Here is a 57,671-nt window from a genome sequence, read left to right on the forward strand (position 1 = left end):
TGCTTGCCGGTCGCCAGCAGGTTCGCAAGCAGCGTTGCGCCGGCGGGAATGGCCTTGAAGCCGCCCGTGCCCCAGCCGCAATTGAGAAACAGGCCGGGCAGCGGCGATTCGCCGATGATCGGCGAGGAGTCCGGCACGACATCGACGATCCCGGCCCATTGCCGCATCAGCTTGAGCTGGCCGAAGATCGGAAACATTTCCAAAAGGCCGGCAATCACCCCCTCCAGCGTCGGCAGATTGCCGCGCTGCGCATAGGAAGGGATGCGGTCAAGGCCGCCGCCGATGACGATCTCGCCCTTGTCCGACTGGCTGACATAGACGCCGCAGCCGGGCGACAGCACCACCGTGTCGAGGATCGGCTTGACCGGCTCGGACACGCAGGCTTGCAGCGCATAGGAATTGATCGGCAGCCGGAAGCCGGCCTTTGCCGCCAGCACCGAAGAATGCCCGGCTACCGCCATGCCGATGCGCTCGGCACGGATCGCGCCACGCGAAGTCTGGACGCCGCGACAGCGGCCGCCTTCGATGATGAAATCAGTGATCTCGCAGTTCTGGATGATATCGACGCCGAGCCGGCTCGCCGCCCGCGCGTAGCCCCAGGCGACGGCGTCATGGCGCGCCGTGCCGGCCCTGCCTTGCCAGATGCCGCCGAACACCGGGAAGCGCGCGTCCGGCGAAAAATTGTAGATCGGCGCCACCCGGCGCACATCCTCGGGAGAAAACAATTCGGCATCGATGCCGTTGATCTGCATAGCGTTGACGGTGCGCGCCCCGATCTCCATCTCCACGGTCGAGTGGCACAGATTGACCATGCCGCGCTGCGACAGCATGACATTGTAGTTCAGGTCCTTGCCCAGCCCTTCGTAAAGGCGGTGCGCCAGCCCGTAGAGCTCAACGCTTTCCGGGTAATAGTAGTTGGAGCGCACCACGGTGGTGTTGCGGCCGGTGTTGCCGCCGCCGATCCAGCCCTTTTCCAGCACAGCGACCCTGGTGATGTTGTGGTTCTTTGCCAGGTAATAGGCCGTCGCCAGCCCATGGCCGCCGCCGCCGATGACGATCGCGTCGTAGGCTGGCTTCGGCTCGGGCGAGCGCCAGGCCGGCTTCCAGCCGGTCTGGCCGGCCAGGCCCTCCTTGAACAGCGACAATGCGGAATAGCGTCTGGTCATGGCGTGCCGGACAGATCTGATTTTCTGAAGGGAACGTGGATCATTGCATGGTCTTTTGCACGGATGCCGCCGGTTCGATCGGTCATGCCCGCATCGCCTTGCCCAGTGGATCGTATGGCGACGAAGCGATGACGCGCGCACCTCTTTCGACGCCGACGATGTGGGTTGTCAACTGCGTATCGATCTCGGCCGCCTCGCGCTCGACCAGCGCCATGGCGAGGCTCTTGCCGACCGTATGGCCATAGCCGCCGGAGGTGACGAAGCCGGCAAGCCTGCCTCTGTTCCAGACCGGCTCGTAGCCACTGGCATCGGCATCCGCCGCGTCGATTTCGAGCGTCACCAGCGTGCGCCTCGATGAAGCCTTCTGCTCTTTCAGGGCCGCCTCCCGCCCGATGAAATCGCCCTTGTCGAAGGCGATCCAGCGGTCCATCCCGGTCTCATCAGGCGTATAGTCCTGCGTGAACTCGCGCGACCAGATGCCAAAGCTCTTTTCGAGGCGCAGCGAATTGACCGCGCCGAAGCCGTATTCGGTGACGCCCAGATCGCTGCCTGCGGCAAGCAGCGCACGGCGCAGGCCCGCGTGCTCATTGGCCTGGCAATGGATCTCGTAGCCGAGCTCGCCGATGACCGACAGCCGACCGACCTTGGCCCGCACCAGGCCGACATCCAATGTCTTGCAGGCGAGGAAGCCGAAAGCCTCGTGCGAGACATCCTGGTGTGTCAGCCGCTCGAGCAGCATTCGCGCATTGGGTCCGGCGAGCGAGAAACCAACAATGGCGTCCGAAATGTCGCGGACGGTGACGCCTTCGCTCATATGCTGCTCGAACCAGCGCATATGCCACTGGCGCAGATAGTAGGATCCCATGATCCACCAGGAGCCATCTCCCCAGTTGAAGACGGTGAGGTCGCCCTTGAGTTTGCCGTTTTCGCCCAGCATCGGCGCGAGCTTGGCGCGTCCCGGCTTGGGCAGCGCACAGGCAAGCAGCCGGTCCAGCCAAGCCTCGGCCCGCGGACCGGTGATCTCGTAGCGCGAGAAAGCTGATATATCGAGCAGGCCGACACCTTCGCGCACTTTGCGGCATTCCTGTGCGACAATGTCGAAGGCGTTGGAGCGCTTCAGCGTCGGTGTCTCGACGAAACCTTGCGGCGCGAAATAGAGCGGCACTTCCATGCCCCATGAATTGCCCCAGCGCGCGCCGGCGGCATCCATCGCGTCATGCGCGCCGGCTGTCTTCAAGGGCCGTCCCGCCGGCAGCTGCTCGTTGGGATAGCTCATGACGAAGCGGCGCGAATAGAACTGCCCGGTGGTCTGCCTGATGTATTCGCGGTTGGAGGCGAAGTCGCCATAGCGGGCGATGTCCATGCCGTAGACGTCGGCTTCCGGCTCGCCATGGATCATCCATTCGGCCAGCGACTTGCCGACGCCGCCGCCTTGCAGGAAACCGGCCATGACGCCGCACGCCACCCAGTAATTGGGCACGCCGCGCACCGGGCCGACCAGCGGATTGCCGTCCGGTGAGAAGGTGAAGGCGCCGTTTACCCAGCGCTTGATGCCGGCTGTCTCTAGGCAGGGGTAACGGCTGAAGCCGAGCGCCAGCTCGTCGGCGATGCGGTCGGTATCTTCCTGGATCAGTTCGATGCCGTAGTCCCAGGGCGCCCCGTCCATGTTCCAGTGCTTGTGGTTGACCTCATAGATACCAAGCAGAAGGCCTTTCTGCTCCTGGCGCATGTAGGTGAAGCCTTCGAGATCGACGATCAGCGGCAATTCCATGTCCAGCGCCTGGATTTCGGGCAATGCCTCGGTGACGAGATAATGGTGTTCCATCGGCGATACCGGCAGGTCGATGCCGGCCATCCTGCCGACCTGCTTGGCCCACAGTCCGCCGGCATTGACGACGTGCTCGGCAATCACCATGCCCTTCTCGGTGACCACGTCCCAGCCGCCATCGGCGCGGCGGTTCAGTTCCAGCACCCGGTTGTGCTCGATGATGTCGGCGCCGCGCAGCCTGGCTGCCTTGGCATAGGCGTGCACGACGCCTGAGGGATCGATATGGCCCTCGCGCGCGGCATAGAGGCCTCCCAGCATGCCGTCGGTGTTGAGGATCGGGCAGCGCTGCTTGATCTCATCGACACCGACCAGGTGGACATCGTCGATGCCCATGGTCTGGAAGATGCGGTAGGAGGCCTTGAGCCATTTCCAGCGCTCGGGCGCCGAGGCGACCGAGATGCCGCCGGTCATGTGCATGCCGATGCTCTGGCCCGATTCCTTCTCGACCTCGGAGAGCAGGTCGATCGTATAGGCCTGCAGGGCGGCGATGTTGGGATCGGCGTTCAGCGCATGGAACCCGCCGGCCGCATGCCAGCTCGATCCCGCTGTCAGTACCTCGCGTTCGATAAGCGCGACGTCGCTCCAGCCGAACTTCGCCAGGTGATAGAGCACCGAGGCTCCAACCACGCCGCCGCCGATGACGATCGCCCTGTATTGGGATTTCATCCTGTCGCACTCCACCCAGTCAGTGTGGCGTACCCTATCGGTATTGTACATATGTGTCTAGAGCTTGGCGGAGGACGGAATGAACGGTCCATGACGCCGCTTTGCGCCGATGCGGCAGAGGGGCGTCTCCGCTGCTGTCGGCAGCAAACGTGCTTGCTATTTGGGCCGATGCGCCCGCGAAGTCGCCAGCTGCGGGGGCCGAGCGGGCCGTACTATCGGTTGCGCGAAAGCGTTTTCTCGACATAGCGCGAGAAGTCTTCGACATCCTCCTCCGGAGGCTCCTGGCCGGTGAAGCTGCGCAGATAACCGGCGACGTGAGGCAGGCGGCTGCTCATCGGCTCGTTGAGCTCAAGCGAGTAATAGCCGATCTGCATGAAATACAGCACACGGGCTCGCACGAACGCGTCTTCTTCCTCATAGCCGTGGCGCATGAACATGTCGCGGATGGCGTTGACGCGCTCCTCGTCGGCCTCGTCGAGCGCGCGCCTGATGGCGGGCGAGCGGCGGGCCCAGGCCCTGATCGCGAAATCCAGCTGCGGATCGAACAGTTTTTCGTCCACCCAGCATTCGAAAATGCTCATCACCCCGCGGATCACGGTCGCGGAAGGCCGCCTGGCCCGTTCGACGATGAACCTGGTGTTGGTCTGCCGCCAGTAATCCAGCAATTGATCGAGCAGATCCTGTCGGCTCTTGAAATACCAGTAGAAGCTGGAACGCGACACATCGAGCTTCTGTCCAAGCGTCAGCACGCGGACGCGTTCGACACCGTCAGAGATCAACGTTTCAAGCGCAAGCTTCAGCCAGTCTTCGCGAGTGGCCTTGATATTGCCGGTGGCGCCGGCGCGCTGAATCGTCGTTTCGAGAGCTGCCATCGACACGACGCATGACACGCTGCCTCAGGCAAATCAAGGCTATGGACATTTGTGTACAGACCAAATCGGCCCCAAGCCGAATGATGCATCGTGGCTGTTGGCTGCATCGAGGCTCGATGGGGCATTGTCGTCGCCCGCCATCCGCGCGGCGCAAGCGGGGATTTTTGTCGCGGCTGCTGGTTCACTGTTTGCTTTCCCGCGAGGCAATTGTCTGGCAAATACCAGTTCAGACAGATGCCCGCGCGGCCAACAAGCAGGAACATACGATATGACGCTGTTTCGAAAGAACCTCATCGATGGCGAGTGGGTCGGCAACGCCGGTTCGCGCAACATCAACCCCTCGGATACCGGTGACATCGTCGGCGATTATGCCTCGGCGGGTGTCGAACAGGCCAAGCAGGCGATCGCCGCGGCCAAGGCAGCGTTCCCGGCTTGGTCCCGCTCCGGTCCGCTGGCGCGTCACGCGGTGTTGAAAAAGGCCTCCGACGAGATTCTGGCGCGCAAGGACGAGATTGGCCGCAACCTGGCGCGTGAGGAAGGCAAGACGCTGGCAGAAGGCATCGGCGAGACCATTCGCGCCGCCCAGATATTCGATTTCTTTGCCGGCGAAACGTTGCGTTTGACCGGAGAGGTCATGCCGAGCGTGCGGCCGGGCGTCGGCGTGGAGATGACGCGCGAGGCGGTCGGCGTGGTTGGCATCATCACGCCGTGGAATTTTCCGATCGCCATTCCGGCCTGGAAGATCGCTCCGGCGCTGACACACGGCAACACCGTCGTCTTCAAGCCGGCTGAACTGGTTCCCGAGAGCGCCTGGACCATCGTCGACATCCTGCATCGCGCCGGCCTGCCAAAGGGCGTGCTCAATCTCGTCATGGGCAAGGGCTCGGTCGTCGGTCAGGCGATGCTCGACAGTCCCGACGTCAACGCCATCAGCTTCACCGGCTCGGTCGGTACCGGCAAGCGCGTTGCCGCGGCAAGCATCGAACACATGCGCAAGTTCCAGCTTGAAATGGGCGGCAAGAACCCACTGGTCGTGCTCGACGATGCCGATCTTGCGATCGCCGTCGATTGCGCGCTCAATGGCGCCTTCTTCTCGACCGGCCAGCGCTGCACCGCGTCGTCCAGGCTGATCGTGACTGAGGCCATCCATGACCGTTTCGTCGATGCCCTCAAGGATCGCATGAGCAAACTGGTCATCGGCGATGCGCTCGACGCGCAGACCCAGATCGGTCCTGTCGTCGACGCGACGCAGCTGAAGCAGGACGAGGACTATATCGCCATCGGCGTCAGGGAAGGTGCCACGCTCGCCTTCGGCGGCGAGCGGCTCGACCGCAAGACGCCAGGCTTCTATCTGCAGCCGGCATTGCTGACCGAGGCCACCAATGCCATGCGCAGTTCGCGCGAGGAGATTTTCGGACCTGTCGCCAGCGTCATTCGCGTCAAGGACTATGACGAGGCGCTTTCCGTCGCCAACGACACGCCCTTCGGCTTGACCTCCGGCATCTGCACCTCGAGCCTCAAGCATGCCACGCACTTCAAGCGCAATTCGGAGGCCGGAATGGTGATGGTCAACCTGCCGACGGCGGGTGTCGATTTCCATGTTCCCTTCGGCGGCCGCAAGGGTTCGAGCTATGGGCCGCGCGAGCAGGGCCACTATGCGGCGGAGTTCTACACCACGGTGAAGACGGCCTATACGTTCGCAGGCTGATCGGCCGTCGACCGATCAGCCTGACTGATCGGTCACTGCCGATCATGCCGGCAACACCGCCATGCACATCTGGATTGGACGGCGCGAAAGGATGACAGTGCAAGATCTGATCTGGCTTAACCCGCCGCCGCACCATTCTATCGACGGCGACAGCGTTCGTGTGCGCACCGGTAAGGAGACCGATTTCTGGCGCGAGACCTTCTACGGTTTCTGGCGCGACAACGGCCACTTCCTGCACCGGCCGGTCGAAGGCGATTTCAGCGCCGAAGTCACGGTCAAAGGCGACTACGAAGTCCTCTATGATCAGGCCGGGCTGATGGTCCGGCTCAGCGAAACGCACTGGATCAAGGCCGGTATCGAGTACACCGACGGCCTTGCCTATTTCTCCGTTGTCGTCACCAACGACACGTCAGACTGGTCGCTGGTCGCCATTCATGCCGATCCGAACGGCGTCAGGATCCGGTTCACCCGTCACGCCGAGGCGATCCGCGTCCAGTACCTCGATGCTTCCGACGGCCACTGGAAGCCTGTGCGGCTTGCCTATTTCCCGACCTCGAAGACGGTCGATATCGGCATGATGTGCTGTTCGCCGCAACGCGAGGGCTTTGAGGTAACGTTCTCCGATTTCTCCCTCGGTCCGCCGATATCGCGGGAATTGCACGATTGAGATGTGCGGTCTTGCGCTGAACCGCAAGCACTTCGACCTTTGCCGCGATCAAGTCTGTAGACCGCCGCGTGCCTCTGTCCGTGCCGGGAGTTGGTCGCGGCACTGCAGCCGGCGAGATCGTCAGCCAGTTGCGACGCCGCCAGACGGCTCGAAATTTTTAGCCCGGGTTCGGCTCAAGGCGAATATGCCAGGCAGTACGTTGCAACGCTATTGGCATCCGCGCTAGGAGTTGCCGATGGGCAGGTTTCGAAGGGCTGTCAAAAGAGTCGTCTATTCCAGGGCGCTAAGGTTTCTTGACGTTCCGCCCGTGCTGTGGTCGCAGGGCATCGGGCATTTCTGCGATTTCGCCGGGCCGCGCTGGTATCGCAACGCGCCAACTGCATCGACGCAGAGCGAGGCATTTTTCCGCCAACATTACAGCGGCGCGCATGGCATCGTCTGGCTGCGCCTGAGCACCTTGTCCAGGGATGCGCAAACCTGCGACCTCGACACGTTCGTCAGGATCGTGCTGCCGACGATCACGGCACCGTTCACGCTGCTGACGACCGACGGAGATGCTTCGGTGCCGTCGGATCTGGCGAAGGACACCGTCGACCAACTTCTCGCCAACCCTTTCCTGGTCTCTTGGTACAGCCAGAATTGTGACGGCACTCACCCCAGAGTGAAGCCTTTCCCGATCGGGCTCGATCTTCACACGCCTCGGTCCCTTGCCACGCCGGCAGGGCTTGTGAAGCAACTGGAAATCATACGCGCCCGGCAGGATCATGTGGACCGCCGCCTGCCCAGGCTGTTCTCTGATTTCAGCATCAGCAATGGCTCGAGGCAGCGCCGGGAACTGCTTGATGCCCTGGGCGGATGTCCGCATGTCGATTTCCTGACGAAACGGGTCTCCCAGCGCTCGATCTGGCAACTATACTCGCAATACCCGCTCGTGCTGTCCACCGAAGGCAATGGCCTGGACTGCCATAGGACATGGGAGCTGTTTTATCTCGGCTGCATCGTCGTCACCAGGACCTCGCCGCTCGACCCGCTCTACCAGGGCCTGCCTGTCATTATCGTCGACGACTGGCATGAGGTGAGGGACCCCGATGCGCCGAGACGCTGGATAGAGCAGGTCGCGCATCTGACCGACCGGGGCCATGTTTGGGGACGCTTGCATCCGCAAACCTATCTCGGCCCCATTCGGCAAGAGCTTCAGCACGCATCCTGATAGGGCAGACCACGAAATTCCGGCTGGACGTGGTGCGAAGCGGGGCTCCTGCAAGCGATGTGGAACGATGTGGCTCCTCCATATCTGGTGGAGGGACGGATCATGTGCCAGCCTCGTCCAGCCCCAGCCCGCCGCGGACAGCATTGCGGATGGCTTCTGGGCCGAACCTTGCCCAAACCGCTTGATGCGCGCGGATGCGCTGCCGTGCCCTGCGGGCGGCATCCAGGCAGAGTCCGACAGCCATTCCGGCAAGCCCTTCATCGGTATCCGACAGCAGCAGCTCCTCCCCGTCGACCAGATCCAGGCCCTCGGCCGCCAGAGGCGTGGCGATCACCGGCACGCCCCACGCCATCGCCTCCAAAATCTTGATGCGGGTGCCGCCGCCTGCCGCAAGCGGGATGATGGTGAGATGCGCTCTCGAAAGAAGCGGCGCCATGTCTTCGGGGTCTTCGACAAGCTCCACGCCCCGCAATCCTGCCAGCGCTTGCACGGCCGTTGTCGGGTTGCGCCCAGCGAGAATCAATGTCGCGGTCGGCAAGGCCAGTCGGATGCGCGTAAGTATGGAGCCGGCTAATCTCTGGACGGCGTCGACGTTTGGCGGATAGCCGAGATGGCCGACGAACAGGATCACCGGAAAGCTTTCGCCGGATCCGGGCTCGGCGGGCAGCGTTTCGGGGCTGTGCCCGGCGTGCGGAATTCCGTTTGGAACGACATCGATCGGCAACTTATGCCGGGAAAGCGCCATCAACCGCTCTCGATCCTGGCTCGAGCAGACCCAGACCCGGTCGACAAGGGCAATCGCTTTTCTCTCGAGACGCCTGATGCCCGCGCTGATCGTCGCCACCGCAGGCCGCTTCACATCGACGTGCCGCAACTGCCCCGCCAAGTCGGACTCGACGTTGTGCATGTCGAGGATGAGATGTTTCGTCAATGCCCGCAAAGGCCGCAGCAGCTTGAACAGGCCGATGCCCTCGATCAGCACCGTATCGGGGCGGAAGTCCCGAACCAGTGCCTCCAGCCGCGTCAAGGCGACGCGCGAGATGCGACGCTCCGCCCTTATGCGCCACCACCCGATCGAAGCGGAGCGGGCCTCTCCCTTGATCGACAAGGCTTCGGTGCGGATCGACGGATCGGTTGTTTCCGTCGCCTGCGGCAGCACAGACACCAGGCAGACCGGGCCGAATTGCGCAGCAGACTCAGCATTGCGGTAGTTCCGCAAATCCGCGCCGGAGATCGGCGGAAAGGCCGGATCGTGGGACACAACCAGCACACGTCGCCCGGCTTTCGCCGCGGAGGCAGCGTCGAGCGGTTGTGCGTCCGCGGGTTTCAAAGCGGACGCTCTGGGCTTTGCGCCGGAGGCTTCATTCCAGACGACATGCGCGACGGCCCCAAAACCACAACAATCGGCTTCGACTTGTTCAGCCGAACGCCGCTTTCGTCAAGCGCCGCATCGTCGCTGAATGTCAGATGCACCAGCTGCGCGCCCTGCCGAATGTCACCATCGCCTGGACCACGCCAACCAGCGGCCCGCCAGATGCTTCCATGATGAGGTGAGCCTTGTCCGCCGATAGGCGTCACCGGCCATCTTGATGCCTTGCGCCTGCGTCGGGAATGGATGGATGACGTCGGCCAGCGCCCGCAATCTCATGCCCGATTTGATCGCCAGCGACACCGCATTGATCATCTCGCCGGCATGGCTGGCGACGACCGTGGCGCCCAGGATGCGGTCGGACCCCTCCCTGACGTGGATTTTGACAAAACCCTCCTCCTCGCCGTCCATCACCGCACGGGCGACATCGTGCATCAGCACCGTATAGGTCTTGACCGGAATGCCGCTCTGGCGCGCCTCCGCCGGATAGAGGCCGACATGGGCGATCTCCGGATCGGTATAGGTGCACCACGGAATGACCAGTTCGCTCAGTTTCCTGCGTCCGAGAAACAGGGCATTGCGCACGACCATGCGGGCTGTCGCCTCGGCGGTATGGGTGAATTTGTAGGCGAGGCAGACGTCGCCCGCCGCATAGATGCGTGGATTGGCGGTTCGGAGATAATCGTCCACCTTGATGCCGTCGGCATCATATGCCACCCCGGCGTTCTCCAGGTCGAGACCGTCGACATTGGGCGATCGGCCGATGCCGGTGATGATCTCGTCGACGGAAATCGTTGTCGTGATGTCGTCGCACACCAGGTCGGCGAGCTTCTTGCCGCCTTCCGTTCGTACCGCCACCACCTCGGTGTTGAGGCGAACCTCGACACCTTCGCGCGCCAGCGCGTCCGAAAGAATTTGGGCGGCATCGCGTTCCTCACCGGGCAGGAACATCGGTTCGCGCTGCGCCTGGATGACCTTCGCGCCCAGCAGGCAGAAGGCCTGCGCCGCTTCGCAACCGAGTGGTCCGCCGCCGATGACCAGAAGCCGCTTCGGGCACTCCGTGAGATCGAACATGGTCTCGTTGCTGAGATAGCCGGCGTCGGCAAGCCCCGAGATCGTCGGCAGCCTCGGGCGCGCGCCTGTCGCGATCAGCGCCTTTCTGAAACGCAAGGTTTGTCCGGCGACCGTGACAGCGTCCCTTCCGGAAAACCGCGCTTCACCGAAATAAAGGTCGATGCCTTCGGCAATCAGGCTATCGGCGGCATCGGCGCGGCTGATCCGCTGCCGGATCTGCCGCATCCGCGTCATGGCGCGCTGAAAGTTGACGTGAAGACGGTCCGGCATGTCGCCGCCGAAATTCTCGGCGTCGCGCATGTCGGCATAAAGCCTTGCGGTGCGGATGATCGACTTCGACGGGATGCAGCCGACATTGACGCAAGTTCCGCCGATCAGGTTGCGCTCGATGAGCGCGACCTTTGCGCCGAGGCCGGCCGCTTCGTAGGCGGCGGTCAGTCCAGCCGGTCCGGCACCGATGACGACGAGGTTGTAGGGACCGTCCGGCTGCGGGTTCTTCCGGTGCGGCGGATGGGCGCCCTTGATCAGCTCAATGTCGTTGTGATCGACAGGAAAGGCGGCAGCCCTGGTCCGGTCACGCGACATCGCCGCCACCCGACGCCGGGCTTGCCGGCTGAGACAGCCAGCCGCCATTGAATCCGGCCTTGCGCAAGCCGTTGCGGATGTGTTGATTTGACCGCATCAGTCTCCAGATCAACCCTGACCGATGGTTCTCGATCATCATCACCACGATGCCTTGATCCAGCCCATAGTGGCCTTCCGACACCCAGCCGTGCCTCCCGAATTTACGTCGGTTCGCCAATGTCGGATTGAAACCGCTCGGCAGTCGGAAATTGTCGATCACCTCGGGGTAGCGATCACCGAGATGGCGCAACGCCGCCAGGCAGATCTCCGGGGCGAAAGGCAGTGATGCCGGATAGGACCAAGGCGCGATCGTCCCGTCATCGGGCCCGAACGGCGCGCCGCGCGCGGCATAGCCGGAAAACCGCCGGCGCTGTCGCTCCACGCTGGTGCGAAAACCGCCTGGCCCGTCGCCCGCCGAAAGACCCCAAAGGTTCTCGTCGTAGCCGCCATAGCCGTAAGGGTTGTGGCGTGCATAGTCGCGATGCAGATAGGTCGAGCGGCGGCTGTTTTCGAAATAGTCCGAGTTCTTCTCGCGCATGAAGGCGTCGCGGATGCCGGCGAAATCGATCCAGGCATGCGAGAACTGGTGCATGAACAGCGGACCGCCATACAGCACGTCGTAGCCGTAAATGTTCTCCCACTGATAGGTCGCCGTCCAGCCCTCGTAGCTGTTGTCCGAGGTCGGGCTGTCGGGCGAGGCCATCGACAGGACGTAGAGGATCGTGGCTTCGTTGTAGCCCTCCCAGCCATAGTGGAGAAAGCCGCTCCTCGGCTTCCAGCCTTGTCGCAAGGTCGGGCTTGAGCCTTGTGCCCACCGCCAGTCGACGCGCCGGTAGAGCGCCTCGGCCAGTTGGCGGATTTCGGCTTCCTCGTCATCATCACCGGAGAAATAGGCGCCCGCCACCAGCATGCCCGATATCAGCAATGCCGTATCCACCATCGACAGTTCGCAGCGCCAGACGCGCAGGCCGGTCCGCATGTCGAGGAAATGGTAGTAGAAACCCTTGTGGCCGGTGACCTCCTCGCCATTGCCTTGCGAGCCGGCCGAGAAGAAACGCAACGCGGCCAGCGTCAGCTTCGCGGCGGCATCGCGCGCCATCCAGCCGCGCTCGACGCCGACCGGATAGCTGGACAGCGCGAAGCCGACGACAGCGATGCTGGCCGGCGAATTCGGCCGCGAGGTGTCGGCGACCAATCCGTTTTCGGGGTTCACGTTCTCGAGGAAATAGTCGAAGGCGGCGCGCTGATAGCGGTCCAGAAGCTCGTCGTCGGACAGCGCGCAAGGCTCGGCCCTAAGCAAAAGAAGCAAGCTCCCGTCGGATGGCTGCAGCGTCCGTCAACCGCCAACCAGTTGCCCCGCGCCGGCAGGTCATCACGCATGCTGAACTGTCATGCCGCGTCATAGCTTTCCCGCATAGCTTTGTTGCGTCAACGTCGATTCGACGTCTGGGACTATACGCCCCTACGCTCCAGTTCGTTGCGTCGTCACGCGGAATTGAGATGCGTCCTGCCTCAGTAGGTGGCGCGGCCGCCGGAAACGTCGAATACGGCGGCGGTCGTGAACGAACACTCTTCCGAGGCGATCCAGCAGATCAGCGCCGCCACCTCGTCGACCTCGCCGAAGCGCGCCATCGGTATCTTGGACAGCATGAAGTCGATGTGCTCCTGGCTCATCTGCCTGAAGATCGCGGTGCGCACGGCCGCCGGTGTGACGCAATTGACCGTCACCTTGGTCTTGGCCAACTCCTTGCCGAGCGACTTGGTCAGGCCGATCACCGCGGCCTTCGAGGTGCTGTAGGCCGAAGCGTTGGGATTGCCTTCCTTGCCGGCGATCGAAGCGATGTTGACGATGCGGCCATAGTTGCGCTCGAGCATGTGCGGGACAAGCGCCTTGTTGCAATAGAAGACGCCATTGATGTTGATGTCGATGACCTTCTGCCAATCTTCGACCGAGTAATTCCAGGTCGTCATGTTGGGTCCGGTGATCGCCGCACTGGTGACCAGGATGTCGACACCGCCAAGCGCTTCGATCGCCGACTGTTTGGCGCGTTCCACGCCGGCCGCATTGGCGACGTCAATGGCAACACCGTGGAGGCCGGGAAGGGTAGTCCTGGCCTGTTCGATCTGAGCAGGATCGCGATCCCAGACTGAAACCCGTCCGCCCTCTTCGACAATCCTCTGAGCCACTGCCAGACCGATGCCCGATGCGCCGCCGGTGATCACCGCCGCTCGACCGCTGAACCGTCCTGCAAAATTCATCGGCATCTGATTCTCCCCCCGTCACCTGAACCCGATGGACGCCAACCACGCGCGACCGCCATACCATCGACGGCGACTGTGCGGTCACGATCAGGCAAGTTCAAGCCGGCATGCGAGTCCGATCGTCTGGGCCAATCCCGTTACCCGGGACTCCCCTCGAGCTCTCTGCCCAGCGCCTTCACCATCGCCACCAGCGCCGGTCCGATCTCGGCATGCGCGCGCTCTTCCGTGATGATCTCGCCGATGCCGCCGCAGGTGATGGCAACCAGCGGCGAGCCGTCACTCGGACGGAACGGCACGCCGACTGCATGGATGTAGCTGTGCCAGGCGCCGAACGACGTCACATAGCCCTTGTCGGCATACTGGGCGATCGCATCGTCGATCGCCGCCGCGATCATCGCCGCCCTGTCCGGCTCGGCCTCCTGCAAAGCCCCCACAAGGCTGGCACGCTCCTCGGATGAAAGTGCCGCCGCATAGGCCAGCCCCATCGATGTCTTCCAGATCGGCAGATAGGAGCCCGGGTTGAGGCGCAGCGTGACAAGGCTCTCCGACCGGCAGTTGGCGAGATAGACCATGTTGAGGCTGTCGCGGGTGCCGAGCGCCACCGCCGCCCCCGTCAAATCGGCCAGCGGCTGCATCAGCGGCCGGGCGACGTGGACAACCGCACTGGAACTCAGTGCCGAATAACCCAGCGCCACGGTGGCTGGTCCCAGGCTGTAGCGGCCAAGGTCCTTGTCGTAGAGGAGATAGCCGAGCGCGCTTAGCGTATAGGTGATGCGCGAAACCGTGGCCTTGGGCAGGCCGGTGCGGGCAATGATGTCCTGATTGCCGAGTGAGGCATCGCCCGGGCGGAAAGCGCGCAGGATGCCGAGCCCGCGCACCAGCGACGACGAAAGCTGCGCGCCTTCGACTTCAAGCTCCGTCTCGTCCCTGGTGGCTCGCTTGCGCACGCTGAGGTCTTTCTGGCGTCGTCGTCCGCCTGTCGGGCCGGTGTCGCCGGCGTTGTATCAAAAATGAAATTAAATTCCATTTATATTGACAGGCGCTTTCCCCCACTGTCAATATGCTTCCCTCGATGGCATCTCCAAGCGCCCTGTGCCATCTTACGAAGCCCCTCCTTGTGAAGGTAGCCACGTGTCTCGCTATATTTTGCGCCGGCTTATCGCCATGCCGTTTCTGGTGCTCGGCATCGTCACCATTGCCTTCCTGATCACCACGGTGACCAAGGGCGATCCGCTGACCGCGATTGTCGCCGAACAGCAGATGAGCAACCCCGAAGTGGTGGCCGCCGCCAAGGCGCGCTGGGGTCTCGATCGTCCTTTGCCGGAACGCTATATGATATATCTTGGGAATCTGCTGAGCGGCGATCTTGGCACCTCGTTCATCACCAAGCGCAATGTCGGCACCGACATTCTCTACCGCTTGCCGGCAACGCTCGAACTGGTTTTCGCTGCGATGATCTTCGGCACCACGCTCGGCATTGTGCTTGGTGTGCTGGCCGCCTATTTCCGCAACAGCCTGATTGACCATGGCGCGCGGCTGTTCGCCTTGTTCGGCTCTTCGCTGCCGGTGTTCTGGTCGGGGCTCGGCCTGTTGTTCATCTTCTCCGTCATGCTGAACTGGCTGCCGGGGCCGGGCAGGGTCGATGCCCGCCTGGCATTACCGCCCGGTATCACCGGTTTCCTGACCATCGACTCGTTGCTGGCCGGCGACTGGACGGTGTTTAAGGATGCGCTCTGGCACCTGCTTCTGCCGGCCTTCGTGCTCGGCTGGACGGTTTCCGGCACCATATCGCGGCTGGTGCGCGCCAACATGCTGGATGTGATGAGCCGCGAGTTCGTGCTCACCGCGCGCGCCAAGGGGGCCAGCGAATTCCGCGTCGTCATTGTCCACGCGCTGCGCAACACCATGGTGCCGACCTTGACCGTCATCGGCTACTCCTTCGCCTATCTGATCACCGGCGCGGTGCTGACCGAGACCATCTTTTCCTGGCCGGGCATGGGTTCCTATGCCGTCGAGGCGGCGCGCGCGCTCGACTTCCCGGCAATCATCGGCGTTACCATCGTCGGCGGCCTCGCCTTCCTGGTCACCAATCTCATCACCGACATACTCTATGTCGTGGCCAATCCGCGCGTGAGATTGAGCTGATGTCGGCGGTCGAAACCAGATCCCGTTCCACCGCTGTTCCCGAATGGCTGACCGCGCCTTTGGTCATCGGCACGATCGTCATCCTGTTCTGGCTGTTCATGACCGTCTTCGCCAATCTGGTCGTGCAGTTCGATCCGCTCGAAATGGTCGCACGCCGGCTGCAGTCGCCGAACTGGGCGCATTGGCTGGGCACCGATGCGCTCGGCCGCGATGTGCTGGCCCGCACTCTGCACGGGGCCGCACATTCGTTGCCGATCGCGGTCCTGGTCGTCGTCTCGGCTGTGGTGATCGGCTCGCTGCTCGGCGCCATTTCCGGCTTCGTCGGCGGCCTCACCGGCGCGGCGATCATGCGGCTGGTCGACGTGACCTTGTCGTTCCCGCCGATGCTGCTCGCCATGGCCGTCGCGGCGTCGCTCGGGCCGGGCCTCGGCAATGCCGCCATCGCCATGGTGCTGGTCTGGTGGCCGGTCTACGCCCGGCTGATGCGGGCGCAGGTGCTGGAGGTGAAGGAGCGCGAGCATGTCGAGGCGGCAATCGCCGCCGGCGCCAGGCCGCGGCGCGTGCTGTTCACGCACATATTGCCGCTTTGCTGGACTCCGGTGCTGATCAGCGCGACCATGGATTTGGGCCAGGTCGTGCTGCTTGCCGCGTCGCTCAGCTTCATCGGTCTCGGCGCCACGCCGCCGACGCCTGAATGGGGCTCGATGATCTCCGATGGCGCCGTCCATTTCTATCAATGGTGGATCGCCTTCGGTCCCGGCGTCGCCATCCTCACCATCGTGCTCGGCTTCAACTTCATCGGCGACGGCTTGCGCGACATTCTCGATCCAAGGTCGGACTAGGCGATGAGCGCACAGATATCTTCAGCGCGCTCCCGGCGCCGTCGACAAGGCAGGTGAGCAGGAGCCGCTGCTCTCGATTCGTGGCCTGCGCGTCGGGTTCCGGCGGGCCGGCGACCAGTTTGAAGCGGTGCGAGGCATCGACCTCGACGTCGCCAAGGGCGAGGTGGTCGGCATTGTCGGCGAGTCCGGTTCGGGCAAGTCGGTCGGCATGCTCGCCGCGCTCGGCCTGACCTCGAAGAACGCCGTGGTTACCGGCTCGGTCCGCTTCAACGGCGACGAACTGGTCGGCAAATCGTCACGCGAAATGCGCAAGATCAGGGGCGCGCGCATAGCCATGATTTTTCAGGACCCGCTGTCCTCGTTGAATCCGGTGATGACCGTCGGCGCCCAGATCGCCGAGGCGGTCAGGCTGCATCAGCGCGTCACCCGCAAGCAGGCCATGGCGCGCGCGGTGGAACTGCTCCATCTGGTGGCGATCCCGCAGCCGGAGCGCCGGGTGAACCAGTATCCGCATGAATTCTCCGGCGGCATGCGCCAGCGCGCGGTCATCGCCATGGCCGTCGCCAACGATCCCGATTTGCTAATCGCCGACGAACCGACCACGGCGCTCGATGTCACGGTGCAGGCGCAGATATTGGCCGTGCTGCGTTCGCTGCAGGAGCGGCTCGGCCTTGGCCTGGTGCTGATCACCCATGATCTAGGCGTCGTCGCCGGTCATGCCGACCGCGTCGCGGTCGTCTATTCCGGCCGTGTCGTCGAACAGGCTGGCGTGTCCGAGCTGTTCGCCGACCCGCGCCATCCCTACACGCGCGGGCTCATTGCCTCGATCCCCAACCTCGAGGAAAGCCGCGAGCGGCTGTTCTCGATCGACGGTTCGCCGCCCGCACTTGGCCGCTTGCCGGGCGGCTGCGCCTTCCATCCGCGCTGCATCTATGCCGAGGCACGCTGCCGGACCGAGGATCCGCCTTTGCACGACATAGGCGGCCGCTTCTCGGCCTGCCATTTCGCGACGACCTTGCCGCCCTTCCATAGTGCTGCGCTTGCGGCGGCAGAACTGGACAGTGGAAGCATGGCCCCATGAGCGCAGTGGAGCAAATTCAAGTCGAAACCAAGCCGGCGGCAGCGCTTTCCGTGCGCCATCTTGTCAAGGATTTTCCGGTTCGCGGCGGCCTCGTCTTCGACCGCGCGGTTGCCCATGTGCGTGCGGTGGCCGATGTGTCCTTTGACTTGGCGCCGGGCGAAACGCTGGGCCTCGTCGGCGAATCCGGTTGCGGCAAGTCGACCCTCGGACGCTGCCTGATGCGGCTGATCGAGCCGACCAGTGGCGAAAGCTGGTTCCGTGGCCAGAACCTGCTCGCCCTCAACCACGAAGACATGCGCCTGATGCGGCGCTACATCCAGCTGGTCTTCCAGGATCCGTACGGGTCGCTGCATCCGCGCATGCGCATTGCCGACAACATCGCCGAGCCTTTGCGCATGAGCGACATGTCGGCGGCCGATCGCCGTGGGCGGGTGGCCGAACTGCTCGAACTTGTCCGGCTCAATCCCGATCACGGCAAGCGCTATCCGCACGAACTGTCCGGCGGCCAGCGCCAGCGTGTGGTCATCGCCCGCGCGCTTGCGCTCAACCCGCAAGTGGTGATCCTCGACGAACCGGTTTCGGCGCTCGACGTTTCGGTGCAGGCTGGCGTGCTCAATTTGCTCAGGGATATTCAGCAGTCCTTCGGCACATCCTATCTGTTCATCGCACATGATCTTTCGGTCGTGCGCCACATCTCGCACCAGGTCGCGGTGATGTATCTCGGCAAGATCGTCGATATCGCACCCGCGGCCGAACTCTACTCCAGGGCGCTGCACCCCTATACCCAGGCGCTGCTGTCGGCGGTGCCGCTCGCCAACCCCGAGAAGGAGCGCAAGCGCGAGCGCATCGTACTGACCGGTGACGTGCCGAGCCCGCTCAACCCACCATCCGGCTGCCGCTTCCGCACGCGCTGCTTCAAGGCGCAGGCGATTTGCGCTGCCGTCGAACCACCGCTCGATCCGGCTGGTGGTTCGCATCGCGTCGCCTGTCATTTTCCGGAGCCGGTCAACACTTTCAGGGCTGTCTGACAGGCCCGCCGAATTCATCCGCGAAGGAATTTTGATCGTGACTGAGGACCATTCCGAAAATGCCGCCACGGCTGGCCGCGCGCGCCTGCCGCTCGAAGGCATCAAGGTTCTCGATCTTTCGCGCGTGCTGGCCGGTCCGTGGGCGACGATGAGCTTGGCCGATCTCGGCGCCGAAGTCTGGAAGATCGAGAATATCGATGGTGGCGACGACACCAGGGCGTGGTCGGTGCCGAGCTACAAGGGTGTCTCAACCTATTATCTCTGCGCCAATCGGGGCAAGCAGAGCATCGCGCTCGACATGAAAAGCCCGCAGGGGCTGGCCATCGTGCGCGAGTTGGCAGCGAAGGCCGACATCGTCGTCGAGAATTTCCGCGCCGGCACCGCCGATCGCCTCGGTGTCGGTTTCAAGGAACTCAGCGCGTCAAACCCGCGGCTGATCTATTGCTCGATTTCCGGCTACGGCCAGACCGGGCCCGATGCCGGACGGCCCGGCTATGATTTCGTCATGCAGGCCGAAAGCGGCCTGATGGCCATCACTGGCGAGAGCAATGGCGAGCCGATGCGTGTCGGCGTCGCCATCACCGACATCGTCTGCGGCATGGTCGCCACGCAGTCGATCCTGGCAGCGCTTTACGAGCGCGCGACGACCGGCAAGGGCCAGTTCCTCGACCTGTCGCTGATCGACTGCGCGCTCAGCCTGCTGATCAATGTCGGCAGCGGTTACCTCAACACCGGTCGAGAGGTTGCCCGATACGGCAATGCCCATCCGACGGTCGTTCCCTATCAGATATTCGAAGCCTCCGACGGCGGCTTCGCGCTGGCCGTCGGCAACGATCGTCAGTTCGCAGCCCTGTGCGAGCAGGTCGTGGACTTGCCACATTTGGCTGGGGATGCGCGCTTCATCAAGGCAGGCGCGCGCGCCACCCACCGCGAGGCGCTGATTCCGCAGCTGGCGGCTGCCTTCAGGACCAAAACGCGAGACCACTGGATGTCGGCTTGCGCCGCCGCCAGCGTGCCGGCCGGCACCGTAAAATCGATACCGGAAGTCTTCGACAGTCCCAATGTGCGCGAGCGCGGCCTCGTTCAGACCTTGCCGCATCCGCATCTCGGTTCCGTCGCCATGGTGCGTCCGGCGCAGGGACTTGCCGCGCAGTTGACCGCCGACTTCACCGCGCCACCGATGCTGGGCCAGGACACAGCTGCCGTGCTGGCCGACGTGCTCGGCTACAGCGCCGAGACCATCGACCAGTTGGTCGGCACTGGGGCTGTCAGCGTCTATGCGCCTGCCGCCGAACCGATCCCCGCCTGATCTTTCACGGAGCGTGACAGCCCTCGTCGCATTTGCGGTCGACTGAGTGGTTCTCTACTTCAAGAGCGCGAAGAGCCGTTCCTTGTTTTGGCGCTATTCCCAAGGGAAAGCGCTTCCCACTTTTCCTGGAATTGCTCGGCCGGTTATTTCTGCTGACCGTAATTCTTGTAGCGCCCGCGAATGGCGGGTATCTCGCTGCCCTCGATGAGCACCGGTGTGCCGGCGCTGCGCGCCAAAAGGTATTGCCGAGCCAAGGTCTCGAGCTTGATGGTGCGGATGAGCGCCATGTCGAGATCGCCGCCGAAAGCGATCATGCCATGATTGGCGAGCAGGCAGGCCGACCTGTCCTTGAGCGCGACGACGGCAACCTTGGCCAGGTCGCTTGACGCGAACAGCGCATAGTCCGAACAGCGCACATCATCGCCACCGAAACCCGCGACCATGTAATGGAACAGCGGCAGTCCCTCGCGCAGGCACGATAGCGCCACGCAATGGTCGGGATGGGCATGGACGACGGCGCCGGCCTCGGGAAAGGCCTTGTAGATCTCGGCGTGCATTTCCCATTCGCTCGATGGCCTGAACGCACCGTCCCAGGCTCCATCGAGCTGCATCGCCACCATCTGCTCCGGCCGCAAGGCGCTCGTGGCTATTCCCGTCGGCGTGATCAGCATGCCGGCTGTCGTGCGCACGCTGATGTTTCCGGTGGTGCCGACATTCATCCCACTAGCGTCCAGCGTCTGCGTCGCGGTGATCAGGCTGGCGCGTGCAGTCTCGGTGTCCATCACGATGCTTTTCCTGTGGTTGGCCACATGACAGGTTTTGCCGGTGGCCATGTGTCGATCGCCGGCGCGACGGTGGTCGCCCGTGTCATGTCTTGCAGGACGTCGGCGAAAATATCCGGGCCGCCGAGCTTTCCCGATTTCAGTATCAGCGCCAGCGGATCGGATGGCAGGTCGGGGAGGTGGGCGATGGCGCGCGACAGTCCCGGGCCCTCATAGGCGCCCATGGCGATCCGGTCGATGCCGAGCGCCTTGACCACCGAACCGGCTGTCTCGCCGCCGGCGACGACGAGCCGGCGGACGCCGAGTTCACGCACCAGAATCTGTGCAATCCCGGCCAGGATCTCTTCCGCCCTTGCTGCCACCACATCGCGGCCGTGCGCCTGCTGCAGCGCTTCGACCGTCGCTTGCGGCGCGGTCGTGGCAATGGCGATCATCGCACCGGGCAAATGCCGCTCGGCAAAGGCACGCGCTTCGGCCATGATATCGGCGCCGGCAAAGGCGCTGGCAAGGTCGATCGTCAGCAGTGGATTGTTGCGCGCAAAACGCTCGAGCTGTTCGATGGTGCGGTCGGCGACGCTGCCGGCCAGCACCGCTGCCGGCCCTTCGACGGCCGGCAGGCTGGCGGCAACGAGATCGCCTGAATTCAGCAGCCCATGCGTGAGCCAGGCCGGCGGCAGATGCGCGGCGACCGAGGAATTGCCGGTCATCAGCGGCAGGTCGAAGGTCGCTTCCGCGATCGCAACCAGGTCGCGCTCGCGGATCGTATCGGTGATCAGCAGTATCTCGCCGCCCGCGCTGTGCTCTCGTATGGCGTTGCGGATGGCCTCCGACCCGGCATCGACGACGAGATAGGGCACCAGCCCGACCTTGCCTTTGCTCTGCGCCTGCAGCACGCGAACCAGATTGGAATCGGTCATCGGCGTCAGCGGATCGAAGCGCTTGGGCGATTCACCCAGCAACTGGGCGCCGCCGAACATGTGTCCCTGATAGACGGTGCGGCCGGTCTCACACAGGGCCGGGGTGAACAGCGTGACGCCGCCGCCAAGCCGCTCGAGCAGCGCCTCGGCGCAAGGACCGATGTTGCCGGCAGGTGTCGAATCGAAAGTGGCGCAATATTTGAAGAAGATCTGCCGGGCACCAGCTTCAAGCAACCGGTCCGCCGCCTCCAGAACCTGGCGCACCGCATCGCTGGCCGCGATGACGCGTGTCTTGAGCAGGATCACATGGGCAAGATTGCCTGGTGGGATCGGCGCACTCAGTCCGACCGTGCATCCCGTTGGAATGCCGCGCGCCACCAGCATCGACGCCAGCTCGGTGCCGCCGGTCAGATCGTCGGCTATGGCGCCAAACAGGAGTGAAGGCGTCGCGGTCATGCGCCCCGTCTCATATCCGTCTGCACCATGGCTGCCCGTCTCACAGTTGCCTGTCTCATGTCGGTGGTCAGGCCATTCGTGGTATCATATACACAGCCCACGCGACGCAGGCGACGCCTGCGCTGTTGCAAGAACGGAGAGCGGATGTGACTGCTTCTATCGCGCCGATCGCGCGCGACAATCTGACGACGCGCGTCTACGAGGAGCTTCGCCGCGCCATGATGGAAGGCCGTTTCTGGCCGGGCCATCGCTTCAAGATCCGCGACCTCGCCGCCAGCCTTCAGGTTTCCGAAACGCCGGTGCGCGAGGCGCTGATGCAGCTGGTGCGCGAAAAAGGCCTGGAGATGGAGGCCGGTCGTTCGATCACCGTCGCCCAGCTGTCGCTGGCCCAATATCTGGAACTGCGCAGCATCCGGCTGCATCTCGAAGGCATGGCGGGCGCGGCGGCAACGACGCGCATCGAGCCGCGCGAGATCGACCGTCTGGCCGAAGTGCATGACAGGCTGATTGCCAACGAGGACAATGGCCATTGGTTCGAAGCCGTCCGCGACAATTGGGAATTCCACCACTCTATCTACCAGGCGGCGCAAATGCCGGAGCTGCTGGCCATCATCGAGGGCATCTGGCTGCGCAACGGGCCGCTGGTGAACTATCAGTACCCGCACGCCAGGCCGACCTATGACGGCCGCCACAGGCACCTCGACATTCTCGACGCGCTGCGGGCGCGCGACGAGAACGGCGTGCGCAAGGGCATTCAGCAGGACATGATCGAAGGCGGCCGCTTGCTCGTCAAGGTTCTCGAACGGCTGAACGACGGTGCGGTCACGCCCGAGGAACTGCGCCGCGCGGCGCAGAACGGCCGTCTGGTGTCGGCCGCCGGCTGAACGATCTGTTTGCCTCCACCGCATGGGCGCTGGTTCAAGCCACCTGCACCGCGGCGGCCATGCCGGCATCGGCCGCCTGCAGGGCGAGATCTATGTCTTTTGCGCTGTGCGCGGCACCCAGGAACATGTTGTGCCGGGGATGGAAATAGGCGCCTTCGCGCAAGGCGGCCGAGCAGAAGGCATTGGCCAGCTTGAACTCGGCATCGTCGTCAAACAGCACCATCGGCATCGACACCGGACCGGTCTGGCGCAGCGACAGGCCATGCTTCTTCGCTGCCGCGTCGAGACCTGAGCGCAGCCTGTCGCCGGCTTCGGTCATGCGGGCAATCGCGTCGGTATCGCGCAGCGTGTTGATGGTGGCGATCGCGGCGGCCATGGCGACGGCGCCATACCAGAACGACCCCGTCACGTAGACCTTGGTCGCGGCTTCGCGAAACCGGTCGGTGCCGGTGATGGCGGCCAGCGGATAGCCATTGGCGATCGCCTTCGAGAAGGCGGACAGGTCCGGCCGTACGCCAAGCGGCTCCCAGCTGCCGGCAAGGTCGATGCGAAACCCGGCCCTGACATCGTCGACGATCAGCGCCGCATCGGCGGCGGTGGTGAGCTCGCGCGCCCGTCTGGCGAAGGCGGCTGTCGGCAATTCCTGGTCGCGGGCGATGTCGTGGCGGAAAGCTGTGACGATGACGGCGGCAAGATCGCTGCCGGCCTGCTCGACGGCTGCCTCAAGGCCGGCAACGTCATTGTAGTCGAAATGGATGAGATGGGCGCGGTCCTCGGCGGTGACGCCGGCGAGCGAAGGCGTGCACCACGGCACGGCGCCGTGATAGGAGCCGCGCGCGACCAGCACCTTGCGCCGGCCGGTGCCGGCACGCGCGATTGTCACGCAGGCCGTGGTGGCGTCGGTGCCGTTCTTCTGCAGCATTGCCCAGTCGGCATGCGCGACGGTCTTGACCAGCAACTCCGCCAGCTCGACCAGAACTTCACCCGGGCCGTTCATCGCATCGCCCAGGCGACGTTGCTTCTCGGCTGCCTGTTCGACGGCCTGGTGATGGTGGCCGAGGATGTTGGGCCCCCAACTGCACATCAGGTCGATGTATTCGCGCCCATCGACGTCCCAGACCCGGCAGCCGTCGGCGCGCTCGAAGAACTGCGGATAGGCGGAGCCGAGATAGCGCGTGGCCATGTGTCCCCACATGCCGCCCGGAATGACCGAGGCCGCACGCTCGCGCAGCAACTGGTCCTTGGAGTTGATCAGGGAATGCATAGCGAGGTCTCCGCACATTGATATATCATATATTGAATTTGGCGCTGGAAGAACAGGATTTGCTGATCGTCCAGGAGGAGGAAGCGAGAGGCGGCTGGGCCGCCTCCCGCTTTTTTTCGCTCAGTGGCTGAGTTCTGCCAGCGGCAGGTTGCAGCAGGCGCTGTAGCGCACGCCCTTGACGTCCGACTTGTAGGCCAGGATCAGGTTCGGGCTGATCAGCGGCAGGATGATCCTGTCCTTGATCATCTCCTCGCCAGCCTGGTGCCACAGCTGGGCGGCCTTGTCGCCGCTTGCCGCAAGGGCTGCCTTGTAGATCTCCGCTTCCTTTGGGTTGAGCACCGACGGGTCGCGCTCCGCGCCGGCGCGGCGTGCCCACGGGCTGCCCTTGGTCATGGCGAAATAATCGATGTATTGCGAGGTGCCGTAATAGTCCGGCGCGTAGAACACCGCGGTCATCGGGATGCCGTCGCCATTGACGCGTTCGCGCCAGTTGGCGAAGGGGATCGGCTGCAGATCGAGCTTGATGTTGATCTTGGCCAGATCCTGCTGAACCTTCTGCATCAGAAGCGACAGGTCGACGCCGTAGACGTTCATGCCGGGAAACGCTGCTTCCATCTCGAAGCCGTCGGCGTGTCCGGCCTTGGCCAGAAGTTCCTTTGCCTTGGCGACGTCATAGGGCTGCGCCTCGAAGCCCGAACCGCCGGGGAAGCCGAGCGGGATCGGCGCACTGATCAACTGGCCCTCGGAGCCGATGGTGAAGTCGAGGATGCTCGGACGGTCGAGGCCGAGCGAGATGGCCTCACGCACTTCGGGCGTCAGCGGAACCTTGTTGGCCTTGGCGCCCGGCGACAGCGCCACATAGATGAAGTTGTAGGATGGCACGGTCTCGATCTTCACGTCGCTGCCGGTCATCGTCTTGGCCGTGTCCGGGTCGATCTGCATGGCGATGTCGGCGGTGCCGCTCTGCAGCATCTGCGCCTGCGCCACTGCATCCTTGGTCTGGCGGATGACGACTTCGCTCAGCGCCGGCGCCGTGCGCCAGTATTTGTCGTTGCGTGCCAGCCGCAGCTCCGAATTGGGCTCATAGGATTTCAGCACGAACGGCGCGCTGCCGGCCGAATGCGCCAGGAACCAGGCCTCGGCATTGTCTGTCGTCGAGGCTTCCGCATCGGCCTTGGCGCCGGCTTCGGAAGCAACCTTGCTGTTGACGACCGCTGCGTAGGGCGCCGCCGCGATGTTGAGGAATTCGGAGCTCGGCGCGACCATCTTGACGACCACCGTATGCGCGTCCGGGGTCTCGATCGAGGCGACATTGTCCATCAGGAACGAGGCGCTGCCCTTGAGGTTCTTCAGCCGCTCCCAGGACCATTTCACGTCCTTGGCCTCTACCGGCGAACCGTCCGAGAATTTGGCGGCCGGGTCGAGCGTGAAGGTGAAGCTGCTCTGGTCGGCATTGCCTTCCCATTTGGAAGCGAGCAACGGGATCAGCTTGTTGTCCTTGTCCAGCGTCAGCAGCGATTCATAGACGCTGGAATTGTAGATCTGGCAGGTGTCGCAGAACGCGCGGTGCGGATCGAGCGAGTTGAGGTCGATGTTGCGCGCGATGACCAGCGGCTTGCTGTCCTGCGCGAAGCTGGCCGGCGCCCAGAAGGCGCTGGTGGCCAGCAGCACGGCTGCCAGCATCGTCGCTCTGGTCTTGCTTCTCGGTAGGATGGTCATGTCAGTTCTCCCATTTTCTTGTCGGATCTTTGTGGCAATGCGTTCGCTCTATCCGCCCACGCCAGTGAGGGATTGAAGCGCGGCCTTGAGCTTTTCAGCGCCGCCCAGTGCGGCGCGGTTGAGCGGGGCCGATACGACGGGAGCAGAAAGGCTTCCCGTCACATGCAGGATCTCGTGATCGAGATAATCGAACACGCGATCCTGAATCTCCTGTGTCAGTCGTCCGCCAAGCGATAGCCCACGCTGCACCTGCTCGATGACGGCCACTCGGTTGGTCTTGCGGATCGAGGCTTCCACCAGCGGCCAGTCGAGCCCGGTCGGGTCGAGGCTGCGCAGGTCGATGATCTCGGCATCGGCGCCGGTCTCCTCGACCACCTGTCTGGCGACAGCAACCATGCTGGCGCTGGTGAGCAGTGTGCAGGCGCTGCCCGGCCTGACTATCTTCGCCTTGCCGAGCCGCACGCAATAGTCGCGGTCGTCCGCAGGCACAGGGCCTTCGCTCGGGAACAGTTCGACATGCTCGATGACGACGACCGGATCGTCGCATTTCAGCGCTGAATTCATCAGGCCGATATAGTCGAAGGGCGTCGTCGGCGCGACGATGCGCCAGCCGGGAAACAGGGCGAACAGGCCGGACGGATCACCCGAATGCTGCGAGCCGTAGCCGGTGTGCGGCGAGACGCGCACCCTGACCACGATGGGCACCGGAAAACCGCCGCCGAACATGTGACGCACCTTGCTGACCGCGTTGAACAGCTGGTCGGCGGCAACCAGGCAGAAGTCGCCGAACATGATCTCGACGATCGGCCGCAAGCCGCAAAGCGCTGCACCCAGCGCCACCCCGACAAAACCGTTCTCGGCGATCGGCATCGCCAGCACGCGCTCCGGCCAGCGTTCCAGCGCACCTTTTGTGGCGCCCGAAACGCCGCCGCGCAGCCGGTGCACGTCCTCGCCCATGATGATGATGCGCGGATCCTGCTCCATGGCGCGAGCGATGACCTCGGACGCGGCAACCATGAATTTGACCGGCTTGGTCTCGGCCGGCGGCACGTCCTCGATCTCGAGGAAGCGCTCGCTCTTCAGTTCGGAAAGATCGCCGCGGATCTGGTTGTCGACGTCGCTTGGGTCCGGCCACAGATGATCAGGAATGCGCAGCGCGTTGCCGCTCATTTCGGTCAGCGAATCGGCAGCGGTGTTGACCACCTCCATGACGCGCTGGTCGAGTGTACCGAGGTCCGAATCGTTCAGGATGCCCATCGTCTTCAGGCGAGCCGCCATGGTGGCAAGCGGGTCGCGCGCTTTCCAGGCGTCCTCTTCGGCCCGCGTGCGGTAGCCGAATTCGCTGCCCGGGCGGGCGCCGCTCTGATGCAGGAAGCGGTAGCAGAGCGCCTCGACCAGCACCGGGCCGCCGTCTTCCTCGATCGTCCGGCGCGCCTTGCGCATGGCATGGTGGACGGCCACCACATCCATGCCGTCGCATTCGATGCCGCGAAAGCCGAGCATAGGTCCTCGCGAGGCCAGCCGCGTCTCGCGCGTCTGCTCGTTGATGTGAGTCGAGACGGCATAGAGATTGTTTTCGGCGAAAAAGATCACCGGCAGCCGGTATAGCGCGGCGATGTTCATCGCCTCATAGGCCGGCCCTGCCATCATCGTGCCGTCGCCGAAGAAGGCGACCGAGATGTTGCCGGTTCCGAGCAGCTTGTCGGCCAGCGCGTAGCCTGCCGCATGCGGCAGGTTGCCACCGATGATGGCGCTGGTGCCAGGAATCCCTGAGCTATCGTCGCGCATATGCATCGAGCCGCCACGGCCGCCGCAATAGCCTGACTTGAGGCCCATGATCTCGGCCATCAGGCCGCGCACCGAGCCCTGCATGTCCGGGTTGAAAGCGTCATGCAGCGGGTCGAATCCGCCGGGCGTCTGCGCGTTGACAAGCTTGGCCAGCACCTGGTGATGGGCGCGGTGGGTGCCGTTGATGCGGTCACCCGTGCCGAGCACGGACATGGCGCCGACCGCCGTCGCCTCCTGGCCGATGCTGGCATGCGCCGGACCATGCACCAGCCCCGCATTGGCGAGATCGAGCACTTTTTCCTCGAAACGGCGGATGAGCAGCATCTGGTGGTACCAGCGCACCAGGCCCGAAACCTCGGCGTCGTTCCAGTCCGAATCGTCAACCTCTAGCCGCAACCAGGGCGCCGATGGCTGGATCGATGTCTGCTGGACCATGTCAGCTATTTCCGTTCTGGTAGATGATATATCAAATATTTTCTCAGTCGATTGCGGCCGGTCATTTTTCCTGGGCGGGGCACCGTCTAGAAAGCTCGCACATAAATGGAATTTAATTTCATTTTCTGACGAGGCGAGACTAAGCCGGGACAGCGGCGTTCCGCAAGAGGAATTTTGAAGCCAATTGTCAGCCCATTCCAGCCTCAAACGGGGATGCCAAGTTGCGGCGAGCGCTATGCCTCGCCTGATGCAATCAGGCGATCACGCGGCGGATGCCTGAGGAGCCAGCCGGCTATCGCTCCGCCCGATGCTGAAAGAACTGCAAAAACAGTTCCCGCTCGGTGGTGATGTCGAGCTTTTCGTAGATGCGCCGGCGGTGGTTCTTGACGGTGCCGACTGTGATGCCGAGGCGCTCGGCGATGTTCGCAGTCGGGTGGCCGGCGAGGATCAGTTGGACCAGCTCCCGTTCGCGCAGCGACAGCTCCGGCCACAGGCTGGCCGGGATGGTCGGCTCCTGCCGGGGTGAGGCGCCGGGGCCTGTCGGCGCCGATGTGCGGGAGAAGTCGGTTCCGCGCGCCTTGATGTCGAGCGCGTGCAACGCCTCGAACACCGCCAGCCGCTCATCCAGCAGGGCGATCTCGCCATCCTTGAATGTGGAGGTCGAGCGGTCGAGAAAGATGCCGAGGCACCAGTCGCCGCCGTCGGCCAGCATGATGCCGACCTCGTCGCAAATCTCCGACTGCGCCAGAAAGCCGGCAATGTACTGGCCACGCTTGGCCTCGTCGTCGGCGAGCCGCTTCAGCGGCATGATGCCCAGCCTTCGCTCGCGCCGCCATGAGGCATAGAACGGGTCGAACACGTAGTAATTGTCGAGATAGCGCCGGACCATCTCATCCGAAAAACGCCGGTGCTTGATGAATTCGGGTGTTTGGGTCGCCGAATAACGCGTCACCGTGACGAGATCGTGCTCGATATCCGCGCCGATCAGGTCGATCAGGCAGTCGACATGCCTGTCTGTGCCGGTGGCGGCGATCGCCTTGGCGAGCGGCGCCCAAATATTGCCCATGCGCATGCCCTTTTCTCGGCGATGTCAGCCCAGCCGTCATTGTGTCTTTAGGCATATGGCGCGAGGCCGCCCATCGAATCTAGCCTTGCGTCAACCTAGACCAGATCCGAGGCGACCGTGACCCAGCCAAACCTGACCAGTCCAATCATTGGCAATCCAATCGTCATCGGTATCGACGCCGGCGGCACCATGACTGACACGATCCTTGTCGATCAGGACGGCCACTTCAAGATCGGCAAGTCGGCGACCACGCCGAAGAACGAAGCCGAAGGTTTTCTCGCGTCTGCCGAGGATGCGGCGGATGCTTGGGGCATCTCGCTCGAATCACTGTTTTCCGGCGTCAACGTCGTGCTCTATTCCGGCACCGGCATGCTCAACACACTGTTGTCGCGCACCGGCCGCAGGCTCGGCCTGATCACCACCAAGGGCCTGGAAGACATGATCCTGATGGGCCGAGGACTGCAGGCCTGGGCCGACTATTCCTACGCCGACCGGCTGCATGCGGTCACCCATCACCATCCCGATCCGCTGGTGCCGCGCCGCCGCACGCATGGCGTCACCGAGCGAATCGACCAGTTCGGCGACATCGTGCTGCCGCTCTACGAACACGAGGTCTCCGCCGCCGCGAAAAAACTGATCGCCGACAAGGTCGAGGCGATCTGCATCATGACCATCTTCTCGCACGTCAATCCGGTGCACGAGAAGCGCATCGCCGAGATCTGCCGCGCGGAGGTCGACAAGGCCGGCGCCGACATCATCGTCTACACCAGCCATGAGGTTCGCCCGGTCATTCGCGAACAGTCGCGGCTGAATTCGGTGCTGATCGAAGCCTACGCCACCTCGCGTGGCCGCAAGCAGCTCAAAGGCATCGAGGATGTCTCGAAGAAATACGGCTTCAAATATGGCGTGCAGACGCTGCTCTCCTTCGGCGGCCTGACCTCGATCAACCATCCGCGCCTGCATGAAACCATGATCTCCGGCCCGATCGGCGGCATTCTGGGCGCTGCCTATGTGGGCAAGCTGATCGGCAACGACTCGCTGATCTGCTCGGATATGGGCGGTACCTCCTTCGACATGGGCGTCATCACGCGCGGCCAGACGCGGATCGAGAACGAGCCGCTGATGGACCGTTTCAAGCTCAACGTGCCGACGCTGCATCTCGACACCATCGGCGCCGGCGCCGGCATGATCCTCAAGGTCGATCCGCTGACCAAGAAGGTCTCGCTTGGGCCGGAAAGCGCTGGCTCGGATCCCGGTCCGATCTGCTTCGATCGCGGCGGCACCGAACCGACCATCGCCGATTGCGACGCCATTCTCGGTCGCCTCAACTCGCACTACTTCCTCGGCGGCAAGGTCGTGCTGCAGGTCGAAAAGGCGCGCCGTGCCTTCCAGGAGAAATGCTCCGACATATTGCGCGTCGGACTGGAGGAAGCCGCGGAAGGCATGATCGACATGCTGGAATCCGACGCCAACAACGCGCTGCGCCGCGTCATCTCGGGCCAAGGCATTCATCCTTCGGAGTTCACGCTGCTGTCCTATGGCGGCTCCGGTCCTCTGCATCTGGCCGGCTGCTCCAGGGGCATCGGCTTCAAGGACATCATCACCTTCCAGTTCGCGGCCGCCTTCTCCGCCTTCGGCTGCACCACGGCCGATTTCATGCGCCGTCATTCCGTCTCGACGCAGCACGACATCACGTCACGTCCCGACGAGGCTACGCTGGCCGCCTTCGGCGCCAAGGTCACCACTGTCTGGGACGACCTGACCAGGGCCGCGGTCGACGAGATGATCGCCGACGGCCATGCCAGGGAGAAGATCAGGACCGTGCCGTTCCTGATGATGCGCTACACCGGCCAGCTCGAGGACGTCGAGGTCATGGCGCCGCTTGCCAAGGTCGATTCGGCCGACGACATGCGCAGGGTTCTCGACGAGTTCGAGGCGGTCTATGCCAAGGTCAACCATCGCGTGTCGCGCTATGGCGAAGCCGGCTTCACCATCACCGAACTCGGGCTGATCGCCACCGCTGACAAGGTCAAGCCGGTGCTGCTCAAGCGACCCCTCGGCGCTTCCAATCCTGCTTCCGCCCACAAGGGTGTGCGCGAGGCGTATATCGGTGGGCGCTGGCACAAGGCCAATCTCTACGAGATGGACCTTTTGCAGCCCGGCCATGAAGTCATCGGCCCGGCCATCATCGAACATCCCGCCACCACGCTCGTCGTTCATCCGCAGGACCGCGTCCATGTCGATGAATGGACGCTGCTGCACTACACCCACGCTTGAGAGGGCGATCGCCATGTTGGACAAACCTGCCTCGGCCCTGCGCCTTCGCGAAAGGCTGCTCGATTCCGAGCGGTTGATGGAAGAGACCGGCTGCTATGACGGCATCACGGAACTCACGCTGCGCAACCAGGATCCGCTGAAATTCGAGACGCTGCACACCAAGCTGCGCGCCTATTGCGTCTCGGCGCGCGAAATGGCGCGCCGCATCTCGGCCTCGCCCGGCGTGCGCGAGGTCGGCGAGATGGTGGTCGCCATCTACACACCCGAGGGCGACGCCATCGCGCTCTCCAACGGCATTATGGTGCATGTCCACACGATGAGCCGCTTCATCAAATGGATGATCAAGAACAACTATGAGGAGAACCCACGCATCCGCGAAGGCGACATCTTCGCCAACAACGATGCCTTCATCGGCACCGTGCAGGTGCCCGACGTGATGGACGTGGTGCCGATCTTCCATGAAGGCACATTGGTCGGCTGGGCAGGCGCCGTCTGCCATGAGCTGGAAGCCGGCGGCATCACGCCGGGCGGCGACGTGTGTCTCGCGCAGGAGCGCTTCACCGAAGGCCTGTTCGTCTGCGCCGAGAAGATCGGCGAGAATGACGAGATCCGCCGCGACTACGTCATCCGTTGCGAGCGCAATCTGCGCATGCCGATCTACTGGGTTCTGGACGAAAAGGCCAAGGTCGCCTCCTGCATAGATATGCGCGAAAGCGTCAAGCAGCTGATCTCGGAGATCGGCCTCGACTACTGGATGAAGGTATCGAAGGAGTTCATCGAGGAAGGCCGCCGCGCCCAGCTCGCCCGCACCCGCCAGCTTACCGTGCCCGGCATCTATCGCGGCCACACTTTTTACGGCCACGTCACGGCGGGAAAGCCCGGCTTCCAGCTGCTCGGCGACCCCGACTGGCTCTACAACATCCCGATCGAGATGGAGATCACCACCGACGGCAAGATCACCATGGACTTCGAGGGCACCCAGCCCTGGGGCTACCATTCGATGAACTGCACGCCGGCCGGCATGGATGGCGGCATGTTCGTGACGCTGACCCAGCACATGAATTTCGAAGGGCTGGTCAATGACGGCGCCTGGATGGCAACCGAACTGAAACTGCCGCACGGCACCTGGACCAACCCCGACAACGAGATGGTGGCGACCGCCACCTCGTGGGCGCTGCTGCTGCCAGCCTATGGCGTCTTCCAGCGGCTGTTGTCGCGCAGCTTCGTGGCACGCGGCTATGTCGAGGAGGCCTTCGTCGGCCAGGTCAACAGCCCGATGATCGAGATGGGCGGTGAAAGCCAGTACGGCACGCCGTTCGGCATGGCGCATTTCGAGTGCGCCGCCGCCGGCTCCGGCGCGCTCGCCATCAAGGATGGTCTCGACACCGCCTATGTCGGCTGGAACCCGGAATCCGACATGGGCAACATCGAGGTCTGGGAACAGTCGATGCCGATGGTCTACATCGGCCGCTCGATCGTGCCGAATTCCGGCGGTGCCGGCAAATATCGCGGCGGCTGTTCCTTCGTCTCGACCTGGCTGATCAACAAGACCTCGCATCTGCGGCTCCACACCTCCGAGCACTCCTCGCGTGTGTTCGACAACGCCGGCATGTGCGGCGGCTATCCGGCGCCGACCTGCCAGAAGCATCGCGCGGTGCGCAACTCAGACATTCACGAACTCGCCGCAAAAGGCGAACCGCTGGCGCATGCGCCCGGCATCGATCCGCATGTCTCCGACTACGAGCGGAACATCGGTGGCGACCATGTCGTGGTCGAGGGCCCCTACATCACCTCGCCGCACAAGTCCGGCGACATCTTCAGCCATTCCTACAATGGCGGCGGCGGTTACGGCGACGTTCTGGAGCGCGATCCGATCAAGACGGCCTGGGATGTCGAGAACGGCTTTCTCACCCGGCAAGCGGCGGACCAGGTGTTCGGCATCGTGCTGAAGGACGATGAGGACGGTTATCCCATCGCCGATATCGACGCCACGGTCGAGCGCCGCGCCGCCATGCGCAAGCAGCGTCTGGCGAAAGCAGTACCGGTGGCGGATTGGATCGCCAAGGAGCGCGGCCGCGTCAAAAAGGCCGATTTCGCCCCCGAGGTGAAGAAAATGTACGCCAGCGCGATCAAGCTGTCGCCGCGCTTCACCAGCGAATTCAGCGAGTTCTGGAACGTCGATGCCAGATCGATCTTCATGCCGGGAGCAAAACCATGACCTCGTACAGCAAGGAAGTCCTGGGCGATCTGGCCGCAGGCAAGCTGCCCTGGCCACAGACAAGGCGGATCATGAGTGCCTACAAGGACGATGACCGTTTCTTCAAGATGGTTGCCGTCTATCAGGATCGCGTTGCCTGGAAGGACCCGATCCTGCTGCCGGTCTCGGACCATCTGTTCATCTGCCAGAGCGGCGATGAGCGGATAACCCGCTGCGAATGCGGCCACTCCTTCGGCGACTATCGCAAGAACTGGAAGCTGAAGGCTGCGATCAACGTCCGCAACACCGAGGAGGCTTTGCGCGAAATCTATCCGAACAGCGATCTCCCCGATCCCGAGTGGATGGAAATCCGCGAATTCATCTGTCCTGAGTGCGGCACGCTGCACGAGGTGGAGGCGGCGGCACCTGGCTATCCCATCGTCCACGATTTCGAGCCCGACCTCGAAGGCTTCTATCGCGAATGGTTAGGCAAACCGCTCCAGCAAACATGAAACGCTGGCGATGGAGGCTGCGCCGGTGTGATTGCCAAATCCGGTCAGGCCTGATTGCCTGCCCGGAACGAAGTGGAGACCGTGCGCCATGACAAACCTTTCCGGCCGTAGCGCCATCGTTACCGGTGGGTTCTCGGGCATGGGCTTTGCCATTGCCACGGCTTTGGCTGAAGCCGGCGCCAATGTCGCCGTCGGCTCCTACATCGCGCCGGCCAGCTCTGACAGGTCCGATGCCGCCTACTATCCAGGCGCGGACGAGATCGAGCGGGTGCGTACGGCTCTCGCCGCCCACGGCACCAGGGTCCACGCCGCCCATCTCGACGTCCGCGACAGCGACGTCACCAACCGTTTTGTTGCGGAAGCCGAAGCGGCCATCGGGCCGGCCGACATTCTGGTCAACGCTGCCGGCACCACCGCCGAGCAGCCGGTCTGCGGCCATTCCGACGCGCTGTGGGACAAGATCGTCGACACCAACCTGACCGGCGCCTTCCGTGCCACCCGCGCCGTGCTGCCGGGCATGATTGAGCGCGGCTGGGGCCGCATCGTCAATATCGGCTCAACCGCCGCCTCGGTCGGCTGGAAGGACAACCCAGCCTACTGCGCGTCCAAGGCCGGCCTTCTCGGCCTCACACGCTGCGTGGCGCTGGAAGGGGCAGAGCATGGCGTCACCTGTGTCATGATCAGCCCGACCTGGGTCGAGACCGAACTGATGCGCCGCAATGTGGCGCAGGTCGTCGAGCGCGAAGGCAAGGGGCGCACCGCTGAGGAAGCGATGGCCGAGATCGCCAAAGGCAACCCGCAGCAGCGCATGCTGCAGCCGCAGGAGATTGCGGCTCTGGCGGTATTCCTGTGCTCGGATCTCGCCAAGGGCATCACCATGGAGAACATCCAGATCACCGGCGGAGCGCTTTGGTAGCGTCTCGGACGCGCAACCAGCCGATCTCTCCGCAGATGCCTCGCTGTAAGACAAGGTGACCGGATTTGCCATTGAGCGCCGGGCGCAATAGGTTATATTGCACTGCACAATGGAGACGCCGTTTATTGCACGCCCATATTTGCGAAGATTCCGGCCGGCTCATGGCTTGCCGGCCCTGGGTCGTGTCGGCGAGACTCTGAGATGAAGATTCCAAAGTCCCTGCTGATCGATCCCGAGAAGAATTCGGTCTATGGCGCCTTTGCTGTAGTCGTCTCGATCTGGGCATTTTCCTATTCGGTCATCTTCGGCCAAATCTTGATCCTGGCCTATTATGCGGTCTGGCTTCCGCTCATCCTGGTCGACTACCGGCGGTTTCTGCGACATCTGTCCAGCGCCTGGCTGCCGCTGCTGTTTGCGGCCTATGTCTGCTTCTCAGTTTTCTGGTCGCAGGCTCCCGGCGTCACCGCAAGGACGTCGGTCCAGTATTTTTCCCATATTGCCTGCGCCTACATAGCTGCGCGCACCGTCAGCGTGCGCACGTTGACCATAGGGGCGCTGGTCGGGATATTCGTCGTCCTTCTCTATTCTGTGAAGGTCGGGAATTATTCCGAGGATGTCCTCGACGGCACCGTGAACTTCGTCGGCGCCTTCGCCTCCAAGAATCAGATCGGCTTTGTCGGCTCGCTTGGCATCTATTTCTGCGTTGTCTTCCTTGCATTCTACAGACGCGGCCGGCTGAGCTTCATACCGGCGGTGCCCGTCGTGCTGCTGTCGGCCTATGTACTGGTCGCCTCGCATTCCGCCACCTCGATGGCCTCGATACCCGCGGTTCTGGCGCTGGTGGCGCTTCTTGCGATGAGCAAACTTCTGTCACGCCGCTATCGCCGGGTCATCTTCCTGATCGGCGCCGGCCTGCTGGTCGTGACGGCCTTCGTCGCCTTGAATCTCGGGCTGATGGACTTCGTCCTCGGCCTCTTCGGCAAGGATTCGACGCTCACCGGGCGAACCTATCTTTGGGAGCAAGGCTGGAACACGGTGCAGAAATCGCCGATTCTCGGCGTCGGCTATGCCGCCTATTGGGTGCAGGGCTTCGCTGAAGCCGAGCGGCTGTGGAACGAATTCTACATCACCACCCGCACCGGCTTTCACTTCCACAACACCTACATCGAGGCCCTCGTCGAACTCGGCTTCGTCGGAGCGACGCTGGTGTCGCTGATCATGCTGCGCACGCTCTACGGCCACGTCTCGGCGGTGATCTTCAAGGCATGGCAGGCGGACTCGGTGATCCTTTTCGGCGTGATGGTGCTGCTGCTGATCCGCTCCTTCGTCGAGGTCGAGATTCTCAACCCCTACATCATGGGTTCTTTCCTGATGTATTTCAGCTTCTTCAAGCTGGCGCGGCTGCCCGTTACCCGCAGGCGGCGGTCGCCGCGTCCCGAGCCGGCTGACGCGGCCGGTGGCGAGGCTGACTGGCCTCGGCATGCCGGCCGTCCGGCGGTCGCCGATCAGGCGTGAGCTATCGTCTCGGGACCTGAAGTCGCGTCAATACAAATTCCCTTGATCGAAGGCTCAAGCAGGCCGGGCGCGAGGCGGGAAATCCATGCCTCCGCGAAATAGACTGAAACGCTGGATTGTCAGACTCGCGTGCTCCGAGCGACCAGGACGTCCGGCGCGCAGCTGTTACTGTCCAAAAGCCGTGCTCCAGAAGCGCCAGCGCGTCCGGCCGGCACTTCCAGTTACGGCGCCGCGAAAACCAATCTCAGAACGTGCAAATGGGAATATCCGCGGACCATCCGCTCACAGAAGGCGACGAGCGTATGAAGCGGTTCTGCATTTCTGTAAATGATGAACCGCTCAGCGCTTAGCAAGTCTACTGGCTGGCCAGCGGCGCCAGCTTGACCTTGATCACATCGCCAGGCAGCACCGGGGTTTCTTCCTTGGCGGCTATCTCGGTGGTCTTGCCATCGAGATTGCGCACCAGTGAATAGAGCAGGGTAGGTTGCTGATCGTTTGTTATAGCGGCCGCCATCGCGGGATCGCTGGCCTGGGCTATCAGGCCTTTCTGCATGTTCACCTTCAACGCGGCCTCGTTCAGGTCGGCTTCGGTCTGCTGCCGGTCAGTGGCGAGACTTGAACTCAAGGTGTTCTGGGCATCGATAGCATCCTGCTTCGCCTTGCTGATCGCCTGCTTGGCCGTGAGGATGGCGGTTTCGTAGTCCAGGATCTTGCCCTGCAGGTCGGCCACGGACTGGCGCGAATCCAGCAGACGGGCATTGGCGATCAGGCCCTTTTGCGCCAGCGGACCGATGCTGGCGAGTTGCTGCTGCGCCAGGTCGACCTGCTGCTGCTGATTGACGATCTTCTTCTGCAGCGATTCGATCTCGGACTCCAAGACACCTTTCAGATCGTCGAGCGCCTCGAGTTTCAGCTTCAGCGCCTTTTGGTCGGCCGTCAGGATCGTCATCTCGTCCGCGACGATGGCTGGCAGCCTTGGATCGCCCTCGACTTCCTTAGGCACGTCGAAACTCGCCTTGCCGGCCATGTCCGCATCGATGCGGGCGCGCCTGACGATCAGTCGAATGCGCTGGTCGTCGGAGATGTCGAACATGCCCTTGGCGGTGACCAGGTCCTTGCCGAGCTGGGGGCCGTAGTCGGCGTTGCGCCTGATGCCGCCGGCGACGCTGATTGCCTTCAACACCGTCAGGTCCGGGACATAAGGAAATTGGCCTGGGTTCTGGACTTCGCCCGAAATGTAGAATGGCCTGAACTGCGCCATCTCGACCGAGGCTTCCGGTCTGTCCGACAAAGCGAGCTTTTTCTGCAGAGCCTCGCCGATCGCTGCTGCGACTTCGGACGTGGTCTTGCCGGATGCCGGCAACTCGCCGGCGAACGGCACCGACAGCGTACCGGATGGACCGACCGTGTACTCGCCATTCACCGCCGACCAGTCACGAAATGTGCCTTCGACTGTCTGCCATTCGGCGACGCGGATGGTGAGCTTGTCTTGCGAGCCGAGGCGATAGTCGCCGGCGGCGGCGATGTGCGGGACGACGAGCGCCATGGCAAGGCATGTGGCCAGCAAACGCGCCCGCCGCAGCCGGCCGGAATCCGGGCCGCTGCGAAAGGCTTCGAACAAATCTGTTTTCAACTCAACGTTCCGATCCGCTATAGCCCCATCGCCCGATGAGCTTGCGTCGAATGGCCGATGCCAATGTCTGGCATTGGCCACCGGCCGGTCAGTAAGAACCGCGCGACATCCAGACGGCCGGGACGGTCTTGATGATGATGCGAACGTCCTCGAACAGCGACCAGTTCTCGACATAGTGGCGATCGAAGGCGACGCGGCTGTCATAGGACACATCGTTGCGGCCGCTGACTTGCCACAGGCCAGTCAGGCCCGGGCGGGATTTCAGGTAATAGACGGCGGACGTGCCATAGATCTCCAGCTCGTCGCGCACGACCGGACGAGGGCCGACAAGGCTCATGTCGCCCTGCAGGATGTTGATGATCTGCGGCAGCTCGTCGAGGCTGAGTTTCCTCAGCACTGCTCCGATACGGGTAACGCGCGGATCGTTCTTCAGCTTGCGGGTGGCGATCCATTCCGCGTTGGCGTCCGGGTTGGTGGCGAGATAGGTTGCCAATACCCTGTCGCCGTCCGGAACCATGGTGCGGAACTTCAGGCAAGGAAAAATCCGCCCGCCGCGTCCAATTCGCCTATGACCGTAGAAAATCGAGCCGCCGTCGGAAAACTTGACCAGCAGCGCTATCATGACAAACAGCGGGCTGAGTGCGATCAATCCAATCAGTGAACCGGCGATATCGAAGCTGCGTTTGAGCAAGCCGCCGATCGGTGGCGGAAAATCGATGTCAGCCTGCGAAAAGCTCGCCGTGGCCGACTTGGCAACGTCCCTCATGCCGTAAACTCCATGCGTTGAACGAATGGTTCAGCGCACGATACCAAAAAAATGTTGCAGCGCAACACACAATTTACCACCCCATTGAAATAGTCACGTCATGAATTGACTAAATAATAAGCTTGTCATGCACAAATTTCGGCGTATTTAGCACATTTGTGACAATAAATGGGCACGGCCGAAAAAATAGGGGCCTTTGTGGGGCCGTTTTTAGGCAGACCTACCGATCTGTCAAGGCAAGCTGCAAACTAGTGCTTTATCCTGCCCTAATGCATGGTGAAAACCGTATAAAATACTACTTAATATTGTCTATCTTACTGAAAATGCCGAGGAGAGCAGATCGGCTTAGCTCCCGTCGCGTGCATTGCAGCATGGCAGAGTCGATCGCAAAAGCTCGATCAAAAATATCCGAAGTTGCCCTTGCCGCCTATTGCTCGCCTTAATAGAATTGCAAATTATACCTGTCACGGTGACGACAGGTGGAAAAGGCCGGAAGCAACCGGTCGAGAGTGGGCGACCTTAACAAGCCCACATGACAAGGGACGGCGCTCGGGTGGGGCAATCGTGATAAATACCCGAGCCGGTTTATGGGCTGTTGGGCATGGCACTTCCAAAATTCATCCTCGGGATGATTTTCGCTCTGGCGATCGTCGTCGGCTGGTCCTGGCTGGGCGGTGCGTCGATAGGCACGATATTGGTGCGCGTCATCATCTGCGCCGTGATCATTCAGGCCGGCTATTTCGTGCTCATCTACACCATGATCGCCAGGAGCGCGCCGACGCCTGCCGACATAGCCCGTGACGCCGAGCGCAAACTGAACGCACCAGAGGTCGCCGAAAGCGAGAAACTGGGCGGTGCCAGGCGCGGCCTGCATTGATGCAGATTGCTCAAACCTGCCCCCGGTTTGGAGGCATGCTTCGAAACAAGAGACTAGGCGCCGCGTGAATCCGTTTCGGCGCGTCTTGGTCGCCGGCTCACGCGACATCGGCGGGTTCGCTCTCTGACTGTTCCCCCGACAGCATCCTCGACAACCGGCTGCCGGTTTTTTCCTTCAGCCGCCGATATTGGCCGACCTCGACGATACGGCCGTTTTCCATCGCCACCACCCAGTCGGCGAAGGCGATCATCGACGGCCGGTGCGCGATGGTCAGGATCGTCATCGTGCCGCGCAATCCGTCGATCGACCTGGCGATCAGCGACTGGTTCTGCCAGTCGAGCGCGCTGGTCGCCTCGTCCAGGATGAGCAGCGACGGCTTGCGCAGCAGCGCGCGTGCGAGCGCGATGCGCTGGCGTTCGCCGCCCGAGAGCCGCACGCCGCGATCGCCGACCACCGTCTCGAGCCTGAGGTCGAGTCGTTCGACAAACTCGCCGGCGTGCGCCTGATGCAGCGCGGCCCACAGGTCGCCATCGCTGGCCCGTGGCGCGGCAAGGCGCAGGTTCGCCGCGATCGTGTCGTGCAGGAGGAACACGTCCTGCGGCACATAGGCCACCTGGTCGCGCCAGCGACGGCGATTGCTGGCATCGATCTCGACGCCGTCGACGAGCATCTTGCCGGTGGTAGGCTCCAGCAGGCCAAGCAGCATATCGGCGATCGTGCTCTTGCCCGATCCGGACGGGCCGATCAGGGCGGTGACCTTGCCGGCCGGCAGGCCGAAGGTGATGCCGCTCACCACCATCTTGGCGCCAGCATCTCCGTAGGCGAAGGAGACACCGCGAATATTCAATCCCGTATTGAGGGAAAGTGTCCCGGCGTCGGCGAACTCGGTATGGCCCGGTTCGCGTTCGGCGTCGAAACGTGCCTGCAGGCTGCGCATTGCCGTAAAGGCGGGCAGGTTGATCAGCACTTGCTGGGCTTGCGTCTGCATGTCCATGAAGCGCGGCGCGATGCGCATGAAGACCAGGAGCAGGACGACGATCTCGGCCAGCGACAGGTTGAAGCGGACCAAAGCCACATAGATGAACAGGCTCAGGCCCACCACGCTCGCCACCTGGAATACCGCGGTGCCGATGGTGCTGTTGCGCACATAGTCGATGTTGTCGGCCTTCATCCTCTCAAGCGTCGACCGAAGCTGCGCGAAATAGCTGTCCTCGACATTCAGGCTCTTGGCCACCTTGATGCCGCCGAGAAATTCCGAGACCGTCCGGTACTGATCCTGGCGATTGGCGGTCAGCACACGGCCGAAGGCAGTGGCCCGTGCCCGGAAGGGCCGCAGCGCCACGAACATCAGCATGCCGACGACGACGGCAAACAGCGTCATGACCGGCGAGATGAACATGGAAACCAGGAGATAGCCAGCCAGAAGAACGGCGATCTGCACCAGCATCAGCAGTGAGAACGCCGCGCCCTGGACGCGGTCGATGTCGCCGGTCAGGGCATGATCGAGATCGGAACTGCGCATGCGGGTAAAAACGCCCCAGCGCGCCTTGCCGATGCTTTCGAACAGGTTCATGCGAACGCGGTTGACGAAATCGAACAGCAATTTGGCCATGTAGACCGACTTGAAGCGATTGAACGCCGCCTGCGCTGCAACAAGCCCGACCAGCGCGCAAAGCACGGTCGTCAGCTGCAGCGTGCCGTCAGGCACCAGCCAGCGCACGAAATCATTGTTGGGCAGCCGAACAGCGAAATCCTGGTCGGCGCGTCCGACCAGATGCAGCAGCGGGATGAGCAGCAGGATGGAGATGCCCTCGGTCAGGCTGCCGAGGATGAGGAAGAACAGCGCCGTCCATGTTCGCCGGCCGCCGATCCGGGCAATGGCGGCGCCGAATGCGGCAATTTCTCGAAACAGCGACAGGCGAAGGATTGGCTTCGACATGGTTGCGCTCACGGCCGCCGGCTGCCAGCCGACAGATCCTTTTCGATCACCTCCACGGCTTCGCCGATCCTGTCCAGGCCCGTCGGGATTTCCAGCCGGTACACGCCGATATGGTTAGCAATCCATGAACATTGCTGAAGATGCGCCGCCGCGAAGTCGTCGGGCAGCGCCGCACGGCCGAAGCGCGTCACATAGGAGAATTTGATGATGGCCGGCAGGGCGGCAATGGCGGGCAAGGGCGTGATGTCAGCCCTTTCGCCGCGCTTGAGGATATAGATCCTGGTCGCCGGCACCTTGTCGCCCGAAAAGTCACCGTTCAGGCGATGCTGCATTTTGTCGATCGCCGGATGCACTTGCGGCCGCACTTCCGCTCCCCCGAGCGAGATCGCCGCAGCGGCGTCGGCCGCCAGCTTGATCTGCGGAAAGCCCGGAACGGTCATTGGCTCACTCGGATTGGCAAGGTCCAGCGCCACCACGTCATCGGTAAGCAGTCGATGCCCGGCCCGGATCATCGCGCTTGCCGTCGTCGACTTGCCGGCTCCCTTGTCACCCATGAAGATGGCGCTCGTGCCGGCTGCGGCGATGGCACTGGCATGCAGGACAAGCAGGCCGCCGGTGCAAGAGCAGCGCCATGACCGGACCGAGCAGCGGAAACGCGAGCAGCGCATCGTCGACGCCGGGTGCCGGTTCTATGTCGATGCGGCAGTCATCGCTGATCAGGAACGCACCGACAGCATGCCAAGCCAGATATTGCCGGTCCGGCTCGAAGCGAAAATCGGTCGCGGCTTCGGGCGCCGGCTTTGGCAGGTCGATCGCGCCGACAGCGATCACGAGATCCGCCGCCCCCGGCGGCGCCGGCTGCAGTTCGGGCAACATCACCTCCGACGCGATGGTCAGACCATAGGCGCGGTAGAAGCGGCGTTCTCGCATGGCCCGGCCATGTGAAAAGGCATCATCATTGTATAGAGCGAGCGGCTCGTTGCGCGGCATCACGTGGGGCTCCCGCCGTGCTGGAGTTGCCGCAGCCAGAGCGACAGCGAGGCCGAGCGCCAGACATACTGGACATCCAGGGGGGCTGCCTGATCGGGCTGGCGCAGCAGTCGCGCATAGGCAGCACTCACTTGCGGCAGATTGACATAAGGCGCGATGCGGTTCGCATCCGAGACCAGCAGCTGTTCCAGGAGGTCGCGATGGTTGCGCAGCATGCCGTTGACGAGATTGGCGGTGAAGTCGATCTTGTCGCGCCGCCACTGCACCGCCTCCGGCAATACGCCTTGCATGGCGCGACGCAGCACATAGCGACCAAAGCCGTGGCTCAGCTTCTCCTCGCCCGGCAACGCCAGGCAGAACTCGACCAGCGGCTTATCCCAGAATGGGTATCGCGGCTCGACGCCGAAATTGGCGGCGGCCTTGTCGAGAACCTCGAAAGCATGCGGGACATAGCCGTTCGACAGGATCCAGCGATGGCTCAAGGCGTCGCTGGCCTGAACGCCGGGCGGCATATAGCCGGCCCGGTGAAACCGGTCGACAAGCTCGGTGCGCTTGGCAAGGTCCGGATTGATCAGGTCGCGCCAGCTTCGTGCGCGCTGCACGTGCGCGGGCTTGCGGATCCTGTTCAGGGCACGGTTGGCCAGATGCCTCAGCTTGGCGATGCGCCAGGCCGGCCCGTAGAGGGTCAGGAACTGGAGATAAAGGCCAAGCGTGCTGTCGCCATAGGTATTGGAGGCGCTGCGGACCTCGCGCCACAGATCCATCCATCGGCCGCCATTCGCAAGCTCGTGCAGGTGACCATGGCCTTGGGAAACGACCTCGTCGCCGCCATGGCCGTCCAGCAGCACCTTGATGCCCTTGGCGCCGGCAGTCCGGTAGATACCGCGGGTGAGCGTCAGGCCCGGCGCCAGGAACGTTCCTTCCTGTTCTTCCAGCACGCGTTCGAATTCGGCGAATGGGGCATAGTTGCCGACCGGGATCAGCGTCGCGTCGACCTTCTGCTGGTCGAGAACGGCATCGATGAAGGGCCGCTCGTCCATCGGCGAGCCCCTCTCGAAAATCAGCGAGAAGGTCGGCAGCTTCGGCCTGCGCGCAGCGGCATTCTGCAGGCCGGCGACACAGGCGATAGATGAGGAATCGAGGCCGCCGCTCAGCATTGCGCCGACTGCCGAGGTCCCTCGCATGCGGTTGCGCACCGATTGCGAGAACAGATGGGCGAATTCCTCCGATGCATCCGACCGCAAGGGCCGCGCCGACGGCTCGATCTGCCAGTATCGGCGCAGCACCACCTGTTGCGCGGTGACGGTTACGCTGTGGCGGGCCGGCAGGCTGAATATATCGCTGTAGGGGGTCGACTGCGGGTCGTCGGGAAGCCCGGCCAGGAAGCCGGAGATCTGGCGCTCGCTGACACGTGCGCGGATACCTTCGACCTCCAGGATCGGCCCGATCTCGGACGCAAAGGCAAAACGCTGGTCCGCCGCGTGGTAGTAGAACGGCTTGACGCCAAAATGATCGCGCGCGCAAAACAGCGATTGCCGCTCGTCATCCCAGATGGCGAACGCGAAATCGCCTTGCAGATGCTCCGGACAAGCTTCGCCCCAGCGTAGATAGGCCCGCATCAGCACGATCGCGTCGGCCACCGACTGGTCGCGGATACCGAGCCTGGCCAGCAACTCGTCACGGTTGTCCAGCCGGCAATCGGCGGTGATGGCGAGCCGGCCGCCAGCCATCGTCAAAGGGCCTGGACCGACCTCATCCGATGTGTTGAGCCAGGCGTGGCCAAGGGCGATGCTGGTGTCCAGCCACCATGAACCGCCGTCGGGACCGCGATGGCGCATGCGCGCCAGCATTTGCTGAATGTCTGCCGCCGCGACCGCCGGTGCGTGTGCTCCGCGCAGCAGGATTCCGGCGACGCCGCTCATCGGCTGCCGTGGTCGACGAGATGGGCGAAGCCATCGATCGATCCGCCAAGCACGATATGGTTGTCGCTGACCAGCCAGGCATGTGCTTTCAACTGCTCGCCCGTACCACGTTCGATGCCGATGCGTATCGTCGATTCATTGCCTTGGCGGGCGAGAATATACTGGCCGGAGAGCGCTTGGGTCAGGCACGTAGCGTAAGGGACGAAACGGGCCGCGGCGGCAACACCCCAGGCGACACGCCGCAGTTCGCCCATCGAGGCGCACTGCCGCGCGTCGAGCCGCGTCACCAGGCTGCGTACACGATTGTAGGACAGCAGGGTCAGCCCCAGCCGAACTGTCGCCACCACCAGCAGGCAATGGCCAAGGAAGATCATTTCCGAGCCGCTCAGGGAGAAAATCCTGACCAGCCCGTGCCGGCTTCCGCCGCGCTTCGACTGCTTGAGGCCTGTTTCCCTCGCGGGTTCCTGCCGTAAAGCCGTTGCCCGCGAAACCAGGGCCCGCGAAACCAGGGCCCGCGAAACCAGGGCCCGCGAAACTATGGCCTGCCAAACCAGCGCCTTGTGCTGGGTCGGCTTAGACAAGTGCCTCATGATGCCGTCTCGCAAGCCCATTTTCGGCCAGGCCCTTCAGCAATGCGTCGACATCGGCCTGGCAGCGCACCGGGTCGACATTATAGCGCGCAAGAACGGCGCTGCGGATGTCCCCGAGCGACCGGGGCTCCTGGATCAAATCCCAGATGAAGGCGCCGACGCCATTCAGGCTGTAGTAGACATTGGATTTGAGATTGAGCAGAGCCAAGCCATCGCCGAACTCGCAAGCCACGGCATCCTTGGTCGCACTCACGCTATCGTGGTCGGCCAGATCATGGTCGGATTGCTTCCAGTTCATCCCCGCACCTCACTGACAAAACGCTTCGACATCTCCGGTTGGCGCAGGAGAAGTCGGGAGGCTGGCCCCCCGACCTTCTTACGTCTGCTTTTGAATCCAGAGTCCCGAAATGTCACTCTGGAAACGGCTATAAGTCTCAGGAGAACGTCAGGTCGCCGATCGGCGTGTGCGCGGGGAACGATGCGTCGATCGCCGTGTTGCCGCCGCCACCCTGGGTGATGGTCTCAATCGAACCATGAACCGTCAGGCTTGGTGTCTCGTATTCATGCTTTTCAACATTCTGTTCCATTTTACTCTCCGATTTAGGACTGGAAACGGCCTGTCGAGTGCCGTCAGCACTTTTATGCTGCAATGCAATAGCTGCACGGCAGCATTTATGAGTCAAGACTGTTTTACCTTCCGTTAATCAATTACGTTGCTGGCGTCAGGACATGAGCGGCCATGCCTAAAACTTGTCACTTTTTAGCCGATTCCTTGGGCACGATGGCAGCGCCCGCGCTGATTCTTTAAGCATGTGATTTTGCTTGCATAAGTCGTTTGCTTTGTGCCTATTTTTAGGCGTCGCTAATGGAAAGAATTTTCTGTTTGGAAAATTCGGCCGGGGATCGGCAAAAGACCTGACAAGGATATTTCAGCCGCGGTTCTCACTTCTTTCCGACGCGATCTCGATAGGCGCTCGGTTGCAAAAATTCGCACTGCAAAAGGAAAGGCTTTACGGCACCGAGGTTTTTGGTGATGTTTGCTTCGCACATGCAGCATAAGTGTTCGCGCAAACCGCTTTCTTTGGAGATTGTGCGCTAAATGGCATTGCCTGACGGCTCATACGAACGATTGCGCGCCGCCGGCTGTGCCGACGAGGTGGCCTACGTGCAGGCCTGCCTGCGATTCTATTTTGCCGGGCCGCACGCCGGCGCGGGCGACATTTCGATGCGTGATCTGGACGGTGCCAAAATTGCCGACATCGCCAGGCTGAACAAGGTCGCCACCTTTGTCCTCAAGGCCCTTTCGCGCGCACCCGCGCTTGAGAGGCCGCCTGAGCTTTTCCGATGGCTCGACACCTACCGCAGGAGAACGGTTTCGATGAACGCGTCCTGCATCATGGATTCCATGGCGGTCCATGATGTGCTGCGCGCCAGCGAGATCGATTTTGTTTTTCTGAAGGGTCCGTTCCAGCAGCAGCTTCTCTACGACGACCACTTCATGAAGCCGTCCGGCGATGTCGACATTTTGGTTTCGCCGCTCGGATTTGTCAGGGCGCGTGATGCCCTTCGCAAGATCGGTTATGAGGTATCAGGCAAGTCGAACTCCGTCTGGTGGGTCCGCTTCCTCGGCGAACAGCACATGACCCGGGACGACGGGCCGAGGTCGTCCACGGTAGATCTCCACTACCGCCTCCAGCAGCCCGGCTCGCCAAGCCCGCGCGACGCGGACGGGTTCCTGCGGCGCAAACGACAGGTCGAAATCGCCGGTGCGACGGTGCCGTTCACCTCGGTTGCCGATACTTTGCTTTTGTCCTGCATCAGCGTTGCCAAGGCACTTTTCAACCGGGAACCTTGCGCGGGCTACGTCTGTGATATCAGCGCCAGCGCCGGCCGACTCGACGAGGCGGATCAGCAGCGTTTGCTCGATGCCGCAACCGTGCAAGGTTTGGACGACACGCTGCTGCTTGGCCTGCGCGCCGCCGATGTGCTACTCGGCGGTGCTGGCACGCTGCTGTCGCAGCGCGCGACCAGGATCCTGTCGCGCATCGGCAATGAGGATCTGCTCAGCATGGTCATCGCGCCGTGGCTGCCGTCGCTGCGGTGGCCACAGCGGCGAACGGTGCTGTGGGAACTGTGCGGCCGCGCGCCGGTCCGCTATCTGGCCGAAGCCGGCTGGGCGGCGTCCGCCGATATCAGCCGCCGCATCTTCGAGCGGCCGGGGAGGCGCTGAATGAAGGCAAATTGGGTGCTGATGGCAATTCTGTAGGGCATCGAAGGAGTACGGGGCGAGGGCAAATCGATATTACCTGTACGAGAGGCAAATCCATGTCGATGACGAAATCCGAGGTCTGCGTGATCATCGCGGCAAAAAACGCCGCAGCGACAATCGCCGTCGCCATCGCATCCGCGTTGCGCGAACCGGAAGTGGCGGAGGTCGTCGTTGTCGATGATGCCTCCACCGACCACACCGCCGATGTCGCACGATCCGCCGATGATGGCAGCGGGCGGCTCTCCGTGATGCGCCTCGATGTCAATCGCGGCCCCTCCTTTGCCCGCAACGCAGCCATCGCCGGCTCGAAATCGCCGTTCATCAGCATTCTTGATGCCGACGATTTCTTCCTCGAAGGCCGGTTTCGCAACCTGTTTGCCGGCGCCGATTGGGATTTCGCAGCCGACAACATCATGCTGATCAGGGATGATGCGACGGGCGACGCGACGAAAATCGTCGCGCCGCAATTTGCCGCCGATCCGGAATTCCTCGATTTCGAGCGCTTCGTCGAAGGCAACATCTCCAGGCGCCGCGTGCAGAGGGGCGAACTGGGCTTTTTGAAGCCGGTGATCAGCCGTGCCTTCCTCGACCGCCACGGGTTGAGCTACGACGAGAGCCTGCGGCTGGGCGAGGACTATGAACTCTACGCCCGCGCGGTCGCATGCGGGGCACGGTTCAAGGTCATTCGCTCCTGCGGCTACGGCGCCGTCGTCCGCGCCGATTCTCTGAGCGGCCGCCACAAGACCCAGGACCTGAAGCGTTTGGCCGATGCGGATCTGGCGCTGCTGGCGATAGACAGTCTGCCAGAAGGCTCGAAGGCGGTGCTAAGGCGGCATGAACGGCACGTGCGCGACAAATATCGGCTGCGCAATTTCCTTGACGTCAAGGCTGAGCGGGGGCTGGCATCGGCTGCGGCTTACGCTTTCGCCAGCCTGTCCAACCTCGTCCCCATCGTCCAGGGCGTGGCTTCCGACAAGCTCGAGGCGCTGTTTCGTCGCGTCGGCCTTATGTCCAGCCAAAAACATGTCCCGCCGCGGCGTTTTCTGATGGCCGGAACCAGCATGGGCAAGGAACGCTGAGAGCGGGCCCCGGTGCTTGCAATTTGTCCTCGCGGCACGTCATCACGGAAACCATTTCGGCCGGATTTATGAGTTTACGAATTGGGTGGTTGCCTCGCGGCTCCGACGATGGCAGTCTATGTTGCGGTGCAGCATAGTGGACGACCAGCCGAACTGGCCCCCGATCGGATTGGTCTGATGTCTCTCCGGAGCAGGACAACGCAACACGAGTTTTTGAGCCCCGGCTGCGGGGATCGGCCAGAAGCCCGGCCCACAAGCCGGCGATGACAGGAACCTGAGTCCATGGCCTCGATATTCGGTTTCAGATCAAGGGATCCGGCCCGCGACCGGCAGGCCGATGTTTCACGTCTTGATCGTCTGGCAAAGCTGTTCGAGCAGATTGCGGCCGAGATCGAGGCCGAGAGAACCGGGCTTGAGAATCGCTACCGGACAACGTCGACCAACGCCGCCTTCCTGGTCGAAGCCATGGAAAACGGCTCAGCTTCCGACAAGCGGTCTTCGGAAGTCAGCGCACTGACACAGTCGATCCTGAATTGCGAACGCCGCATCGCGGCGCTGTCGCGCCAGGACGGCATGATGAAAGAGCTCCGTCATTCGCTGGATATGGTCTTCGACGAGAATGCCGATTCGGCCACCTCGGCGGAATTCGCCTGGCCGGCAGGCGCAGGCAGAGGTTGAACGTGAAGGCTCGGAACTGTTGCAACAGATTTGATGCAGGGCGGGAAGCAATCGAGAGGGTCACAAGGGAGGTCAAGGTTGGCCCGTTCAGGAGCGGTTCGAACGTCGACTTTGGGTTGGGGACACACAGCGCAAAGGTGAGTTTGGTATGAATTCGAATCCGAAACCTACGACAGCAATTGACGCACCGTCTCTCTCATATCGGGCCGGGCAAGCCGCCCGGCGGCGGCTGGGGTCGCTCGGTGCGTTGCTGCTGGCTGCTCTTGGCGCTTTCGTGGCAACCCCTTCCTACGCCCAGGACATTCCGACATCGCCGTCCTTCGTCGATGATTTCAAAAGCTTCGATCGTGCGCGCTGGTATGTTTCCGACGGCTGGAACAACGGCAGCCATCAGAATTGCACCTGGTCGAAAGGCATGGTCGGACTGTCGAATAATGTGCTGTCGCTCGGCTTCGAAAAGCAGACGTTGAAGGATCGCGACTACGTCTGCGGCGAGATCCAGACCAAGCAGCGCTTCGGCTACGGCACCTATGAGGCACGGCTGAAGACCGATACCGGCTCCGGCCTCAACGCGGCGTTCTTCACCTATATCGGTCCCAGCGACAAGCAGCCCTGGGACGAGATCGACTTCGAGGTCCTGACCAAGGACACCTCCAAGGTGCAGGTCAATGCCTATATCGCGGGCAAGGGCAAGAACGAGAAGCTCGTCGACGTGCCGGGCGGCACGGAGAACGCCTTCAACGACTACGCCTTCGTCTGGCAGAAGGACAGCTTGCGATGGTACGTCAACGGCCAGCTGGTGAACACGATTACCGACCCGGCGAAGCTGCCCAGCCATGCACAGAAGATATTCTTCAGTTTTTGGGGCAGCGATACGATGAAGGGTTGGATGGGAGCGTTCGCGGATCCGGGCCGCAAGCTTTCCCTGCAGATCGAGCGGGTTGCCTTCACGGCGCTCGGCGAACCCTGTCAATTTCCGGAATCGCTGGCATGCAGTGTAAAGTAGTTGGGAAAGTCGATTTGAACCGGCGGGACCGAAAACGGTCCGCTGCCTTGCATGGGAATGAAACCGAATGAATTTGACGGTGTTTGGAATTGGCTATGTCGGCCTCGTGCAGGCTGCGGTCCTTGCCGAAGTCGGGCACCAGGTCGTGTGCGTCGACATCGACGCCGCCAAGGTCGAGCGGCTCAACCAGGGCCTGGTCCCCATTTTCGAACCCGGTTTGGAAAACCTCGTTAAGGAAAACCATGCTGCCGGCCGCATCAAGTTCACCACCGATGCCGCCGCCGCGGTCAGGCATGGCGAGATCCAGATGATCGCGGTCGGCACGCCGCCGGGCGAGGACGGCTCGGCCGACCTCAAATATGTGCTGGCCGTCGCCGAGACCATCGGCCGCGAAATGGACAAACCCAAGATCGTCGTCGGCAAGTCTACGGTGCCGGTCGGCACCTGCGAAAGGGTGAAAGCTAGGATCGCCGACACGTTGAAGAAAAGAGGCCGCGAGGACCTGGCTTTCGATGTCGCTTCGAATCCCGAGTTCCTCAAGGAGGGGTCCGCGGTCGCCGACTGCATGAAGCCGGACCGCATCATCGTCGGCACCGACAGCGAGGACACCGAGGCTGTGATGCGCGAACTCTACGCGCCGTTCAACCGCAACCACGAGAAGATGATCGTGATGGACGTGCGCAGCGCCGAATTCACCAAATATGCCGCCAACTGCATGCTGGCGACCAAGATCAGCTTCATGAACGAGATGGCCAATTTGGCCGAACAGCTCGGCGCCGACATCGAGGAGGTCCGCAAGGGCATCGGCAGCGATCCCCGCATCGGCTACCATTTCATCTATCCGGGTCTGGGTTATGGCGGCTCGTGCTTCCCCAAGGACGTGCGGGCGCTGATCAAGACCGCCGAAGGCGTCAAGTTCGACGCCAAGCTGCTGCGCGCCGTCGAGGAGCGCAACAACGCACAGAAATCGGTTCTCTTCGACAAGGTGGACCGCTATTTCAAGGGCAACCTCAAAGGCAAGACCTTTGCGCTCTGGGGCCTGGCCTTCAAGCCCAACACCGACGACATGCGTGAGGCGCCGGCGCGCGTCCTGATGGAAGCGCTCTGGAAGGCCGGCGCCAATGTGCAGGCCTATGATCCCGAGGCGATGCAGGAATGCCAGGCCATCTACGGACTGCGCGACGACCTGCTTCTGTGCGGCACCAAGGAGGCGGCGCTGCGCGGCGCCGATGCGCTGCTGATCGCCACGGAATGGAAGAGCTTCCGTGCGCCCTCCTTCGATGCGGTGAAGGATGCGCTGATTACGCCGGTCATCTTCGACGGCCGCAACCTCTATGACCCCAAGGTCATCGCCCGCCACGGCATCGAATATCACTCGATCGGCAGAATGGCGGCATGAGACCAGGTCCTGGCAGACGGATGCAAGACCGGTCCGCACATGGCCTGCGGGCGCTGGGACTGAGCGCGTATTTCTGTGTGGAGTTGTAGCCGATGGTGCTGGACGTAAAGCCGGGGCAAATCACCAAGGACCATTTCGATCTCGTTGCGATCGGCTCCGGCTTCGGTTCGGCCTTCTTCCTGCATGAGTTCGCCAAGCGCCGAAAGGCGCGCATTCTGGTGCTGGAGTGGGGACGCCACAACACCCATGAATGGCAGCTCGAGCAGAACGTCAACACCGACATCGAAGACGAGACGACCTACAAGACCAATTCCAACAAGCCGTGGAACTACACGATCGGACTGGGTGGCGGGACGAACTGCTGGTTCGCGCAGACGCCAAGATTTCATCCCAATGATTTCCGGCTGAAAAGCACCTACGGCATCGGCAATGACTGGCCGATCAGCTATGACGACGTCGAGCCGTTCTATTGCGACGCGGAAGACATCATGTCGATCTCCGGCGATCCCGACATGGCGGCGATGCTGCCCCGCTCGAAGCCGTTTCCGCAACCGCCGCATCGCATGTCGACACCGGACAGGATGATGAAGGCGGCGCAGCCCGGCCAGCACTTCGTCATGCCAACCGCGCGGGCGCGGCTGCCGACATCGCAACGCACCTCGTGCTGTGCCAATCTGCGTTGCTGGCTGTGTCCGGTCGACGCCAAATTCACCGTCAACAACGGCTTGATGCACGTCTTCGAGCATCCCGACGTTTCGGTCTGCCTCGGTGCGGAAGTGCGCCGGCTCGATCACGTCGGCGGCGCTGTCCGTTCGGTCACGTTCAGCCATGACGGCAAGGAATACCAGGTCAGCGGCGATCTCTTCATTCTCGGCGCCAATGCCATCCAGAGCGCGGCGATCATGCTGCGATCCGGCCTGGGCGGCGAATTCGTCGGCAGCGGCCTGCATGAATCCTACGGCTGGAATTTCGAGGTCTATCTAGACGGCGTCGACAATTTCGACGGCAGCACCATCACCACCGGCCTGAATTTCGGCCTCTATGATGGTCCTCACCGATCGGAGCATGCGGCGGCACTGGTCTATTTCGAGAACCGCTGGCAGCACGGACTGCGTGCCGAAAAAGGGCGGCTACGCCAGGCGCTGCCGCTTGTCGTGGTCACCGAGGACTTGCTCGATCCCGAGAACTTCGTCACGCTTGACGAGGATGAGAATGCCTTCGTCAGCTTCAAGGCGCCATCGGACTATGCGGTGAAGGGCATGGCGCGCGCTCTGGAGAAATTGCCTGGCCTTCTGGCGCCGCTGCCGGTCGAAAAGCTCTTCGATCGCGGCATCCGGCCGACCGAATCGCACGTCCAGGGCACGCTGAGGATGGGTACGGGCGCAGCCGATTCGGTCATCGACAGCGGCATGATCCACCACCAGCTCAGAAATCTGGTCGTCGTCGGCACCAGCACCTATCCGAGCTGCTCCTGCGCCAACCCGAGCCTGACCGCGGCAGCGCTGTCCTTGCGGGCGGCGAGCCGGATCGCGTGAAAGGAGGTATCGCATGATCGAGATTTCCCGACGCTCGGCCCTGGCCGTCATGGCTGGCGGAGTGGTTTCGACAGGGGTCGCCTACGCCGCCGTTTCCTCGTTCTCGGACGAGGATCTGGTGCGCGTCACGCTGGAAAAATACCTTGGCAAGTTGAACATCCGCATCGAGCATCTGCAGCAGTTCGTGCTGGCGTTCCGCGACAGGAATCCATGGAACTTTCCGAGCGAAAAACTGAGTGACGCCGTCACCTTGGTGGAGGAGCTCAAACTGGGGGCCGCGCGCCGCTTGCTGCCCCAGCGGAAGCGGGAAGATCTGCTGCATTTCGACCGCTGGGTCGTCGCCGAATTCCATATGCTGACGGACTACGCCTGGCGCAGTTCGCCCAACGACCCGATCCGATTTACCGGCTGGCAATCCTGTACCAATCCCTTCGCCAATCTGGAGCCGCCGAAACTTGCCTGACGTCGAAAAGAGAGGCGGCGGACTTTGCTGTTGTCTCCGAGCAAGGAATACGAGATGCGACAAGGAGCCCGATCATGAAAGTTCTCTTTGCAGGCGGCAACGGCTACCCGCCTGAGTTCAGCGGCGGCGTTCAGTCGAGCACGCATCATCTGGCCGAACAGCTGATCGAGCACGGTCATGAAGCCGCTGTGCTCGCCGCCCTGTTCGGTGATGGTGTCTTCGGCTTCAAGGCGCGCGCCAAGATGAAGCTGTTGCGGCAGCCGGCGGTTGTCGACAGCTATCCCGGCTATCCGGTGGTGCGGGCCTGGTTTCCCTGGGAAGCGGCGGGCTATGCCGTCGACAGGCTGAAACCCGATGTCGCCGTGGTCCAGTGTCACAAATCGGTTCCGATCGGCAAGGCGCTGCAGGCGGAGGGCGTGCCTCTGGTCGTTTATCTCCGCAATGTCGAGTTCCATGAATTGGGCGGCGATCTGCGCGAATTGCATTCAGCGCTTTACATCGCCAATTCGGACTTCACCGCACGTACCTACAGACAGGAGTTCGGCATCGAGGCGGTGGTAATCCCGCCCACCATCAACCCGGCGCACTACTCGACGCCAACGACGGGCCAGTTCGTCACGCTGATCAACCCTTATGAGGAAAAGGGGTTTGAACTCGCGGTGCGGATCGCCGGCGCCTGCCGCGAAATCCCATTCCTGTTCGTCGAAAGCTGGAAGCTCGACGACGATCACCGGGCGCGGATCGAACAGACGATCGCTCCCTTGGGCAATGTCGTCCTGGAGAGCCGCACCAGCGACATGAAGACGGTCTATGGCCGCACGAAGATCCTGCTTGCTCCCAGCAAGTGGGAAGAGGCGTGGGGCCGCGTCGCTTCGGAGGCCCATTGCAGCGGAATCCCGGTTGTCGGCTCGCGGCGCGGCGGTCTGCCCGAGGCTGTCGGCTCCGGTGGCGTGGTGCTGGATTACGATGCTCCGCTGGCCGATTGGGTCGCGGCCGTCAGGCGGCTGTGGAACGACAACCAGGAATATGACCGGCTTTCAAGCCTCGCCCGCAGCTTCGCCGGGCGCCCGGAACTCGATCCCGATCGCCAGTTCATCACCTTCTTCTCGATACTGGACAGGGCGATGCAGCAACGCGCGCGACAGGCGGCCTAGAGGAGTTCGCCGTGTCACGGAAACGGCGAACTCCTCTAACTCTTTGTTTTGATCAATTCCCAAGGGAAAGCGCTATGCGCTTTTCCCGGGAAAACCGTTCACACTTTTCCTGGAATTGCCCTAACGGCGCCGCCTGAGCAGGTCAGGCCGGGCGTTTGACCCGGCTTTTCAGCGTCTCGTAGCCGCGGGCGCCAAGCAGGGCGCGGGCAATGGTCTTGGCAGCGCTCTTGCGGCCCTCTTGCGACTTGATCTGCCGCAGCCTTGCCGGCAGGTTCCTGGCCGCCTGACCAAGTGCCGGCAGCGACAGCGTGTTGGGAAAGCTGACCATATGCGTTTCCACGCACAGCACCGGCTTGCCTGACAGTTCGGTGATCCTCAGCGCCTGTTCGTGCTCGCTCTCGATGAACAGGATGGCATCGGACTTGCGGTAGAAGTCGGCCTTGAAACTGCCATGCGCGCCGAGCCGTTGCCGTTCCGCCTTGCTCGGCAGATCGAGCATGATCAACTGGTCGTATTTGATCTCATGCTTGGCGAGCCATGCCTCGGTGAGCGCGCGGTATTTCTCCAGCCGGCTGGTGACCAGCCAGCCGATCCTGTGGGTCGCGACATGGAGCGGCCGCGCTTCGCTGAGGAATTTCTCATAGGCCGGGCCGTCGTCGTTTTCCGCCTCTGTCGGATCGAGGCACAGCACGCCGTCAATATCGACGCAGCATTGCGCCAGGAATTTATGATGCATGAAGTTCCACTGGAACATGCGCGGATGCGGCACGACTTCGAAGACGAGGTCGGTTTCCTGGTGCTGGGGCTCAAGGCCGAACACGGCGGCAAAGGTGAACTCCGCCTCGATGCCCGAAGCCTGGATGCGGGCGCGTGCGTCGCGCATGGCGTTGCCGCCGGCGACGCTGTCGTCGATCACCAGCACCTTGCGCATCTCGGAAACCTTGCGGTCGAGAGCGGCACGGCGCTTGGTGACGCCAGACGTATAGATCCGACCTGCCAGGAAGCTGTCGAGATCGGTCATCGGGATGTTCGCGGCAAGGCTGACCAGCGTCGCTGCCAAAACGCCGCTTCTCGGCACACCGACCACGAGGTCGATATCGCGCGGCAGCCGGTGCAGGCCCCTGACGATGGCGTCGTTCATATCGGAGATCGATCGGTAGTGCATGGTTCAGACCTGGTCCTGGAGGAGATGTCCGTAGCAGTCGAAGACGCCCAAATTATTGCGCTTCGCGCGCCGCCGCCGCAGGCAGCCTTGCCGGCAGCATCTTGAGGGCCTCGCGCAAGGCTTCGCGGCCGGAGGCGAATGCCAGTGCGATGACGATGGTGATGAGGTAGGAGAGCACGGCGCCGCTGGCCAGGGCGACGACATGCTGCTGGGGCAGCAGGGGCTTGATGAACCAGATCACGGCCAGCGCCAGATGGGCGCCAAGCACGAACGGCGTTGCCGCGCGAAGCACATGGTGCGCCTGCAGCGGCCCGCTCCTGCCGACATAAAGCCACAGGAACGGCGTCCGCAGATATTCGCTGATCGCATAGGCGATCGCCACGCCCAGCGCGCCATAGGGCAGGCCGAGCATGAAAGCCAGCACCGACGTCACGGCCGTTATGATGCCCCAGCGCATGAAATCGCCGGAGCGGCCCTGGCTGACGAAAAGCCACCCGGCCGGATTGTTGAGCGGCTGCAGCAGCCCGGCAAAGCCGAGCGCCAGGAAAATCGAGGCGCTTGCGCGCCATTGCTCGCCGAGCACGAAGGGGATCAGCACATCCGACATCGCGGTGGCGAAGGCGACGCCGGGAAGCGCCACCAGAAGGATCAGCGGCATGACGCGCAGATAGGCGCTGCGGTAGCGATCCGGCTCGTCCTTAAGCCTGGAAAGCGCCGGAACCATCACCTTCGACAGCGGGTTGGTGATCTGGCTCAACGGAAACAGAAGCAGCTTGTAGGCGCGGTCATAGAGGCCGAGTTGCGCCTCGCCCCAATATTTGCCGATCAGCACATTGTCGAGGTTGCGGGCAAAGAAATTGGCGAAGTTGAAGCCGGTGATGCCGGCGCCGAAATTGATCAGCTCGCCGATGCCGGCGACCTTGCGCGGCAGGCCCGGACGCCAGCGCGAGCTCGCCCAATAGCAGAGCGTCGGCAACACGGCACCGGTCAGCGTACCGGCAAACAGGGCCCAATAGGAGCGATCGATAAAGGTCCAGGCGATCGACACCGCAAGCCCGGCAATGGCGCTGGCGACGTCGATGACGGCCAGCCGGCCGAACTGCATGCGGCGTGTCAAGAGCGCCAGATGCTGGGCGCCCAGCCCATAGGCCATGATCTGCAGCCCGAACGCAGCCACCAGGCCCGTCACGCGCGGCTCGCCGTAGAAGGCAGCAACCAGCGGCGCCGCACCCGCAAGCACGCAAGCCAGGATAGCGCTGACGGCGACATTGATCCAGAAGAGGTAGTTCACCTCCTCATGCCGGATGCCTGATTTCTGGATCGTCGCCTGGGTCAGGCCGAAATCCTGGAACAGGGCGATAAAGGCAAGCACCGGCGCGCACATCGCCACGACACCGAAATCCTGTGGCGACAATAACCGCGACAGCACGATGACGGACAGGATCTGTGTCGCGACCCGCACCGATTGCGCCATGGCCGTGACAACCGCGCCGCGCCCAACCGATTTGCGCAAGGAGCCTTCTGGCGGATCGAATGCATTGGCTTCCAAATTCAGGATTCCTGATTTTTTACGTGGATTTCCGAGCCCGAAATCCACGACCGCCGCCGACTACAAACTACGGCAATA

Annotated in this window: 48 protein-coding genes (1 of these 48 only partly in view); 23 read left to right on the plus strand and 25 right to left on the minus strand. The window is 62.8% G+C overall.

Features of this window, described 5'->3' with window-relative positions; all coding sequences use genetic code 11:
- The 3 genes from NKI66_RS12105 to NKI66_RS12115 all read right to left on the minus strand — a co-directional run.
- Window positions 1–1,166: the 5' portion of a sarcosine oxidase subunit beta gene (locus NKI66_RS12105; RefSeq protein WP_352751713.1), read on the minus strand. 88 nt of this gene lie to the left of the window's left edge; the window shows 1,166 of its 1,254 coding nt (coding positions 1–1,166); it begins with the start codon at window positions 1,164–1,166; the stop codon falls past the left edge of the window.
- A gap of 82 nt (window positions 1,167–1,248) precedes the next feature.
- Window positions 1,249–3,660 carry a GcvT family protein gene (locus tag NKI66_RS12110; protein ID WP_352751715.1) on the minus strand — a complete coding sequence of 804 codons (2,412 nt, stop codon included), beginning with the start codon at window positions 3,658–3,660 and terminating at the stop codon, window positions 1,249–1,251.
- A 212-nt stretch (window positions 3,661–3,872) separates the two neighbouring features.
- Window positions 3,873–4,532: a TetR/AcrR family transcriptional regulator gene (locus NKI66_RS12115; RefSeq protein ID WP_352751717.1), complete on the minus strand. Its 660-nt coding sequence runs from the start codon at window positions 4,530–4,532 to the stop codon at window positions 3,873–3,875.
- 268 nt (window positions 4,533–4,800) lie between these two features.
- On the opposite strand from NKI66_RS12115, the gene NKI66_RS12120 reads away from it, so the two are divergent.
- From NKI66_RS12120 to NKI66_RS12130, 3 genes are all read left to right on the plus strand, one after another.
- Window positions 4,801–6,240 carry an aldehyde dehydrogenase family protein gene (locus NKI66_RS12120; protein WP_352751718.1) on the plus strand — a complete coding sequence of 480 codons (1,440 nt, stop codon included), beginning with the start codon at window positions 4,801–4,803 and terminating at the stop codon, window positions 6,238–6,240.
- 91 nt (window positions 6,241–6,331) lie between these two features.
- The gene (locus NKI66_RS12125) at window positions 6,332–6,907 is read left to right on the plus strand and encodes a DUF1349 domain-containing protein (RefSeq protein WP_352719537.1); all 576 of its coding nucleotides are present in this window, start codon (window positions 6,332–6,334) and stop codon (window positions 6,905–6,907) included.
- 235 nt (window positions 6,908–7,142) lie between these two features.
- Entirely contained in the window at window positions 7,143–8,117 is a 975-nt protein-coding gene (locus NKI66_RS12130) for a hypothetical protein (RefSeq protein ID WP_352751719.1), read from the plus strand.
- A 100-nt stretch (window positions 8,118–8,217) separates the two neighbouring features.
- On the opposite strand, the gene NKI66_RS12135 is transcribed toward NKI66_RS12130, so the two are convergent.
- The 5 genes from NKI66_RS12135 to NKI66_RS12155 form a co-directional block, all read right to left on the minus strand.
- Window positions 8,218–9,447, minus strand: coding sequence for a glycosyltransferase family 4 protein (locus NKI66_RS12135; RefSeq protein ID WP_352751721.1), 1,230 nt, complete (start codon window positions 9,445–9,447; stop codon window positions 8,218–8,220).
- Between the two features lie 165 nt (window positions 9,448–9,612).
- Complete coding sequence (locus NKI66_RS12140) at window positions 9,613–11,145, minus strand: mercuric reductase (RefSeq protein WP_023811556.1); 1,533 nt, start codon at window positions 11,143–11,145, stop codon at window positions 9,613–9,615.
- On the minus strand, window positions 11,135–12,484 hold the full coding sequence (locus NKI66_RS12145; RefSeq protein ID WP_023811557.1) for a glucoamylase family protein: 1,350 nt from the start codon (window positions 12,482–12,484) through the stop codon (window positions 11,135–11,137). The genes NKI66_RS12140 and NKI66_RS12145 overlap by 11 nt, the downstream gene beginning before the upstream one ends.
- A gap of 212 nt (window positions 12,485–12,696) precedes the next feature.
- On the minus strand, window positions 12,697–13,449 hold the full coding sequence (locus NKI66_RS12150; protein WP_352551182.1) for an SDR family NAD(P)-dependent oxidoreductase: 753 nt from the start codon (window positions 13,447–13,449) through the stop codon (window positions 12,697–12,699).
- Window positions 13,450–13,583: 134 nt separating this feature from the next.
- A complete protein-coding gene (locus NKI66_RS12155) occupies window positions 13,584–14,393 on the minus strand; it encodes an IclR family transcriptional regulator (protein WP_023811559.1) in 810 nt (269 codons plus the stop codon).
- A 184-nt stretch (window positions 14,394–14,577) separates the two neighbouring features.
- Here NKI66_RS12155 and NKI66_RS12160 point away from each other — a divergent pair, with 184 nt between their 5' ends.
- The 5 genes from NKI66_RS12160 (at window position 14,578) to NKI66_RS12180 (ending at window position 19,851) form a co-directional block, all read left to right on the plus strand.
- Entirely contained in the window at window positions 14,578–15,591 is a 1,014-nt protein-coding gene (locus NKI66_RS12160) for an ABC transporter permease (RefSeq protein WP_023811560.1), read from the plus strand.
- Window positions 15,591–16,433, plus strand: coding sequence for an ABC transporter permease (locus NKI66_RS12165; RefSeq protein ID WP_352751723.1), 843 nt, complete (start codon window positions 15,591–15,593; stop codon window positions 16,431–16,433). Before NKI66_RS12160 ends, NKI66_RS12165 begins: the two co-directional genes overlap by 1 nt.
- 67 nt (window positions 16,434–16,500) lie before the next feature.
- Window positions 16,501–17,514 (plus strand): ABC transporter ATP-binding protein, encoded by a 1,014-nt coding sequence (locus NKI66_RS12170; protein ID WP_050592694.1) that lies wholly within the window; start codon window positions 16,501–16,503, stop codon window positions 17,512–17,514.
- Window positions 17,511–18,542 (plus strand): ABC transporter ATP-binding protein, encoded by a 1,032-nt coding sequence (locus NKI66_RS12175; protein WP_023811563.1) that lies wholly within the window; start codon window positions 17,511–17,513, stop codon window positions 18,540–18,542. Before NKI66_RS12170 ends, NKI66_RS12175 begins: the two co-directional genes overlap by 4 nt.
- Before the next feature lie 37 nt (window positions 18,543–18,579).
- A complete protein-coding gene (locus tag NKI66_RS12180) occupies window positions 18,580–19,851 on the plus strand; it encodes a CaiB/BaiF CoA transferase family protein (protein WP_023811564.1) in 1,272 nt (423 codons plus the stop codon).
- 143 nt (window positions 19,852–19,994) lie between these two features.
- Here the strand turns inward: NKI66_RS12180 and NKI66_RS12185 are convergent, their stop codons facing one another.
- On the minus strand, window positions 19,995–20,633 hold the full coding sequence (locus tag NKI66_RS12185; protein ID WP_023811565.1) for a class II aldolase/adducin family protein: 639 nt from the start codon (window positions 20,631–20,633) through the stop codon (window positions 19,995–19,997).
- Window positions 20,633–22,006, minus strand: a complete 1,374-nt coding sequence (otnK, locus tag NKI66_RS12190) for a 3-oxo-tetronate kinase (protein WP_023811566.1) — start codon at window positions 22,004–22,006, stop codon at window positions 20,633–20,635. Before otnK ends, NKI66_RS12185 begins: the two co-directional genes overlap by 1 nt.
- A 146-nt stretch (window positions 22,007–22,152) precedes the next feature.
- Between otnK and NKI66_RS12195 the strand changes: the two genes are divergently transcribed.
- Window positions 22,153–22,890 carry a GntR family transcriptional regulator gene (locus NKI66_RS12195; protein ID WP_023811567.1) on the plus strand — a complete coding sequence of 246 codons (738 nt, stop codon included), beginning with the start codon at window positions 22,153–22,155 and terminating at the stop codon, window positions 22,888–22,890.
- Between the two features lie 34 nt (window positions 22,891–22,924).
- On the opposite strand, the gene NKI66_RS12200 is transcribed toward NKI66_RS12195, so the two are convergent.
- From NKI66_RS12200 to NKI66_RS12215, 4 genes are all read right to left on the minus strand, one after another.
- Entirely contained in the window at window positions 22,925–24,154 is a 1,230-nt protein-coding gene (locus tag NKI66_RS12200) for an aminotransferase class III-fold pyridoxal phosphate-dependent enzyme (RefSeq protein ID WP_352751725.1), read from the minus strand.
- A 120-nt stretch (window positions 24,155–24,274) separates the two neighbouring features.
- Complete coding sequence (locus NKI66_RS12205) at window positions 24,275–25,837, minus strand: ABC transporter substrate-binding protein (RefSeq protein WP_023811570.1); 1,563 nt, start codon at window positions 25,835–25,837, stop codon at window positions 24,275–24,277.
- Between the two features lie 84 nt (window positions 25,838–25,921).
- Window positions 25,922–28,096: an alpha-ketoacid dehydrogenase subunit alpha/beta gene (locus NKI66_RS12210; RefSeq protein ID WP_352751727.1), complete on the minus strand. Its 2,175-nt coding sequence runs from the start codon at window positions 28,094–28,096 to the stop codon at window positions 25,922–25,924.
- Between the two features lie 292 nt (window positions 28,097–28,388).
- A complete protein-coding gene (locus NKI66_RS12215) occupies window positions 28,389–29,168 on the minus strand; it encodes a helix-turn-helix transcriptional regulator (protein ID WP_352751729.1) in 780 nt (259 codons plus the stop codon).
- A 141-nt stretch (window positions 29,169–29,309) separates the two neighbouring features.
- On the opposite strand from NKI66_RS12215, the gene NKI66_RS12220 reads away from it, so the two are divergent.
- The 5 genes from NKI66_RS12220 to NKI66_RS12240 all read left to right on the plus strand — a co-directional run bounded on the left by NKI66_RS12220 (window position 29,310) and on the right by NKI66_RS12240 (window position 36,579).
- On the plus strand, window positions 29,310–31,439 hold the full coding sequence (locus NKI66_RS12220) for a hydantoinase/oxoprolinase family protein (protein ID WP_352751812.1): 2,130 nt from the start codon (window positions 29,310–29,312) through the stop codon (window positions 31,437–31,439).
- 13 nt (window positions 31,440–31,452) lie between these two features.
- On the plus strand, window positions 31,453–33,657 hold the full coding sequence (locus NKI66_RS12225) for a hydantoinase B/oxoprolinase family protein (protein WP_352751731.1): 2,205 nt from the start codon (window positions 31,453–31,455) through the stop codon (window positions 33,655–33,657).
- Window positions 33,654–34,148 (plus strand): acetone carboxylase subunit gamma, encoded by a 495-nt coding sequence (locus tag NKI66_RS12230; RefSeq protein ID WP_352673324.1) that lies wholly within the window; start codon window positions 33,654–33,656, stop codon window positions 34,146–34,148. The genes NKI66_RS12225 and NKI66_RS12230 overlap by 4 nt, the downstream gene beginning before the upstream one ends.
- 88 nt (window positions 34,149–34,236) lie before the next feature.
- Window positions 34,237–35,064 carry an SDR family NAD(P)-dependent oxidoreductase gene (locus NKI66_RS12235; protein WP_352751733.1) on the plus strand — a complete coding sequence of 276 codons (828 nt, stop codon included), beginning with the start codon at window positions 34,237–34,239 and terminating at the stop codon, window positions 35,062–35,064.
- A 201-nt stretch (window positions 35,065–35,265) separates the two neighbouring features.
- The gene (locus tag NKI66_RS12240; protein ID WP_352751735.1) at window positions 35,266–36,579 is read left to right on the plus strand and encodes an O-antigen ligase family protein; all 1,314 of its coding nucleotides are present in this window, start codon (window positions 35,266–35,268) and stop codon (window positions 36,577–36,579) included.
- Window positions 36,580–36,934: 355 nt separating this feature from the next.
- On the opposite strand, the gene NKI66_RS12245 is transcribed toward NKI66_RS12240, so the two are convergent.
- Complete coding sequence (locus NKI66_RS12245) at window positions 36,935–38,200, minus strand: polysaccharide biosynthesis/export family protein (protein WP_352751814.1); 1,266 nt, start codon at window positions 38,198–38,200, stop codon at window positions 36,935–36,937.
- Between the two features lie 100 nt (window positions 38,201–38,300).
- Complete coding sequence (locus NKI66_RS12250; protein ID WP_352751737.1) at window positions 38,301–38,978, minus strand: sugar transferase; 678 nt, start codon at window positions 38,976–38,978, stop codon at window positions 38,301–38,303.
- A 601-nt stretch (window positions 38,979–39,579) separates the two neighbouring features.
- Between NKI66_RS12250 and NKI66_RS12255 the strand changes: the two genes are divergently transcribed.
- Entirely contained in the window at window positions 39,580–39,855 is a 276-nt protein-coding gene (locus tag NKI66_RS12255; RefSeq protein WP_023811582.1) for an exopolysaccharide production repressor protein, read from the plus strand.
- A gap of 97 nt (window positions 39,856–39,952) precedes the next feature.
- Here the strand turns inward: NKI66_RS12255 and NKI66_RS12260 are convergent, their stop codons facing one another.
- The 7 genes from NKI66_RS12260 to NKI66_RS12290 form a co-directional block, all read right to left on the minus strand.
- Window positions 39,953–41,794, minus strand: a complete 1,842-nt coding sequence (locus NKI66_RS12260) for an ABC transporter ATP-binding protein (RefSeq protein ID WP_352751739.1) — start codon at window positions 41,792–41,794, stop codon at window positions 39,953–39,955.
- 8 nt (window positions 41,795–41,802) lie between these two features.
- On the minus strand, window positions 41,803–42,348 hold the full coding sequence (locus NKI66_RS12265) for a phosphoenolpyruvate carboxykinase (ATP) (protein ID WP_352751740.1): 546 nt from the start codon (window positions 42,346–42,348) through the stop codon (window positions 41,803–41,805).
- Window positions 42,341–42,787 (minus strand): hypothetical protein, encoded by a 447-nt coding sequence (locus tag NKI66_RS12270; RefSeq protein WP_352751741.1) that lies wholly within the window; start codon window positions 42,785–42,787, stop codon window positions 42,341–42,343. The genes NKI66_RS12265 and NKI66_RS12270 overlap by 8 nt, the downstream gene beginning before the upstream one ends.
- Window positions 42,784–44,706, minus strand: a complete 1,923-nt coding sequence (locus NKI66_RS12275; protein WP_352612488.1) for a lasso peptide isopeptide bond-forming cyclase — start codon at window positions 44,704–44,706, stop codon at window positions 42,784–42,786. The genes NKI66_RS12270 and NKI66_RS12275 overlap by 4 nt, the downstream gene beginning before the upstream one ends.
- Window positions 44,703–45,080: a lasso peptide biosynthesis B2 protein gene (locus NKI66_RS12280; protein WP_024501836.1), complete on the minus strand. Its 378-nt coding sequence runs from the start codon at window positions 45,078–45,080 to the stop codon at window positions 44,703–44,705. Before NKI66_RS12280 ends, NKI66_RS12275 begins: the two co-directional genes overlap by 4 nt.
- A 199-nt stretch (window positions 45,081–45,279) precedes the next feature.
- A complete protein-coding gene (locus NKI66_RS12285; RefSeq protein ID WP_023811587.1) occupies window positions 45,280–45,594 on the minus strand; it encodes a PqqD family protein in 315 nt (104 codons plus the stop codon).
- A 136-nt stretch (window positions 45,595–45,730) separates the two neighbouring features.
- Window positions 45,731–45,883: a lasso peptide gene (locus tag NKI66_RS12290; RefSeq protein ID WP_013891488.1), complete on the minus strand. Its 153-nt coding sequence runs from the start codon at window positions 45,881–45,883 to the stop codon at window positions 45,731–45,733.
- A 512-nt stretch (window positions 45,884–46,395) separates the two neighbouring features.
- On the opposite strand from NKI66_RS12290, the gene NKI66_RS12295 reads away from it, so the two are divergent.
- From NKI66_RS12295 to NKI66_RS12330, 8 genes are all read left to right on the plus strand, one after another.
- On the plus strand, window positions 46,396–47,526 hold the full coding sequence (locus NKI66_RS12295) for a nucleotidyltransferase family protein (protein WP_023811588.1): 1,131 nt from the start codon (window positions 46,396–46,398) through the stop codon (window positions 47,524–47,526).
- A 95-nt stretch (window positions 47,527–47,621) separates the two neighbouring features.
- The gene (locus NKI66_RS12300) at window positions 47,622–48,644 is read left to right on the plus strand and encodes a glycosyltransferase family 2 protein (protein WP_023811589.1); all 1,023 of its coding nucleotides are present in this window, start codon (window positions 47,622–47,624) and stop codon (window positions 48,642–48,644) included.
- Between the two features lie 282 nt (window positions 48,645–48,926).
- Window positions 48,927–49,322: a single stranded DNA-binding domain-containing protein gene (locus tag NKI66_RS12305; RefSeq protein ID WP_023811590.1), complete on the plus strand. Its 396-nt coding sequence runs from the start codon at window positions 48,927–48,929 to the stop codon at window positions 49,320–49,322.
- Window positions 49,323–49,470: 148 nt separating this feature from the next.
- Window positions 49,471–50,328, plus strand: coding sequence for an endo-1,3-1,4-beta-glycanase ExoK (gene exoK, locus NKI66_RS12310; RefSeq protein ID WP_127289886.1), 858 nt, complete (start codon window positions 49,471–49,473; stop codon window positions 50,326–50,328).
- Window positions 50,329–50,395: 67 nt separating this feature from the next.
- Window positions 50,396–51,727, plus strand: a complete 1,332-nt coding sequence (locus NKI66_RS12315; RefSeq protein ID WP_023811592.1) for a UDP-glucose dehydrogenase family protein — start codon at window positions 50,396–50,398, stop codon at window positions 51,725–51,727.
- Window positions 51,728–51,819: 92 nt separating this feature from the next.
- The gene (locus NKI66_RS12320; RefSeq protein ID WP_023811593.1) at window positions 51,820–53,262 is read left to right on the plus strand and encodes a GMC oxidoreductase; all 1,443 of its coding nucleotides are present in this window, start codon (window positions 51,820–51,822) and stop codon (window positions 53,260–53,262) included.
- Window positions 53,263–53,275: 13 nt separating this feature from the next.
- Window positions 53,276–53,725, plus strand: coding sequence for a hypothetical protein (locus tag NKI66_RS12325; protein ID WP_023811594.1), 450 nt, complete (start codon window positions 53,276–53,278; stop codon window positions 53,723–53,725).
- Between the two features lie 74 nt (window positions 53,726–53,799).
- A complete protein-coding gene (locus NKI66_RS12330) occupies window positions 53,800–54,879 on the plus strand; it encodes a glycosyltransferase (protein WP_023811595.1) in 1,080 nt (359 codons plus the stop codon).
- A 142-nt stretch (window positions 54,880–55,021) separates the two neighbouring features.
- Here the strand turns inward: NKI66_RS12330 and NKI66_RS12335 are convergent, their stop codons facing one another.
- Both NKI66_RS12335 and NKI66_RS12340 read right to left on the minus strand, forming a co-directional pair.
- Window positions 55,022–56,044 carry a phosphoribosyltransferase family protein gene (locus NKI66_RS12335; protein WP_023811596.1) on the minus strand — a complete coding sequence of 341 codons (1,023 nt, stop codon included), beginning with the start codon at window positions 56,042–56,044 and terminating at the stop codon, window positions 55,022–55,024.
- Between the two features lie 52 nt (window positions 56,045–56,096).
- The gene (locus NKI66_RS12340; RefSeq protein WP_023811597.1) at window positions 56,097–57,593 is read right to left on the minus strand and encodes a lipopolysaccharide biosynthesis protein; all 1,497 of its coding nucleotides are present in this window, start codon (window positions 57,591–57,593) and stop codon (window positions 56,097–56,099) included.
- Window positions 57,594–57,671 lie beyond the last annotated feature (78 nt).

The organism is Mesorhizobium sp. M0518, assembly GCF_040321125.1.
Classification (GTDB): Bacteria; Pseudomonadota; Alphaproteobacteria; order Rhizobiales; family Rhizobiaceae; genus Mesorhizobium.

Bases quoted from the DNA above. Each gene is read 5' to 3' on its own strand.
- NKI66_RS12110 (WP_352751715.1), bottom strand. From the start codon at position 3,660: ATGAAATCCCAATACAGGGCGATCGTCATCGGCGGCGGCGTGGTTGGA.
- NKI66_RS12115 (WP_352751717.1), bottom strand. From the start codon at position 4,532: ATGGCAGCTCTCGAAACGACGATTCAGCGCGCCGGCGCCACCGGCAAT.
- NKI66_RS12120 (WP_352751718.1), top strand. From the start codon at position 4,801: ATGACGCTGTTTCGAAAGAACCTCATCGATGGCGAGTGGGTCGGCAAC.
- NKI66_RS12125 (WP_352719537.1), top strand. From the start codon at position 6,332: ATGACAGTGCAAGATCTGATCTGGCTTAACCCGCCGCCGCACCATTCT.
- NKI66_RS12130 (WP_352751719.1), top strand. From the start codon at position 7,143: ATGGGCAGGTTTCGAAGGGCTGTCAAAAGAGTCGTCTATTCCAGGGCG.
- NKI66_RS12140 (WP_023811556.1), bottom strand. From the start codon at position 11,145: ATGTCGCGTGACCGGACCAGGGCTGCCGCCTTTCCTGTCGATCACAAC.
- NKI66_RS12150 (WP_352551182.1), bottom strand. From the start codon at position 13,449: ATGCCGATGAATTTTGCAGGACGGTTCAGCGGTCGAGCGGCGGTGATC.
- NKI66_RS12165 (WP_352751723.1), top strand. From the start codon at position 15,591: ATGTCGGCGGTCGAAACCAGATCCCGTTCCACCGCTGTTCCCGAATGG.
- NKI66_RS12175 (WP_023811563.1), top strand. From the start codon at position 17,511: ATGAGCGCAGTGGAGCAAATTCAAGTCGAAACCAAGCCGGCGGCAGCG.
- NKI66_RS12185 (WP_023811565.1), bottom strand. From the start codon at position 20,633: ATGGACACCGAGACTGCACGCGCCAGCCTGATCACCGCGACGCAGACG.
- otnK (WP_023811566.1), bottom strand. From the start codon at position 22,006: ATGACCGCGACGCCTTCACTCCTGTTTGGCGCCATAGCCGACGATCTG.
- NKI66_RS12200 (WP_352751725.1), bottom strand. From the start codon at position 24,154: ATGCATTCCCTGATCAACTCCAAGGACCAGTTGCTGCGCGAGCGTGCG.
- NKI66_RS12205 (WP_023811570.1), bottom strand. From the start codon at position 25,837: ATGCTGGCAGCCGTGCTGCTGGCCACCAGCGCCTTCTGGGCGCCGGCC.
- NKI66_RS12210 (WP_352751727.1), bottom strand. From the start codon at position 28,096: ATGGTCCAGCAGACATCGATCCAGCCATCGGCGCCCTGGTTGCGGCTA.
- NKI66_RS12215 (WP_352751729.1), bottom strand. From the start codon at position 29,168: ATGCGCATGGGCAATATTTGGGCGCCGCTCGCCAAGGCGATCGCCGCC.
- NKI66_RS12225 (WP_352751731.1), top strand. From the start codon at position 31,453: ATGTTGGACAAACCTGCCTCGGCCCTGCGCCTTCGCGAAAGGCTGCTC.
- NKI66_RS12230 (WP_352673324.1), top strand. From the start codon at position 33,654: ATGACCTCGTACAGCAAGGAAGTCCTGGGCGATCTGGCCGCAGGCAAG.
- NKI66_RS12235 (WP_352751733.1), top strand. From the start codon at position 34,237: ATGACAAACCTTTCCGGCCGTAGCGCCATCGTTACCGGTGGGTTCTCG.
- NKI66_RS12240 (WP_352751735.1), top strand. From the start codon at position 35,266: ATGAAGATTCCAAAGTCCCTGCTGATCGATCCCGAGAAGAATTCGGTC.
- NKI66_RS12250 (WP_352751737.1), bottom strand. From the start codon at position 38,978: ATGAGGGACGTTGCCAAGTCGGCCACGGCGAGCTTTTCGCAGGCTGAC.
- NKI66_RS12255 (WP_023811582.1), top strand. From the start codon at position 39,580: ATGGCACTTCCAAAATTCATCCTCGGGATGATTTTCGCTCTGGCGATC.
- NKI66_RS12260 (WP_352751739.1), bottom strand. From the start codon at position 41,794: ATGTCGAAGCCAATCCTTCGCCTGTCGCTGTTTCGAGAAATTGCCGCA.
- NKI66_RS12265 (WP_352751740.1), bottom strand. From the start codon at position 42,348: ATGGGTGACAAGGGAGCCGGCAAGTCGACGACGGCAAGCGCGATGATC.
- NKI66_RS12275 (WP_352612488.1), bottom strand. From the start codon at position 44,706: ATGAGCGGCGTCGCCGGAATCCTGCTGCGCGGAGCACACGCACCGGCG.
- NKI66_RS12280 (WP_024501836.1), bottom strand. From the start codon at position 45,080: ATGATCTTCCTTGGCCATTGCCTGCTGGTGGTGGCGACAGTTCGGCTG.
- NKI66_RS12285 (WP_023811587.1), bottom strand. From the start codon at position 45,594: ATGAACTGGAAGCAATCCGACCATGATCTGGCCGACCACGATAGCGTG.
- NKI66_RS12290 (WP_013891488.1), bottom strand. From the start codon at position 45,883: ATGGAACAGAATGTTGAAAAGCATGAATACGAGACACCAAGCCTGACG.
- NKI66_RS12295 (WP_023811588.1), top strand. From the start codon at position 46,396: ATGGCATTGCCTGACGGCTCATACGAACGATTGCGCGCCGCCGGCTGT.
- NKI66_RS12300 (WP_023811589.1), top strand. From the start codon at position 47,622: ATGTCGATGACGAAATCCGAGGTCTGCGTGATCATCGCGGCAAAAAAC.
- NKI66_RS12305 (WP_023811590.1), top strand. From the start codon at position 48,927: ATGGCCTCGATATTCGGTTTCAGATCAAGGGATCCGGCCCGCGACCGG.
- exoK (WP_127289886.1), top strand. From the start codon at position 49,471: ATGAATTCGAATCCGAAACCTACGACAGCAATTGACGCACCGTCTCTC.
- NKI66_RS12315 (WP_023811592.1), top strand. From the start codon at position 50,396: ATGAATTTGACGGTGTTTGGAATTGGCTATGTCGGCCTCGTGCAGGCT.
- NKI66_RS12320 (WP_023811593.1), top strand. From the start codon at position 51,820: ATGGTGCTGGACGTAAAGCCGGGGCAAATCACCAAGGACCATTTCGAT.
- NKI66_RS12325 (WP_023811594.1), top strand. From the start codon at position 53,276: ATGATCGAGATTTCCCGACGCTCGGCCCTGGCCGTCATGGCTGGCGGA.
- NKI66_RS12330 (WP_023811595.1), top strand. From the start codon at position 53,800: ATGAAAGTTCTCTTTGCAGGCGGCAACGGCTACCCGCCTGAGTTCAGC.
- NKI66_RS12335 (WP_023811596.1), bottom strand. From the start codon at position 56,044: ATGCACTACCGATCGATCTCCGATATGAACGACGCCATCGTCAGGGGC.